This window comes from Curtobacterium sp. MCBA15_009, from assembly GCF_001864895.1.
Classification (GTDB): Bacteria; Actinomycetota; Actinomycetes; order Actinomycetales; family Microbacteriaceae; genus Curtobacterium.
This window is the reverse complement of record NZ_MJGO01000037.1, coordinates 560,872-617,037: the sequence shown is the minus strand read 5'-3', so window position 1 is coordinate 617,037 and position 56,166 is coordinate 560,872. Positions and strand designations below refer to the sequence as shown.

Sequence of the window (56,166 nt, the reverse complement as noted above, 5' to 3'; positions counted from 1 at the left end):
GCGATGAGCAGCTCCGGCCCGTTCGCGATCGCCATCGCGATGACGACCCGCTGCCGCTGTCCGCCGGACAGCTGGAAGGGGAACGCCCGCGCGCGCTGCGCCGGGTCGGGGATGCCGACCCGGCGGAGCAGGTCGACGGCCTCGGCCGCGGCCTGGGCGGCGGTCACCGTGCGGTGGTTCCGGATGACCTCGGCGATCTGCGCGCCGATGCGGGTGAGCGGGTCGAGGGCCGTCGCGGGTTCCTGGAACACCATCGACACCGTCGACCCGCGCAGCGCGCGCAGTACCGGTTCGGCCGTGCCGACGACCTGCCGGCCGGCGACCTCGACGCTGCCGGTGGCGGTCGCGTTGCCGGAGAGCAGGCCCATCGCGGCGAGCGCGACGGTGGACTTGCCGGAGCCGGACTCGCCCACCAGGGCGAGCGTCTCGCCCGGGGCCACCTGCAGGGACACGCCCCGCACGGCGTCGACGGTGCCGGACTCGGTGCGGAAGGTGACGCCGAGGTCGGTCGTCCGCAGGATCGGTTCGGTGGTCATCAGCGGCCCCTCACGTCGAAGGCGTCCCGGAGTCCGTCGCCCACGGCGTTGAACGCGCAGACGACCAGGATCACGGCCAGACCCGGCGGCACGATGAGCCACCAGTGTCCGGAGTAGGCGGCGGTGAGCCCCGCCGAGAGCATGCCGCCCCAGTCCGTCGCGGGCGGCTGCACGCCGAGCCCGAGGTACGAGACGTAGGCGACGAGCAGGATCGCGTCGGCCACCTGGAACGTGGCGGCGACGACGATGGTCGACACCGAGTTCGGCAGCAGGTGCTTGCCGATGGCGCGGGCGTGCGAACCGCCGATCGCGCGGAGGGTGAGCACGTAGTCGCGGTTCTTCAGCGTCAGGGTCTCGGCGCGGATGAGACGGGACGGCACGAGCCACGACACCAGGCCGAGGATGACGATGAGGCCGCCGACCCCCGGGTTCGCGATCGCCGAGATGACGAGCAGGATGAACAGCGCCGGGATCGCGATGCCAGCGTCGACGACGCGCATCATCAGGGCGTCGACCCAGCCGCCGACGTACCCGGCGACGGAGCCCCAGAGCGTGCCGATCACCGTGGCCAACACCCCGGCGGCGATGCCGACCATCAGCGACACCTTGCCGCCGTACATGAGGCGGCCGAGGACGTCGTGGCCGACGGCGTCGGTGCCGAGCAAGTGCGCGGCGCTCGGGCCCTGGTCGGCCTGCTCGAGCAGCGTGTGGGTCTGGTCGGTCGGGTACACGAACGGGCCGACGAAGCAGAACAGCACGATGACGACGATGACGGCGAGCCCGATCACGGCGAGGGTGTTGCCGCGGAACCGACGGGCGGCGAGCCGGAACCCGGTGGCCGCGACGGTGACGGGGGCGCCCGGGGCGTCGGGGGCCATCTGGATGGCGCTCATGCGCGGGCTCCCATCACGTCGTTGGTGGACGCGGTGTCGATGCGTGACACGGCGCTCATGCGCGGGCTCCCATCACGTCGTTGGTGGACGCAGTATCGATGCGTGTCGCGGCGCTCATGCGCGGTCTGCCTTCACTCGGGGATCGATCAACGACTGCACGACGTCGGCGAGCAGGGTGCCGATGACGGTCGCGACGGAGATGACGAGCACGCAGCCGAGCAGGGTCGGGTAGTCCGACGACTGCGCGGCGTTCCAGAACAGCAACCCCATGCCGGGGTAGTTGAAGAGCTGCTCGGTGACGAGCGCGCCGCCGAACAGCACCGGCAGGTAGTAGCCGAGCATCGCGACGACCGGCGTCAGCGAGTTCCGGAACACGTGCCGCCGCAGGATCGTCGCGGTCGAGGCGCCGCCGGCCCGCGCGGTGCGCACGTAGTCCTCCTGCAGGTTCTCGAGCGTCGCCGACCGCATGTAGCGACTGAACACCGCGATCATCGCGAGCGCGCCGGTCACCACGGGCAGGACGAGCCCGGCCGGGTCCTGGAACACCTCGGCCAGGGTGGTGCCGCTCGGGGCCTGCGACGGCAGCCACGGCAGCTGCTGGCTGAAGACGATGATGAGCACGAGGCCGAGGAAGAACGCCGGCGTCGAGTAGAAGACGAACGCCAGGGCGGTCGCGGCGTAGTCGACCGGGCCGTTGCGGCGGGCCGCCTGCAGCATGCCGACCGGGATCGCGATGACGAGGCCGAGCACCGCGGAGATGCCGGTGAGCACGAGGGTCTTCGGCAGGCGCTCGGCGATGAGCTGCGAGACCGGCTCGTTGAGCGTGTACGAGGTTCCGAGGTCGCCGGTGACCAGCCGCCCGAGGAACCGCAGGTACTGCACGGGCAGCGCCTGGTCGAGCCCCTGGGCCTGGTTGAACTGGGCGATCTGCGCGGGGGTCGCGGAGACGCCGAGCACGCCGCGGGCGGGGCCGCCGGGCAGTGCGTGCAGCAGGCAGAACACGACGATCGTGACGATGAGGATCACCGCGAGCGCCTGCAGGACGCGCCTGGTGAGGGAGAGAGCTGTGGTCATGCGGCTTCCGATGGTCGGTTCTTGCGTGATCCCGGGAGGCGCGGTGCGGGGCGGACCCGCACCGCGCCTCCTGGGATGGTCACGTTCCTACTTGTTCCACTTCCACTGGGCGGGGTGGAAGTTCGCGAGCGAGTCCTGGTCGAACCCGGACAGGCCCTTCTTGACGACCGAGATCTGGTAGTCGGGGCTCGGCAGCCAGATCACCGGCAGGTCCTCCGCGAGCGCGGCGCTGTAGTCCTGCACGGCACTGGCGTCGGTCGAGGTGGTGGTCGCGTCGATGAGCTCGTCGACCTGCTTGTTCGAGTAGCTGCCGAAGTTCGCCGAACCGCCGGTCTGGAACAGCGACTCACCGGTCGGGTAGGCCGGGAAGTACCAGCTGCCCGCGGTGCCGAAGAACGACAGGTCCCAGTCGCAGCTCGCCTGGTCCGAGGTGCAGGTCGGGGTCTGCGACAGCACGCTCGACACCGGGGCGGTCTTGATCTCGAAGCCGATGCCGGTCTTCGCGAGCGAGGACTGGATCGCGCTCATCATGTTGTCGGTCACGGTCGAGCCGGACTGCGACAGGACGCTCATGGTGAACTTCGTGCCGTCCGCCACGCCCTCGCCGCACTGGCTGTCCGAGGTGCCCGGGTCGGTGCAGACCATCGTGCCGCCCTGTTCCTGCCAGCCGTGGCTGGTCAGCAGTTCCTTGGCCTTCGACGTGCTGAACGGGTAGGGGTTGTCCTTCTGCACGTCGGAGACGTAGTCGGACTCCTGCGCCTGCGGGATCGGGCCGTAGGTCGAGGTGGCGGTGCCGTTGAAGACGACCTTCGACAGCGACTCCTGGTCGATCGACATCTGCACGGCCTGGCGGGCGTACAGCTGCTTGAAGACGGCGCCCATGTCGGGGTTGTTGAAGTTGTACGGCATGTACGTGATCGCCCAGCCGGTCCACGGCTCGACCTCGTAGCCCTTCGCCGTGAACGACGACTCCTGGTCCATGTCGGTGGCGTTGATGTACCCGTAGTCGACCTCGCCCGAGCGGACCGCGTTCACCTCGGCGTCGGCCGTCGTGAAGGGCAGCAGGTTGACCGTCGTGATCGACGGCTCCTCGCCACCGTCGTACTTCTTGTTCGCCGTCAGGGTGACCTTGCCGGCCGTGGTGAAGGTCTTGACGCCGTACGGGCCGGAGATGGTCTTCCACAGGTCGTCGGTGGCGTAGTCGGAGATCTTGCCGGCGGCGGTGTTGAGGTACTTCCACACCTGCTCCGCGCCGGCGGTGGTCTCGTCGGCGTCGGTGACCTTCGCGCTCGCGCTCGTCTTGTCCCAGGCGTGCTGCGGCAGCGGGATGATGTGGCTCAGCTGGTTCGCGAGCATCCAGTCCGAGTTGTAGGCCTTGTCGAACGTGATGGTGAAGTGCGTGTCGTCGACGACCTTGAACGACCTCCAGTTGTCCGGCGCCTTGCCCTTCGAGTACGAACCCCACTGGTCCTTGTTGGCCTTGATCAGGTTGAACCAGAACTCGACGTCGCGGCTCGTGATCGCCTCGCCGTCGGACCAGTGTCGGTCGCCGAGCGTCATCGTGACGCTCTTGCCGTCCTTCGCGAACGCGGCGTCGGTCGCGACGGAGCCGGCCTTGTTCCACGCGATCTTGCCGGTGGAGCCGTCGTACGCGACGAGCGGCTCGTACAGCGACTGCGCGATCGAGCCGTTGTTCGTGTTGAGGTGCGCCGCCGTGCCGATCGGCAGGATCCAGTTCGGCGTGAAGTTCGCGGGGAGGGCGTAGTCGATCTCGTCGGTCGACCCGGGGGACGCGGTGCCGCCCCCGGAGCAGCCGGCGAGCAGCGCGCTCACGGCGATCGCGGCTCCGGTGAGGAGCGCCCAGCGGCGGGGCTTGGTCATGCGGTGTCTCCTTGTGTGGACGTTCGTTCGGAGGTGGAGCACGCGTGCCGAGCGGCACGGACACAGTCAATGGCCAAAGGCGTTGGAAAAACAAACATGTTCGTGTAAAAACTGCGTTTCTGCGGAACGGCGGAAAGGGTGAACGGGGCGTTCCGCCGGTTAGGCTCCGGGTGTTCGGTCGGGTCGACCGGCATTCCGCCCGGATTGGAGAAAGTCGTGCCGGACCTCAGCGCCCGCGTCCTCGAACTCGTCGCCTCGGGTCAGGCGGCGAGCCGGACGGAGATCGCGAAGCTCCTCGGTGCCGCGCCGTCGACGGTGTCGCACGTGGTCGCCCACCTGCTGTCGCACGGCGTCCTCGCAGAGGAGGGCACCGACGTCTCGACGGGCGGCCGACCGCGCAAGGTGCTCCGCATCGGCGGGGCCGACGAGTACGCCGTGGCCGCGGACGTCGGCGGCGGCCACGTCCGGATCGGCATCGTCCTGCCCGGCGGCGCGCTCGAGTCCGTCGCGAACGTGCCCTTCGCGCTCTCCGACGGGCCGACCGCCGGCCTGCAGCGCCTCGCCGCGCTGCTCGAGCGCCTCGCCGACGAGCGCGGCCGCGCCGGACTGCGCGGCGTGGGCCTGAGCCTGCCCGGCCCCGTCGACGTCGAGGCGGGGGTCGTCGACCTGCCGAGCCGGATGCCCGGCTGGAACGGCTTCCCCGTCGCCGCCTGGCTGTCCGACCGGTTCGGCCTGCCGGCTGTCGTCGACAACGACGCGAACTGCATGGCCGCCGGCGAGCAGACCGTGCAGGACCCGGGCCGTCGGCAGACGATCACGATCAAGGCCGGGTCGGCGATCGGCGCGGGCATCGTCATCGACGGGCGGTTGTACCGCGGGTCGACCGGGTCGGCCGGGGACATCACGCACGTGCGCATCGACGCCGCCGGGGACACCCCGTGCTCCTGCGGCAACACCGGGTGCCTGGAGACCGTCGCCTCCGGTGCGGCGCTCGTCCGGATCCTGTCCGGGGCCGGGGTCGACGTGTCCTCCACCGCCGACGTCGTCCGCCTCGCGTCGGACGCACACCCCGAGGCCACCCGCGCCGTCCGGCTCGCCGGGCGCTACCTGGGCGAGGTCCTCGCCGCCAACGTCAACTTCTTCAACCCGGACGCCGTCTACCTCGGCGGCATCCTGTCCACCCTGGACCCGTTCATCGCCGCGGTGCGCAGCCAGCTCTACGAGAGCTGCCACCCGCTGATGACGCAGCACCTGGCCATCGAGCCGGTGTCCCTCGGCGCCGACGCCGGACTCGTCGGCGCGGGGCAGTTCGCGTTGCAGCGCGGCCTGGCCGCCTCGCTCGAGGAGCGGTCCGCCCCCATCCCGCAGTCCACCACCAGGAACAGGAGCGTCCGTGTCTGAGACCACCGCCACCCGCCGCCCGGTCATCGCGATCGCCGGGCTCGCCATCGAGACCTCGACCTTCACGCCGACCCGCACCCTCGCCCCGGCGTTCCACCCGGACCGCGGGGACGAGGTCGTGGCGCGGTACGACTTCCTCGGTCCGCTGTCGGCACGCGCCGACTTCCGCGGGGCGCTCATCGGGCACGCGCTGCCGGGCGGGATCGTGGACCGTGCCGCGTACGAGTCGCTCGCCGCGGAGATCGTCACGCGGCTGGAGGCGATCGGCCCGGTGGACGGTCTCTGGTACGACATCCACGGCGCGATGGTGGTCGAGGGCCTCGACGACGCCGAGGCCGACCTGCTCGGCCGGATCCGCGCGGTCGTCGGCCCCGAGGTGGTCGTGTCGGCGTCGATGGACCTGCACGGCAACGTCACCGCGGAGCTCGCCCACCAGGTCGACCTCGTCACCTGCTACCGGATGGCCCCGCACGAGGACGCCCTCGAGACGAAGGAGCGCGCCGTCCGGAACCTGGTCGACGTGCTCACCGAACGGCCGGTCGGTGCGCAGCGCCCGGTGAAGGCGTGGGTCCCGATCCCGGTGCTGCTGCCCGGCGAGCAGACCTCCACCCGCATCGAGCCAGCGGCCTCGGTGTACGCGCAGGTGGCCGAGGTCGAGCGGACCGACGGCGTGCTCGACGCCGCGATCTGGGTCGGCTACGCCTGGGCCGACCAGCCCCGCGACCGCGCTGTCACCGTCGTCACCGGGTGGTCAGCGGAGGCCGTCGCCGCGGGCGCGGAACGGCTCGCGCGCGCCTTCTGGGACGCCCGCGAGGACTTCGCGTTCGTCGCCCCGACCGGCACGTTCGACGAGTGCATCGCCGCCGCGCTCGCGCCCGGCGCCGCCCGGCCGTTCTTCGTCTCCGACTCCGGCGACAACCCGACCGCCGGCGGCTCGGGCGACATGTCGTGGGGGCTGACGCAGGTGCTCGCGAACCCCGCCTTCGCCGCGGCCGACGGCCCGACCGTCCTGTACGCGAGCGTCCCCGGTCCGGAGGCGGTGGCGACGGCGGTGGAAGCCGGCGTGGGAGCCACGGTCACCGTGACCGCCGGTGCCGCGGTCGACGACGTCCACGCCGGTCCGGTCACGATGACCGGCCGGGTGCACGCGATCAAGCACGGCGACCGCGACGCCGAGACCGAGGTCGTGCTGCAGGTCGGCAGCGTCTTCGCGATCCTGACGACGCTGCGGAAGCCGTACCACCACGAGCACGACTTCACCGACCTCGACCTCGACCCGCGCAGCGCCGACGTGGTCGTCGTGAAGATCGGGTACCTCGAACCCGAACTGTTCGACATGGCCGCCGACTGGATGCTCGCGCTCACCCCCGGCGGCGTCGACCAGGACCTGCTCCGGCTCGGGCACCACAGGATCGAGCGGCCCCTGTTCCCCTACGATCGAGTGTTCCCGTCGGCGCCCGACCTCGGCGCCCGGATCATCCCGCCGTCGAACGAACCGCTCGGAGCCATCGCGTGACCACCGCCCCCGTCGCCCTCGAGATCGCCGTCACCTCACCCGCGGGCGCGGTCGTCGCCCGCGACGGCGGTGCCGACCGGGTCGAACTCTGCGTCGGCCTCGAGCTCGGCGGGCTCACACCGTCCCAGGCCCTCGTCGAGGCCACGCACGAGACCGGCATCCCCGCCCACGCGCTCGTGCGCTGCCGCCCCGGCGGCTTCGTGCACACGCCGGACGAGATCGCGCTGATGGAGCGCGAGGTCCGCGCCGTCCTGCGCTCCGGCGCCGCGGGGGTCGTGGTCGGGGCGCTCCGCGCGGACCGGACGCTCGACCGTGACGCCCTGCGCCGCTTCGTGGACGCCGCACGCTCGGTCAGCGCGACGGCCGAGGTGACGCTGCACCGCGCGGTCGACCACGCGATCGACCCGGTCACGGCCGCGGCGACGGTCGCCGACCTCGGCTTCACGCGGGTGCTGACCTCGGGCGGCGCGCCCACAGCCGCGGCGGGTGCGGTCACCATCGCCCGCATGGTCGAGGCGGCCGGACCGGTGCAGGTGATGGCCGGCGCCGGCGTCACCCCGCACGACGTCCCGGCACTGGTACGCGCCGGTGTCGCCGCGGTGCACCTCTCCGCGAAGCGCCCCGCGGCGGACAGCGCGCACGACGGGGTGCCGATGGGCGGCGCCGACGACGGGTCCGCGCACTTCGTCACCGACGCCGAGGTCGTGGCGGCCGCACGGCGCGCGCTCGACGCCTGAGCCCGGGCGCGCTTCAGCCGCGACGACCGGCCCGCCGGGCGAACGCGTCGAGCGCCGCCAGGACCTCGTCGTTGCGGTACAGGACCCCGTGCTGGTATTCGTTCTTCGACAGGAGGACCCCCGCTGCGACGAGCTTCTGGAGGTGCGGGTAGGCGTTCCGTGGGGCGATCCCCATCTGGGAAGCGAGCGTCGTCGCGTTCAGCACCGGCTGGCGGGCGACGACGTCGAGTGCGGCCCAGACACCGGAGTCGCGCCGAGCGTCGACGCGATCACGCCAGCCCTGGCGGATCCGCTGGATGTCCTGCACCAGTTCTTCGGCGTTCCCGATGGCGGTGAACGACGCTTCCGCCACCCGTCGGATGATCGGCTCGACGTCTCCGCGGCGGTACGCCATCAGCGCCTCGACGTACCCGTCGGTGTCGGCGAGGAGCCCAGCTGACACGGGGACCGTGACGTTCCGGGTCAGTTCGTTCGAGCGCAGCATCGCCTGCAGCAGAGCACGCCCTGTGCGCCCGTTGCCGTCGGTGAACGGGTGGACCGTCTCGAACTGCGCGTGTGCCACCGCGACCTGCGCCAACCGCGGCAGGTCGAGGCGTCGTGCGAACGTCATCACGTCGTCGATCAACGCCGGCACCCGTGGCCAGGCCGGGGCGACGTAGTCGGCACCGACCGGGGATCGTCCGTCCGTCCCGATCCAGACGGGCTCCTGCCGGAAGGCTCCGGCTTCGTGGTGCGGGTCTCCGTCCATCAGCACCTCGTGCATGGCGAGCACGGTGTCCGCGGTCAACTCGTCGGACAACTCGATCGCGGTCCGCATGGCGCGCGTGTTGGAGATGATCGCGGTGGCGTTGCGCTTGCCCGGGGCGCCGATCTCGGCGGTGAAGACCTGTCGGGCACTCGCCGTGAGGTGTTCGATCTGTGAGGACGCCGCTGCCTCTGACCGGAGGAGGAGCGACGAGAACGGCGCCACCTCGCCACCGAGCTCGCCATCGAACCGCACCAACGCCGTGGAGGCCTCGTCGACCAGCGTCGCCACGGCGTCACTCAGCTCGAGTGCGGCCGCGGCGATGTGCGGCGGCACCGCGGCGAGGTACTGTTCGCGCACCCTGCTGCGTCGAGCTGCTCGTGGACCATGGTCGGCGTCACGCCGCTCCCAGTCGAGTTGCTCGTACTCCAGCGCCGGCCAGGTGCTCATGGTCACGACGCTCCTTCCGATCGCAGAACAACGACGCCAGATCTTCTGACTTGTGCCACTATCTCAGAAAAATCCTTTCCACGCTTCTGCTGTCGACCCAGCGCTGCTCGAGGGCCACCCGTGCGCGCCGCTCGCTAGCATGGCCGCGTCCGGTCACCGTCGACCGGCCCACCCCGCGAAGGAGCTCCGATGCCCCCGACCCCGCCCCGGATCGGCCTCGTCGGCGCCGGCGGCATCGCCCGTGCGCACCTGCCCGGCCTGCTGCGCCTCGGCCCGGTCGTCGTCCAAGCCCAGGGCGGTGCCGACGAGCTCGCCGCGGCCTTCGGTCCCGACGCCGCGGCCGCCGGGTCCTCGATCACCGTCGTGGACTCGCTCGATGCGCTGTTCGACGCGGTGGACGTCGTCGACGTCGTGACCCCGACCGCGACGCACGCCGAGGTGGTCCGCGCGGCGCTGGCCGCCGGCAAGGACGTCGTGTCCGAGAAGCCGCTCGCCCGCACCGACGCCGACGCGGCGGACCTGGCGGAGCGTGCGCGCGACGCCGGCCGACAGCTCTACCCGGCCCACGTGGTGCGGTTCTTCCCCGCGTACGTGCGCCTCAAGGAAGCCGTGACCACGGGCCTCCTCGGCGACCTGGCGGTGCTGCGGTTCGTCCGCTCCGGGGCCTTCCCGCTGCACGCGCCGTGGTTCGCGGACCGGACACTGTCCGGGGGCATCGTGATGGACCAGATGATCCACGACCTCGACGTCGCCCGCTGGGTCGCCGGCGAGGTCGTCCGGGTCTCCGCGGTCGGCACGCGGAGCGGCACCGTCGCCGAACCGGTCGAGGCGGCGCACGTGCTCCTCACGCACGCGTCCGGGGCGATCACCCACGTCGCCGGGATCTGGGGGCCGCAGCACCTCGGCTTCACGACGGAGTACTCGGTGACCGGCACGGCCGGCAGCCTGTCGCACTCGTCCCGCGCCGAGCAGGACTCGGTCGCCGACCTGGCGACGCCCGAGGCACTCGACGGCTTCCTGCCGCAGGTCGACCCTGCCGACGACCCCTACGGCGCCGAGCTACGCGAGTTCCTCGCCGCGTTCGCCGGGGGTCCGCCCCCGCGGGTGAGCGCGGACGACGGCGTCGCGGCGGTCCGGCTGGCGAACGCGGCGCTCGAGTCGCTCGGGACCGGGCAGCCGGTGTCGCTCGAGGTGCCCGCGTGACCGACCTCAGGATCGCCGTGCTGTCCTTCGCGCACACCCACGCGATCGGGTACCTCACCGCCCTCGCCGCGATGCCCGGGGTCGAGGTGCGCGGTTCCGACCCGGACGGCGTCAGCACCGGTGGGTCGCTCGTCGAGCTGCGCGGCCGCGACCTGGCCGACGAGCTCGGCGTCGCCTACGTCGACACGTACCAGGAGCTCCTGGCCTGGCGGCCGGACGCCGTCGTCGTGACGAGCGAGAACGCCCGGCACCGGGAGCTCGTCGAGGCCGCCGCGGCCGCGGGTGCGCACGTGCTGTGCGAGAAGCCCCTCGCCACGACGTGGGAGGACGGCATCGCGATGCGCGACGCCGTCCAGGCGGCCGGCGTGCTGCTCATGGTCGCGTACCCGGTGCGGTTCACCTCGGCGTTCGGCAGGCTCCGGGCGGCCCACGAGTCCGGCGCCCTCGGGCAGCTGTTCTCGATCCGCGGTGCGAACAACGGCATGCTCCCGCTCACCCGGTCCTGGTTCACCGAACCGGAGCTGTCCGGCGGGGGCGCGATCGTCGACCACGTCGTGCACATCGCGGACCTGGTCGAGGGCCTGACCGGCTCGGCACCCGTCTCGGTGACGGCCGTCGCCAACCGCACCCTGCACGCCGCGCGCGCCCGGGCCGAGACCGCGGGGCTCGTGACGGTCACCTACGAGGACGGCGTCGTCGCCGGCATCGACTGCTCGTGGAGCACGCCGGACACCTCGGCGGTGTGGGGCGGGCTGACCCTGGACGTCGCGGGCACCGGCGGCACGATCGCGACCGACTTCTTCGGCGCGGCTGCCAGGGGCACCGCCGCCGCGACCGGGCTGCCCATCGAGTCGCGGTACGGAGCGGACCCCGACACGGCGATGCTCCGCACGTTCGTCGACGCGGTCCGCTCCGGCGAGCAGCCGCAGCCGGACGTGCACGTCGGACTCCGGACGCTGGCGGTCGTGCTCGCCGCCCAGGAATCGGTGGCCACCGGCAGGACGGTGGCGGTCCGGAGCGAGTAGCCCCGCCCCTCCGCCCCGGACGGGCGGCACGCGGGTCAGCCGAGCGTGACGACGCGGTCGGCCGCGGCGATCGCGACCGGGTCGTGCGCCGCGTGCACGACCACGACGCCGCTGGCTGCCTCGTCGGCGAGCGCCGCCACCACGAGCGCCGCGGAGTCGGCGTCCGCCCCCGCGGTCGGCTCGTCGACGAGCAGCACCCGCGCGCGCTGCGCCAGGCCGAGCGCCACGAGCGTGCGCTGCCGCTGTCCGCCGGAGAGCTCCTCGACCGGGCGGCCGGCCAGGTCCGTGATCGCCATCCGCTCGAGTTGCGCGTCGACGACGGCCCGGTCGCCGCGCCCGAGGGGCCGCCACCACGTGCGGTGCCGCCACCGCCCCATCGTCACGGCCGCGCGGACGGTGAGCGGCAGGGTGGTTGGCGGCACGGACTGGGTCACGTAGGCGACGCCGTCGGCCGGGAGGCCCGTCACCCGTCCGCCGGACGGCGTCACGACCTGCGCCACCACGTCGAGCAGCGTCGACTTGCCGGAGCCGTTCGGACCCGTGAGCGCGGTCACGACCCCGGCCGCGAAGGTCACGTCGACGCCGTCGAGGACGGTCCGGTCACCGCGGACGGCGGTCACCCGGTCGAGGTGGACGCCGGAGGTCCGGAGGTCGTTCGGAGCGGTCGAGGGCACCTGAACACGCTATCAGTATCGATAGTCGTTTTCATGTAGCGTCTCGGACCGTGACCTGGCTGACCAATCCGTTCTCCGTCGACTTCATGGTGCGCGCCCTCGTCGGCGGCGCCCTGGCCGCGGTCCTCTGCGCCGTGGTCGGCACCTGGGTGCTCGTCCGGGGCATGGCGTTCCTGGGCGAGGCGCTGTCGCACGGCTTGCTGCCCGGCGTCGCGGTCGCCACCCTCACCGGGATCCCGGCCGTGCTCGGCGCCGCGGTCAGCGCCGGCGTCATGGTCCTCGGGGTCGGGGCACTGCGCCGCCGTGCCCGGTTGTCGTACGACACCTCGATCGGGCTGCTCTTCGTCGGCATGCTCGCCCTCGGGGTCATCATCGTGTCGTCCTCGCGCTCGTTCGCCACTGACGTCACCGCGATCCTGTTCGGCGACGTCCTGGCGGTCACCCGCGCCGACCTGGGCGGACTCGCGCTCGCCGTGGCCGTGGCACTCGCCGTGGCGGTCGGGTTCCACCGGCCGTTCACCGCCCTGGCCTTCGACCCCCGCAAGGCCGCCACGCTCGGACTGCACCCGCGGGTGGCCGAGGTCGTGCTCATCGGCCTCGTGACCCTGGCGGTCGTCGCCTCGTACCGGGCCGTCGGCACCCTGCTCGTCGTCGGCCTGCTGCTCGCGCCCGCCGCAGCCGCACGCGCGTGGACCCGGCACGTGGCCTCGACGATGCTGCTCGGCGCCGGCATCGGCACCGCCGCCGTCCTCGTCGGCCTGCTCGTCTCGTGGCACGCCGGCACCGCCGCGGGCGCGAGCATCGCCGCGGTGGCCGTCGCGAGCGTCGTCGCGTCGCGAGCGGCCGCATCAGCCGTCGTCGCGCTGCGACACACCCGGACCCCGGCACCGGCGCGCGCGGCCGCGCCGACAGCACCACGATCCGCCGCACCGTACCGAGAGGGAGCATGACGCACTCGACCACCCGACGCGCACCCGCGCGCCCCCTGTCCACCATCGGCCTGGCCACCGGCCTGGCCCTCACCGTGACCGCCTGTTCCACGGGCACCCCGTCGGCCGACGACGCGACCGCGAGCGCACGTCCCCACGGCTACGTCGAAGGGGCGAGCGAAGCCCAGGAGCCGCAGGTGCGCCTCCTGGCCGTGTCGGCGACCGGCGAGACGGCGCTGCACGACCTGCTGACCGAGGAGTCCACCGAGCTCGACGGGGTGGACGCCCCCGAGCACTCCGCCACCGACGGCCGGTTCCTCGTGACGAGCGACGGCGACCGCACGACGATCGTCGACGGCGGCGCGTGGACGGTCGACCACGGCGACCACACGCACTACTACGCTGCCGAGCCCCGCGTCGTCGGCACCGTCGACGGCGGCGGTCCGGTCGAGGTGCACTCGTCCGAGACCACGACGACGCTGACGTGGCCGGACCGCGGCGAGGCCGTGGTGCTCGACCGCGCGGCCCTCGGCCAGGGCGAGGTCGACGAGACTGCACGGGTCGACGCCACGGTCCTGCTGCCGGTGGGCGAGCAGCTCGTCGCCGCCCAGGGCGACACCGTCCGGGTGCTCGACGCGGACGGCCACCCGGTCGACACCGCAGCGGGCGGCGAGCAGGCCTGCACCGACCCGGCCGGCGGGATCCTGACCCGTGCAGGAGCCGTGGTGGGCTGCGCCGACGGCGCGGTCGTCGTCGACGACGCCGGGCAGACGTCCTTCGTGGACCGGCCCGGCGACGCCGAGCGTCCGACGGCGTTCGCCGCACGCGCCGGCCGTCCGACGGTCGCCGGGCTGGCCGGGGACACCGGCTTCTGGCTGCTCGACGTGCGCGAGGGCTCGTGGCGCCACGTGCCGACCGAGCGCCCGCTGCGCGCCGTGGTCGCCGTGGACGACGAGGACGAGCACGTGGTCGGGGTCGACGCCGACGGCCGGGTGGTCGTCGTGACGCCGGACGACGGCACAGCCGCCTCGACCGAACCCCTCATCGACGCCGGTGCCACTCCGTTGCTGCAGCTCGACGCCCAGCGCGCGTACCTGGCCGACCCCGCCGACGGCACGGTGCACGAGATCGACTTCGCCGACGACGCCCGCGTCGCCCGCACCCTCGAGCTGCCGGTCGCACCTGCCGCCTTCGCGGAGGTCGGGCTGTGAGGGCGACGACGCGACTGCTGACCGCCGTGGTCGTCACCGCGACGCTCGCCGTCACGACCGCCGGGTGCACCGCCGCCGGCTCGGACCGCCCCCTCGTCGCCGTGACCACGAACATCCTGGGCGACGTCGTGTCCGAGGTGGTCGGGGACCGGGCCGACGTCATGGTGCTCATGCCGCCGGGTGCCGACCCGCACTCGTTCGAGGTCTCGGCGCAGCAGGCAGCACGCCTGCGGAGCGCCGACCTGGTGGTCGAGAACGGCCTCGGGCTCGAGGAGGGCGTCGCCCGGCACGTGCAGGCCGCGGCGGAGGACGGCGTGCCCGTGACCACCGCCGGCGACGCCGTCGAGGCGCTCGACTGGACCACCGAGGACGACAGCGGCACGGACCCGCACTTCTGGACCGACCCGGCACGGATGGTCGACGTCGTCGAGGCGCTCGACGCGGACCTGCGCGCGGTCGGCATCGAGCCGGCGGGCACCGACGCCTACCTGGCCGAGCTGCGGGACCTGGACGACGAGATGACGACCGCGCTGGCCACGGTGCCCGAGGACCGTCGGGCCCTCGTGACGAACCACCACGTGTTCGGGTACCTGGCCGACCGGTTCGGCTTCCGGGTCGTCGGCGCGGTGATCCCGAGCGGCACGACGCTCGCCTCGCCGAGCGCCGCGGACCTGCGCGACCTCGCCGACGCGATCGAGACGGCGGGGGTCCCGACGATCTTCGCCGACGCCTCGCAGCCGGCACGACTGGCCGAGGTGCTCGCCGAGGAGGTCGACGTGCACGTGACTGTCCGATCGCTCGCGACGGAGTCGCTGACCGAGGACGGCGCCGCCTCGACGTACCTCGGCATGATGCGGTCGAACACCGCGGCGATCGTCGACGGCCTGTCGATTCGTAAATGAGAATGAGAATCAATACAGTGTCATCCATGACCTCACCGAAGAACCTGCTGGCCCCGGCCGCCCTGCTCGGCGCCGCCGCCCTGGCCCTGACCGGCTGCTCCTCGAGCCCGGCCGCCGGCGACCGCTCCCCGACCCCCGCGGCCGACGGCACGCGCATCACGCTGACCTACGACGGCGGCCTGCTCACCCTCGACGACGACCTGCGCGTGGTCGCCGACGACGCGATCGACGGCTTCACGCGCGTCAACCCCGCCGGTGACGGCCGCCACGTGCTCGTCACCGTGCCCGAGGGCTTCCGGGTCCTCGACACGCAGGCCGAGCCGGCCCTGACCGACGCGGTGTTCCCCGCCGACACCGGCGGCCACGCGGTCGTGCACGGCGACCGGACGGCGCTCTTCGCCGACGGCACCGGCGACGTCACGACCTTCGACCACACCGAGCTCGACGGGGCCGACCTGCCCGACGTCGAGACGACGAAGTCCGAGGCCGCCCACCACGGCGTCGCCATCGAACTCGAGGACGGCACGCTCCTGACGACCATCGGCACCGAGGAGAGCCGCTCCGGCGTGCGCGCCCTGGACGCCGACGGCGAGGAGATCGCCCGCTCCGAGGCGTGCCCCGACGTGCACGGCGAGGGCGCGGTCTCGGGCGAAGTCGCGGTGTTCGGCTGCACCGACGGTGCCCTCGTCTACGCGGACGGAGCGTTCGAGAAGATCGACGCCCCGACCGAGTACGGCCGCACCGGCAACCTGTTCACCACCGAGGGTTCGTCCGTCGCGGTCGGCGACTACAACGACGACCCCGACAGCGAGGGGTACCTGCTCGACCAGGTCGCCCTCATCGACGCCGCCTCGGGGGAGTACACCGTCGCGGACATGCCCGACGGCGTCGGCTTCACCTTCCGCGACCTCGCACGCGGCCCCGGCGACGAGGCCGTCGTGCTCGGCTCGGACGGCGCCCTGCACACCTTCGACGAGACGACCGGCGAGCAGCTCGAGTCGTTCCCCGTGATCGCCGCGTGGGAGGGCCCGGCCGAGTGGCAGGACGCCCACCCCGCACTGAAGGTCGCCGGTGACGTCGCCTACGTCACCGACCCTGCCGAGCAGAAGGTGCACGCGGTCGACCTGACCACCGGAAAGGTCATCGCCTCGAGCGACGAGCTGCCGGGCGTGCCCAACGAGATCGCGGTGGCGTAGCACCGGAACGAGCCCGAACCGGACGGGAGGCCCGTGGCGGCGTCGCCACGGGCCTCCCGTCCGTCCGTGGGTGCGTCCTGCACCCGTCCGGGTCAGCCCTGCGGCGGCGAGTAGAGCTGCAGGTCATTGCCCTCGCTGTCCTTGAAGGGGATGATCTTGCCCCACGGGTGCTCGCTGATCTCGCCCTGGATGTCCGCGCCGCGCTCCTTGAGCGAGGCGACCTCGTCCTCGATGCTGCCGTCCGGCTGGAACGTCACGACCGCTCCCCCGCCGCTCGACGAGGTGGCCGACTCGCGGCTGTTCAGCCCGATCATCAGGCCGTTCGCGTCGATCTCGCTCCAGTCGTCCGACTGGTCCTTCACCGTGAGACCGAGGGTGTCGCGGTAGAACGCGACCGCACGCTCCATGTCGCTGACCGGGACCCAGACTGCTGCCACTCCACTTGCCATGGTGTTTCCTCTCGTCGTGGTGTGCCGTGGACGGTAGGCAGTTCCCGTGCACGCCGGCACAGGCTCGGTGTCCCCCGAACGCGGCGTCGAAGACACTGCAAACCGACCGGGGAAGCGCTCCGAATGTCATGTGTGCCGCACTCCGCGGCGCGCACGAGAAAAGAGGGCTGATCATGACCAGCAGCGCAGCAAGCACCCGCACCGGCTCCGGCGCGACGTGGACCCAGCGGGGCGCGTTCGTCTTCGGTGTCGTCTTCCTGATCGTCGGCATCGCCGGCTTCATCCCCGGCCTGACCATGGACATGGGCACGATGTCGATGGCCGGCGACGGCTCGATGGCACTGCTCCTGGGCACGTTCCAGGTGTCCGTCCTGCACAACATCGTGCACCTGCTCTTCGGCATCGTCGGGCTCGTCGCGGCCCGCCGCGCAGCGTCGGCCCGCCTGTACCTGCTCGTCGGCGGCATCATCTACCTGGTGCTCTTCGTCTACGGCCTCTTCACGGCCGGCATGACCAGCGGCGCGAACTTCGTACCGCTGAACAGCGCGGACAACGTGCTGCACGCCTTCCTCGCCGTCGCGATGATCGTGCTCGGCCTGGTCCTGCCGCGGATCGGTGCGCGCACCGCGCGCTGACCCACCAGCGCGACCGACAGACCGACGGGAGGCCCGTGGCGACACCGCCACGGGCCTCCCGTCCGTCGTCTGCCCACGTCCGTGCCCCGGCACGGGCATCGCGCCCGCGGGAGCCGGGGCGCGATGCCCGCACGGGGGCGCAGTACGCCAGCGGCGCCGCTCCACGCCCCGTCGCAGCCACGGCGTACTGTCCGCTGCATGCCCGCACTCACCGACACGTTCACCCTGTCCAACGGTCTGCACATCCCGAAGATCGGCTTCGGCACCTGGCAGATCCCGTCCGGCTCCGAGGCGTACGACGCGACGAAGACCGCGCTCGACCTCGGCTACCGCCACATCGACACCGCCCTGGCGTACGGCAACGAAGCCAGCGTCGGCGAGGCCGTCCGCGACAGCGGCATCCCCCGCGACGAGGTCTTCATCACCACGAAGCTGCCGGCCGAGATCAAGACCGCCGACGGCGCCCGCGAGGCCTTCGAGACCTCGAGCCGCAACCTCGACCTCGGCGGGATCGACCTGTACCTCGTGCACGCGCCGTGGCCGTGGAGCGACATGGGCAGCGACCACCGCGACGGCAACGTCGAGGTGTGGAAGGTCCTGGAGGAGGTCTACGACGCCGGCCGCACGAAGAGCATCGGCGTCTCGAACTTCGCCGTCGCGGACCTCGAGGACCTGCTCGGCCGCACCGACGTCGTCCCGCACGCCAACCAGATCCGCTGGTTCATCGGCAACACCCAGGACGAGACGACCGCGTTCGACCGCGAGCACGACATCCTGACCGAGGGCTACTCCCCGCTCGCCACCGGCGGCCTGCTCGAGAACGGCCAGATCGCCGAGATCGCGGCGAAGTACGACAAGACCGTCGCCCAGGTCGCGATCCGCTACCTGCTCGAGAAGGACGTCCTGCCGCTGCCGAAGTCCACGACCCCGTCGCGCATCGCCGCGAACGCCGACGTCGACTTCGTGCTCGCCGCCGAGGACGTCGCCGCCCTCGACGCGCTCGAGGACACCGCGAACTGACGCAACCCCCAGTACAGACTGGAGGCGCGGTGCTCGCTGGCGCCGCGCCTCCCGTCCGTCACGCGGCTGGTCTCACTCGAGCTTCTTCAGTCCGAGCGCGGCCTTCTTCCGCACCCACGGACGGTCGTCGGTCAGCTTCTCCTCGAACGCCGCCCGCGCCCGCGGGTTCGGCCGCTTGCTCAGCGCCGACACCGCATGCCCGCTGACGTCGTGGTCGTCCATGAGCTGCAGGAGGACGTCGACCGCTTCGGGCCGCTTCGACTTCCCGAGCGCGAGGGCCACCATCTGCCGGGCGTCACCGTACTGGGGATCGAGCACGAGCGCTGCCACGTCGTCGAAGTACTCGTCCACGTACGCGGTCTCGATGGAGTTCCCCACCGCCCAGCGTGTGTCCGCCTCGTCAGGGAAGCTCCGGAACGCCTCGATCAGCGCGGGCATCGCCGTGCCCTTCGCGGAGGGATTCGTGAGCGTTCGCACGACTGCCCGCTGCATCGCCGGTGTCCGGACCCTCCGTAACCACTCGATCAGCAGCGGTACCGCGTCCTTGTACCGGACAGGGGCCTGAGCGAACGCAGACAGGCTCGGGAAGTCGTAGCCGAGCTCGCGCAGGTCGGCGAGGATCGCCGAAAGCTCGGCGGCTTCGTCTGGAGTGAGCGGCATCAGGTCCTCGGGAGCGTGGGGCGGCGAGTTCGCTTCACGAACTGCTGTGCCGCCTCAGGCATGCGAGAACTCGATGCGGAAGCGGAAGTCCTCGAAGTCGACGTCGCCCAGTCCGTTGCTGCACCGAACGACCATCGAGTCGACCTCCTGCTCGACGATCATGCCGAAGTTCCCCGTCCATGCGTCCTCCGAGCCGTACGGGGAGCGCCAGACGTTCCACACCCGCATCCGCTCGAGGTTTGACGGGTCGTCGACCGCGAACTCGATGACCGGCGGTGCCGTATCCGTCCAGAGCCGGAAGCCGCTCCCGCTCAGATGGTTGATCGTCACCGTCGACCCCTCGACGTCGAGCGCCATTCCTTGGTCTCGATCACCACGGGCCGTCTCGAACACGACCCGTCCCCGTGCGATCCCGGGCGGAAGGTCGAGGATCGCCCAGACCGTCGTACCCCGCAGATCGATCGACGCTGCTCCAGCTTGACGGAAGCGCTCCTCCATGAAGATCGACACGAAGAGCAGTCTCCTGCAACGAGCGGGGTCAGAGCCAGCCGGTCTCGTAGGACAGGAACCCCGGACGTTGCAGAGCGTCCAGTTCCTCTCGGACAGCTGCAAGGCCCTGGGCGCCGTCGACCGCGAACGCGACCAGACGTCCGCGCGTTTCCACGAGCGCGTCATTCCGCTGCAACAGCCCCAGGAGTGCGGCGGTTGCGTCATCACTCTCGACGAATGCTCGGAGCACCCAGAATGCGCTTCGTTCGACAACTGCAGTCGGCGTGAGACCGACTCCGTCACGCTCCTCGAGACGCACTCCATCACCGAGCGACCAGCCGTACGTGAAGAACGGGATGCAGCAGAGCTGGTGGGTGCCGTCACCGAGGTCCCGGAAGAGGAGCTGCTCGAATCGCAGAGGACTCGTCGGATCTTCAGAGATCAGCGCGTCAGCAACGAAGTCGACTCGGCCCGCCCACACCGGATCGGGGTGCAACGCCCATCGAGCTGGATCGGGTGCAGTCATCCGACCTGCTTCGGCAAGGCGTCACGAACACACGGGCGCTGGACCTCGTCGTGCACGGATGACCGCTTCATGTGGCCTGACCGTACCGCAGGGGTCACATGGAGCACGAACTCGTAGGGTCGAGTCGTACCGACCGCACACCCGGGTGGGTCCGCGCCCCACCGAGGACCCGACGACGGGAACAGATCGTCCCTGTTGCCGGTTGCACCACACGGTGCCGCAGCCAGTGGCACGACGACCTCAGGAGGCCACCATGACCACCACCGAAACCGCCATCCTCGCCGGCGGGTGCTTCTGGGGAGCGCAGCAGCTCCTCCGTCGCCGTCCCGGCGTCATCAGCACCCGCGTCGGCTACTCGGGCGGCGACACCCCGAACGCGACGTACCGCAACCACGGCGACCACGCCGAGTCGGTCGAGATCGTCTTCGACCCGTCGGTGATCTCGTACCGCGACCTGCTCGAGTTCTTCTTCCAGATCCACGACCCGTCGACGAAGGACCGCCAGGGCAACGACGTCGGCCGCAGCTACCGTTCGGCGATCTTCTTCACCTCGCCCGAGCAGGAGCAGGTCGCGCGCGACACGATCGCGGACGTCGACGCGTCGGGCATCTGGCCCGGCAAGGTCGTCACCGAGGTCGAGCCCGCGGGCGACTTCTGGGAGGCCGAGGAAGAGCACCAGGACTACCTCGAGAAGTACCCCGCCGGGTACACGTGCCACTTCGTGCGCCCCGGCTGGAAGCTGCCGCACCGCGACGAGGCGACCGCGGCGGTCTAGGGACAACCCACTGACGGACAGGAGGCGCGGTGCCAGCTGACCGCGCCTCCTGTCCGTCGTCCCTCCGACCGCTCCTTCACCGCGCTGACACGTCCGGTTCGGCAGCTGTCGGGTCGGCGAGGCCAGGATGGGGTCACCGCACCGAGGGAGACACCGTGGACACAGCGCCGTACTCGCAGCCGATCCGGGAGTACATCGAGCAGCTCCGGACCGAGGGCTACCGCGTCGCCGACGGCCACACCGCCGATCCGGACCTGATCGACCCGCACGGCAACCCGGTGCTCACCTGGCGTGACGACTACCCCTACGACGAACGCCTGCCGCGCGACGAGTACGAGCACGCGAAGTACCTGCTGCAGATCGAACTGCTGAAGTGCCAGTACTGGCTCGAGGACACCGGGCAGAAGGCCGTCGTGCTGTTCGAGGGCCGCGACGCAGCGGGCAAGGGCGGCACCATCAAGCGGTTCACGGAGCACCTCAACCCCCGCACCTCGCGGGTCGTGGCGTTGAGCAAGCCGAGCGAGCGGGAACGCGGCGAGTGGTACTTCCAGCGGTACGTGCAGCACCTGCCGTCGTCGGGCGAGATGGTCCTGTTCGACCGGTCCTGGTACAACCGTGCCGGCGTCGAGCGGGTGATGGGGTTCTGCTCCGACGACGAGTACGAGTCGTTCATGACCCAGGTGCCGCAGTTCGAGCGGATGCTCGTCGACTCCGGTGTGCACCTGACGAAGTTCTGGTTCTCGGTGACCCGGCGCGAGCAGCGGACCCGGTTCGCGATCCGCCAGCTCGACCCGGTGCGCCAGTGGAAGCTGTCCGACATCGACCTGCTCTCGCTCGACCGGTGGGACGACTACACCGAGGCGAAGAACGCGATGTTCACCCGCACCGACAAGCGGTACGCGCCGTGGACGATCGTGCGGTCGAACGACAAGAAGCGGGCGCGGTTGAACGCGATGCGGTACTTCCTGACGCAGTTCGACTACCCGGACAAGGCCGTCGACGTGATCGGCAAGCCGGACCCGCTGATCGTCCGCCGCGGCAAGCGGGACGTCGACGTGGAGTAGGCGTTCCGTCAGGAGTCGCGGGCCGGCCGTTCGGGTTCCGTCAGCGCCCTTCCCCGGCGCCGTGGCGCGCGCGAGCGTGTCCGTGTGACCCTGACAGCGATCCTGCCGACGCTCCGCGCGTCCGTCCCCGACCCGGTGGACCCCTTCCTGTGGCCCGCGCACACGGTGCCCACGACCGACGACGTCCTCGTCGCCGCGATCTCGATGGTCCGGCTCGCCGACCTCGCCGGCACCCCGTGCGTGCACACCGCTGAGCAGTCCCCGCCCCGGTACCGCCCGCGCGACTGGGCACCGCGCGACGTCAGCGTCGCGGTGGCGTCGGTCACCCGCGTCCGGCGGCCCCGCCCCGGCGTGGTCCTGCTCGAGCTCGACGCCGTGCTGCCCCGCTGCGCCGTCCTCGAGCAGGTCCGGCTCATCGGCCGCACGAGCACCGCGCCGCTGTCGACCGTGTACGTCGTCACCCGGTGCGACGGCGAGACCGACGGCCCCTTCCACCGCCTGCCGACGCCGCTGCCCGCGGACGTCCGGGCCGGCGACCTGGTGTGCTTCCCGTGCCTCGCCACGGTGCGGCACCGGGACGTCGTCGAGCCGGTCCGCGCCGAGGTCGCGGAGGCCTGATGTCGACGTCGGCGGTCCCCCTGCGCTCCCGGTCGCTGCCCGGCCCGCACCTGTGGGGCTGGTACTCGGTGCGACCGGTCAGCCGTGCGATGTGGAGCTCACGGACGCTGACGGTGTTCCCGCCGGGGACGACCCCGGCGGAGTGCTGGCGGTTGCGCGCCTGGCACGCCTGGCCGGCCCTCGGCGCGCTGTTCGTCGTGGTGGTGCTCGCCGTGACCGTCGACCGACCGGGTCCGGGGATCATCATCGGGCTCGTGCTCTACGCCCTCGGGTTCGTCGTGCTCGACCGGGCGACCCGGACGCTGCGCCCCCGGGTGCGGACGCTCACCGTGACGACCTTCCACGGGGGCGACCGACCAGCGGTGCACGGCGACGAACGGCTGCTGGCCGGGTCCCTCGACGCGTTGTCGATCCTGGAGCGGGCACTGCGTGCGCACCGGATCGGCCCGGTCGACTTCGAGCTCGTCTGGGCCGACGTCTGGGACGCGCTCCCGGCTCCGGGGTCACCGGTCGGCCGCTGACCCGGGCCGGCAGCGGTCGGTCACTCGTCGACGGAGTCGTCGTCCTGGGTGCTGAGGTACAGGCGGTGGCTGGTGATGATCATCGACAGCCACCCCGCGCCGGTCACCCACCCGACGGCGACGTCGGTGAACCAGTGCGCCCCGAGCAGCACCCGCGACAGCCCCACCGTCGCCGCCGTCCCGGCCGCACCGCCGATGATCGCGACCTGCGGGGCGGTGCGCTCCTGCCGCAGGGCCAGCAGGTACGCGAGCGTCCCGATGATCGTCGTCGTGTTGAGCGTGTGCCCGGACGGGAACGACGGCGACGTCTCGAACGGCGGGATCGCGTCGCGGCGCCGCGGGCGGTTTCGCTTGATGAGGTCCTTGCCGAGCAGGGTCATCGCGAGTGAACCGGCACCGGCCGCGAGCAGCACCGTGACCGGGCTCGCCCGACGGTCCCGGATCGCGAAGGCCGCCGCCGAGCCGAGCGTCAGGGCCGGCATCGCGACCGGGCCGAACACGTGCGCGATGGTCGCGGCCACCCCGTTGGCCAGCGGGGAACGCAGGCGCTTCGCCCGCTCGAGCGCCGGACGGTCCAGGCTCTGGATCCCGTCCCGTCCGGTGACGCCGTCGTAGATGTACGCAGCGCCCGCCGTCGCCGCGACCGCGATGCCGCCGCCGACCGCGAGGGTCGTGACGAGGGCGCGCCGGGCACCGATCCGCTTCGCGACAGTGAGGTGCCGCTCCGCCAGGCGCTGCCCGGGGCGGCTGCGCCACTCCGTCAGGTCACGGCGGCCGATGCGTCGGTCGTGGGGTGTGGGCGCGGAGGCGGCAGGGGTCGAGGGGTCGGTCACCGGGCCAGTCTGGCCCTCGGTGGTCAGCAGTGCCGGAGTGACGGTGGACGACGAGGGCCTCCGCGACGGTCGCGGTTGCGGTCGCGGTCGCGAGCACGGTGCCGCTCGGAACGACGACCTCGGCGCTCACGACCGCACGGACCAGTGCCACTCCGGCCTGACGGCCTGTTGTGGTCATGACTCGGTCAGCGGAACGCCCACCGGAGCATCCGTGGGAGCAACAGAGCTTCACCACTTCCCCTCGTGGAATACATATGTTAGAACTTCAGACACCAACAACGAGGTTTTCGGGAGGGCAACGACATGTACGAGCGCAAGGGAACGACGATGCTCCTCGGGAGCGCCATGGCAGGGGTCTTCACTCTGGGGATCCTCGTGCCGGCGGCAGCCGCTTCCGCGGCCGAGCCTGAGCGCAGTGGTCCGGTGGTCATGGACGAGATGAAGCCGGGAACGCCGATCGTGGACGGGCGAACAGGCCAGGTGAGCAGGCCAGATGCTGCAGGGTCTCCGCTCGGCACGGTGGACTGCGGTGGGGTCGCGTGGGCGCCCCCTGGAGCAGTCACGTGGGGTCCGGAATCACGAGGGAAGTGCGGGCTCGCGGGCTTTCCCGGGTACAAGGCCGGGTACGCATTCGCCATCGCGCCCGGTTCCAACGCACACGCGTGCGTGCAGGGCCTCGGGTACTCCAGCGGAAAGGGCAAGTGGTACAGCGTCGGCTGCGGCTCTTCCGGCAGGACCACGGTGAGCTGGGGGAACGTCCTCGCATACCAGAAGGGGAAGGCGAGGTCGCAGACCGGTCTCGGCGGCTTCATGAAGTGGTGGTGAGCTTCCGTATGAAGCGGCGCGGATGGGCGATCATGACCGTCTGCTCCCTTGTGATGGTCGCCGTCGGCGGCGTCTGGGCAGCCGACAACGTCCCTGACAGGGGTCGTCCCACCGGTCACGCAACAACCGCGGCACGCACCGCGGAGGGAATCCTCGGAGAAGTGGGGTGCTCGGCGCGCCACGTCATCGCCGATGACATGTACCAGTACCCGAGCATGCGCGAGGTCGACTGCGTACTGCGCGACGGTGCGATCCTCAGCGCCTCGACCTTCACGACCCGCGCCGCTGCACTCCAGAACCTCGCCACCTGGCAGCTGGCCGGGTCGGATCGCTGGGCCGTCGTCGGCGCGAACTGGTTCGCCGTCGGCCCCCGGAAGATGGTCCACAGGATCAGCCAGCGCTTCCCTGACGCAACCCTGCCGACACAGGAGCTCCCGGAATCATCAGCTCCATCGGATGCGCTTGCCGCTCGAACAGACTGCGTACAGAGCGCAAGCGCGTTCCTGACCTCTCGGATCGCGGAACCAGAACGGTGGCGGAACGACCGACCGACCGTTGACGTCCTGTACCCGGGCCTCACGGCAGTCATCGACAGCCTGGACATCGATCGAGCAGCGTTCGACCAGATCGGTGCCACTGACACCCCCGAGTTCGAGGCTTGGTTCGCATCGTTCGCACCCGCGATCAAGGACTACTGCCGCACTCCACCCCAGATCACCAGCGAGGACCTGCCATGAACACGCTCATCACTGCTCGCCGGATCGCCGTGACCGGAGCGGTCTTGTTCGGCATCGGCGTCGTCCTGATCCTCGTCATCGACCAACCGCTCTACCTGGGAACGCAGGCGATCGACGTGGGCTTGGGATGGGGCGTCAGCGTCGGCTTCATCGTGAAGTACACAGCGTTCGGTCTCGGCCTCGTCCTCATCGGCGTGAGTCCGATCGCCTGGATGATCGAGACACGGTTCCCGGCTGGCCCCCGCCCAGAGGAGTGAGCGCTCGCTGCACCCTGCCGGAGCAACAGCGCGACCAGGCTCGACGGTTGCGACGGTCTCCACGGGAACCTGCTCGGGACACCGTGCCAGCACCTGACCGAGATCGTGCGCACGGTCCCGGTCAGTTCGCCGGTCGTATCCACCACAGGATCACGGTGGTCCTCGATGTCCCCGGAGCCAGCGGGCTCCGGCGCCCGAGCACCTCGAGCTCGGCCAGGTGCGCGTCGGGCTGCAGGTCCTCGAGTGCGGCGATCGGTGCGGCGACGGGGCGCTGCAGCCACACCTCGAACCGCGCGCCGCCGTCGGGGTACTCAGCGCCGTCGGGATGTTCAGCGCCGTCGTCCGGCTCCTCGGCCGCGGCGAGCGCGATCACGGTGCCCGAAGTTCGGCGGTACCCGACCGAGCGCCCGGCGCGGTAGCCGCGCTTCGCCACCCCGGTGCCGACGGGCAGCACCACGCCGTCCGGGCCGCCGCGCCCCTGCACCGCGCCCTCCCACGTGCCGAGGTCGAGCTCGTCCGCCGGACCCGCGCCGTCGACGACGACCGTGCCGCCGTCCTCGGTGCGGACCTGGCAGACCTCCCACGGCGACCAGTGCGTGGTCCGGTCACCCTCGTTCGTGAAGGTGATCCGTTCCTCCAGGCCGCCCGTGACGAGCGCGAACGCGCGCTCGATCCGCAGACCGGTGCGCACGTCGGAACCGCTGCGCAGGGAGACGGTGGTCGGCGTGTGTCCGAGGACGTCCCAAGGGCCGGCGTCGAGGACGGGGTCCGGCGGACCCGCCCACTCGTCCGGTCCGCTCCACCCCTGCGGCGCGGGCCAGGTCTTCGAGCCGCCGACGTTCGCCCACGTGCTCATCCCGCCGTCGCCGCGTGGCCAGGTCGCGACGGGCACGACGGGGCGCAGGTCGGCGTCCACCAGTGCCGGGTTCTGCCAGAGCAGTTCCTCGTCCCCGACCCGCAGTGAGAGCAGGCGGCCGCCCCGCGTCGGTGCGAACACCGCGCGGAGCGATCCGTCGCCGATCGTGACGAGCGGGAGCGGGTCCGTCACCGCTCGGGAGCCGTGCTCGGGACGAGCACGACCTTGCCGGTGGCACCGGCGGCTGCGATCCGGTAGCCCTCGTCGGCGTCCGCCAGGTCGAGCCGGTGGGAGACGACGACCTCGGGGTGCAGGCCGCCGTCGGCGAGCATCCGGGTCACGTCCTCCATGCCCTGCAGCGAGGTCACCCAGGACGCCGTGAGTGTGAGCTGCTTGTGCAGCAGGGTGTCCGACACCTCGGTCTCGAGTCGGCCGCCCTCGCCGATGAGCCCGACGCGACCCCACTCCGCCGCTGCCTCGACCGCGGTGGACCGGCCCGGCGTGGTGCCGGAGCAGTCCACGGTCACCTGGCAGCCGACGCCGCCGGTGAGTTCGAGGATCCGGTCGACGGCGTGCTCGTCCGCCGTGACGACGTCGTCGACGAGCCCGGTGGACTCGACGAACGCGATGCGCTCCGGGCTCCGTTCGACGCCGATGACCCGGCGGGCACCGAGCATCTTGCCGAGCATCGCGGCGGCGAGGCCGACGGGGCCGAGACCGACGACGAGCAGGTCCTCGCCGCCGTGCACCCGGGTACGGACGAGCCCTTCGTACGCGGTGCCGAACCCGCACGCGATGAGCGCACCGTCGACGTACGTCAGGTCGCCGAGGAGCGGCACGAGCGTCGACTCGTCGGCGAGCACGTACTCGGCGTGCCCGCCGTCGCGCTGCCAGCCGTACGAGGCCTTGTGGGGCTGGTCGGTGCAACTGATGAAGTAGCCGCTGCGGCAGTTGCGGCACCGGCCGCAACCCTGGATGTGGTAGACGATGACGTCGTCGCCGACGCCGAACCGGGTGACGCCGGGCCCGGCGGCGACGATGCGGCCGGAGGGCTCGTGGCCGGCGACGACGCCCTTGTAGGCGGGCGCGCCGTCGAGGCCCTTGTGGGTCTTGTAGCCGCGGTAGATGAAGCCGATGTCGCTGCCGCAGATGCCGGACGCGCCGACCTGCACGAGCACCTGGCCGTGGCCGGGGACCGGGACGGGGACCTCGCGCAGCTCGGCGGTCGCGTCCCCGGGCAGGAAGGCGCCGTGCATGGTCGTCGTGTCGGTGTCCATCGAGTCCGTGTCGATCGTGTCGGTGGTGGTCATGTCAGTCGTCCTCTCGGGCCCCGCGGCGGCGGGACAGGGTCACGTTGAGCAGGACCGCGAGCACGATGATGACGCCGCGGACCACGTTCTGCAGGAAGGAGTTCACGCCGAGCAGCACGAGGCCGTTGCCGATGAGCGTGATGAAGACGACGCCGAGGAAGGTGCCGATGAGGCTCCCCCGTCCGCCGGTCATCGCGGTGCCGCCGACGACGACGGCGGCGATCACGTCGAACTCGAGCCCGTTCGCGGCGGTCGAGTTGCCGGAACCGAGGCGGGCGGTGAGCAGCACGCCGGACAGCGCGCCGAGGAAGCCCATGATCGCGAAGAGCGAGATCCGCACGCGGCGGACGTCGATGCCGGCGAGCCGTGCCGCGGGGGCGTTGCCACCGACCGCGAAGACCGACCGGCCGAACGAGGTCTTCCGGGCGATGAACCCGAACACCAGGAACGCGAGGATCATCACGATCGCCGGCGTCGGGATGCCGAACAGGTCGCCGTTCAGGAAGTCCATGATCGGGTCCGAGTCGGGGATCTGCACCGGCAGGGCGTTGGTCACGAACTGGGCGAGTCCGCGGAGCACGCTCCACAGCCCGAGCGTCGCGATGAACGACGGCACCGCGAAGCGGGCGCGGAGGACACCGGCGACGGCACCCCACGCGGTCCCGATCGCGAGGGTGACGATGATCGCGACGATCGTCGGCAGGCCCCACTGCGAGATGCCGGACGCGACGACGACGCTCGACAGCGCCACGGCCGGTCCGGTGGACACGTCGATCTCGCCCGCGATGATGACGAGCGTCATGCCGGTCGCGGCGACGCCGATGAGTGCCGCGTCGCGCAGGAGTCCGCTCTGGTTGGCGGCGGAGAAGAACCCGACGGCGTTGAACGTCAGGTAGGCGTAGAGCAGGACGATCGCGACGAGCAGGCCGACGATGTTGACGAGGGTGGTGTTGCCCCCGATCGACCGGCGCACGCGGGTGAACGCGTTCGGACGGTCGTCGCCGGGTCCGTTCTTCGTCGTGCCTCGGGGGGTCTCGACGGTGGTGGTCATGATGGGTCCTTCACTCGGTGGACGTCGACGTCCGTCGCGGTGGTGTGGTCGGGTTCGGGGCGGGAGGACGCAGGCACCACGGAGTCCACGGGGTCCGCGGTGGCCGCGGTGGCCGCGGTGGCCGCGGTGGCCGCGGTGGCCGTAGTGCCCGCAGGGTCACCGGCGCCGTACGCGCCCATGGACGCGGCGAGGACGTCCGGCACGGTGACGTCCGGGGCGGTGAACTCCTCGCGGATCCGGCCGCCGCGCAGCACGAGGACGCGGTCACAGGCGAGCGGCAGTTCCTCGGCCTCACTCGAGACGAAGACGACCGCCTTCCCGCTGTCCGCGACCTGGCGCATGATCTCGTAGATCTGGGCCTTCGCCTGGACGTCGACGCCGCGGGTGGGTTCGTCGAGCAGGAGCACGTCGCTGTCGGCGTGCAGCCACCGGGCGATGACGGCCTTCTGCTGGTTGCCGCCGGACAGCGTGTTGATCGGGCGCGACAGGTCGTCCGCCTTGATCGCGAGCCGCTCGCCGAGCGCCTTCGTGGCCGCCCGGATCCGGCCGGTGGCGAGGAAGCCGCCGGCCGAGACGCGCTTCCAGTCCGACATGACGATGTTCTCGTCGATCCCCAGGCCGGGGATGATGCCGGTGCCCTTCCGGTCCTCCGGCGTCATGCCGACGCCGAGCTGCCGCATGCGGCGGGGCGTCGGGCGTTCCTCGACCGTGCCGCGGATGCGCACCGTGCCGGAGCGGATGCGGTCGTACCCGGCGATCGCGCGGAGCAGCTCGGTGCGTCCGGTGCCGAGGAGCCCGGCGATCCCGAGCACCTCGCCGGCGCGGGCCTCGAACGTCACGCCGTCGAGCTTGGGCGCGAGGACGAGGTTCTCGACGCGCAACAGGACCTCGCCGTCCGTACGGGCCTGGCGGACCGTCGTGGCCGACTCGAGCGCCTCACCGAGCATGAGGTGGATGATCCGGTCCGTGTCGGCGCCGGCGATGTCGATGGTCTCGATGACCCGGCCGTTGCGCATCACCGTGGCGGTGTCGGCGATCTGCCGGATCTCGTCCATCCGGTGGCTCACGTAGAGGACCGCGACGCCCTCGGCCGACAGTCGCTGCACCGTCGCGAGGACGATGTCGACCTCGGCGGTGGCGAGCGCAGACGTCGGCTCGTCGAGGATGAGGAGCTTCGGTTCCTCCTGCACCGCGCGGGCGATCTCGACGATCTGCTGCTCGGCGAGCGTCAGCGAACTGACCACCGCATCGGGGTCGATCGCGGCGCCGAGCCGCTCGAGGGTCGCCCGCGCCGACCGGACCATGCGGCGCCGGTCGATGCCGAACGGCCCGGTCGGCCACTTGCCGAGGCTGAGGTTCTCGGCGACGGTGACGTCCCGGATGAGCGAGAGCTCCTGGTAGCAGGTCGCCACGCCGCGGCGGCCCGCCTCGGTGACGCCGCCGGTGAGCGGCTCACCGTCGACGACGACGCTGCCGGCGTCCGGCCGCTCGACGCCGGAGAGCAGGCGGATGAGGGTTGACTTGCCGGCGCCGTTCTGGCCGAGGAGCGCCCGGACCTCGCCGGGTGCGATCGCGAAGTCGACGTCGTCGAGCGCGAGCACCCCCGGGTACTGCTTGCGTGCTCCGCGCACCTCGGCGATGGCCGTCCGGGTGGCAGGAGGCGGTGGTGTCGTCATCGACGGACCTCTCGTGGGGTGGATGGGGACGGACGGCGGGGCGACCCGGGGGCCGCCGCGCCCGCGGCGGGGTGACCGGGGTGGGGTCGCCCCGCCGCGGGGTGGGGCCTGCGATCAGGGCAGCCCGTCCTGGTGGGTCTCGAGCCACTTCGCCGCGTCGTCCGGCTGGTACAGGTCGATCTTCGCGGGGATGACCTCGCCCTTCTCGCCCTTGCCGTCGATGGCCTTCTCGGCCGCCGCGTACGCGAGCTTGCCGGCCTCGATGCCGGAGATGTCGACGACCGCCTTGAGCGTCGTCCCCTTCTTCAGGGCGTTCGCGATGTCGCTCGTCATGTCCGACCCGAAGACCGCGACCTTGCCGACGAGACCGCGGTTCTCCACGGCCTTGTAGGCGCCGACGGTCGCGCCGCCGGCCTCACCGTAGAGCCCGTCGAGGTCGGGATGGGCACTGAGCATCTGCTCGGCGGTCGGCACCGCCTGGTCGACCTCGGCACCCTCCTGGTTCGCGACGAACGTCGCGCCCGGCAGGGCCTTCGTGAGCGCGGCCTCGAACCCCGTGAAGCGCTGCTTGCACACCTCGTACTGCTCGCAGTTGATGACGCCCATCTTGGGTGCGTCGATCCCCTCCTCCTTGAAGTACGCAGCGGCCTGCTCACCGAGCATCGAGCCGAACTCCGCCGGGTCGCCGAGGACGTAGGCGGACACGTACTGCTGCACGGCGTCGTCGGAGACGCAGGTGTTGTAGCAGACGACCGGGATCCCGGCCTTCGAGGCCTGCTTCACCGCGGGCAGGCTGCCGTCGGTCGAGACCGCCGACATGATGATGGCGTCGACGTTCGACGACACCAGCGTGTTCATGAAGGAGCTCTCCTTCGACACGTCGCCGGCCGAGGTGGACTCGAGGAACTTGACCTTCGCGTCGCCCGCGTCGGCGGCGTCCTCGACGCCCTTCTTCACGCCGCCGTAGAAGCCCTGCGAATCGAGGTACATCGCGCCGATCCGCAGGGACGAGCCGTTGCCGGTGCCGGCCGTGGGGACGGAGCACGCGCTGAGGGCGAGTGCCACGGCGGCGATGCCGGCCGCGACGATCGCACCCCGTCGGAGGTGGGTTCGGGTCATGGTGATGCTTTCCTTCCTGGAGCCGGCGACGTTGCCGGGTCGAGCGGGATCGCCCGTGGTCGTCAGTCGCGCGACGGTGTCGGCGACGTCGAGGTGGTGAGGGACGCGGAGAGTTCCGCGTGCAGGGCACGCAACCGGGTGACGGTCGCGTCGCGTTCGGCGGCCTGGTCCGCGTGGAACAGGAGCATGGTCGGCAGCGAGGTCGCGAAGTAGTCGACCTCGGTCGGGGCGACGGCCAGCTCGTCGACGTACCGGGCGAGCTCGTTGAGCCGCTCGCGCGCCTCGTCGTGTCGGCCGAGGCGGTCGAGCGCGGCGACGGACCACACGCTCCGTTCGGTGAACGGGGTCGTCGCCATGTCCGTGAAGTCGCCGGTCGCGGCCGCTGCGGTCCGCCAGGCGGCTTCCGCACTGGAGGCCCGGCCCAGCTCCGCGAGCGCGTCACCGAGCACGAGGTGCAGGTCGGCGGTCGTGGCGAGCGGGTGCCGTGCCTCGCCCAGGGAGTCGGGTGCGTGCAGTGCCGACTCCACGGCGTCGGCGGCGGCGACCGGGTCGCCGGCGGCCAGCGCCCGTCGGGCGACGGCCAGGGCGGCGCGGTCCCAGGCGGCGAGGGCGACGCCCTCACCGCCCTCCCACGGCTGGAACCGGCGGGCGGCCATCACCGACCGGGCTTCGTCGACCCGGTCGAGGTCGAGGAGCAGGCCGACGCGGGTGAGCGTGAGGTCGTCGCGTGCGGACACCAGGTCGGGTCGTTCGTCGAGTGCCCGCAGGCGCTCCTCGGCCGGGCGTCCGGACCGTGCGGCGAGCTCGTCGGCCTCGTACAGCAGGCGGGCGTCGTCGGGCAGCGCGGCACGGGCGGCGGCGTAGTGCTCGGCCGCGCGGTCGAGGTCGCCGGCGACGTTCACCGCGGCCACCCCGAGGTTCCGGTGCAGGACCGCCGCGTCCTGTACGCCTGGCCCCGCGGCGACGCCGCGCTCCCAGGCGTCGACGGCGGCCTCGGCCTGCCCGCGGTCGTACAGCCACGAGCCGAGCATCGACCAGAGGACGGCTGCCGACGGGTCGAACGCCAGGACACGACGCAGCGCGTCGACGTCGTCGAGACGCGACGGCAGGGCGTTCGTCGGGTCGACGGCGGCTGCGTACGCGACGGCGCGGTGCGCGTCCTCGGTCCGTCCGGCTCGAAGCGCGAGGTCGGCACGGTGCACCGCGACGAGCGGCCGGACGTTCACCTGGCCGAGCGCCTGCCGGTCGGCCCGCTGCTCGGCGAGGGCGAGGACGTCCTGCGCCTGTACCGTGGCGCCGAGGGACGCGTACTCGAGCGCGACGTCGAGCAGCACCGTGGCGTCGTCGCTGACCGGCCGCCCGCCGAGGTGGCGCGCCCACTGGTCGAGCGGGTCGATCGCGAGCGTCTCGGCGAGCAGGGCCTCGGCCTCGTCCGCACGACCGAGCCGGCGCAGGAGCACGACGGCCGTGTCCCGAGCCTGCAGGTGCTCGCGGTCCGTCCGCAGCACGGCCTGCACGTGTTCGAGGGCACCACGGGGGTCCTCGGCGGCGGTGCTCCGGGCCAGCGCGAGGTGCGCCGGAGCGGCCTCGGCGGCGTTCCACGTGGCCTTGCCGAGCGCGCGGCGGCCGTCGTCGGCCCGACCGGCGCGGAGCAGGGCGAGGCCGAGTCGGTGGTGCGCCTGACCGCTCGAGGGGTTCGGCGCCCAGGACACGAGCCGGTCGACGGCGTGCTGCAGGTGCTCGACCGCGCGCTCGTACTCGGCCGCCGCGTACCGGCGGGTCCCGAGGGCGACGTGGGCCCGGACGTCCCCGGGGTCCCGGCGCAGCGCCTCGTGCCAGTACGGCTCCGGCGAGCGCGTCGCGTGCCGGTACTGCTCGAGGTAGTCGCCGATGAGGTCGAGCTCCTCGGTCGTCGTCACGTCCTCCGGAGCCGGCGGGGCGACGGCGGGGTCCGGCGCCGCGGCGGCCGCGTCGACCGGTCGCCGCGCGAACCGGACGAGCTCGTGGTCACCGTCGACGACGGCGACCCGCAGGGTCGCGGCGTCCGTGCCGGACGGCACCGCCCAGTCGACGACGACCGGCGCGTCGGGGGTGAGCCGTGCCTCCAGGACGGCCAGCACCGCACCGTCGGCGGTCTCGATGCGGATGGCGGCGTCCTCGGCGACGACGCTCGTCGCGACGCCGATGCGCAGCGCTCCCGGCTCCGGCACGTCGACGCGGATCGCCGCGTCGCGGGAGGCCTGCATCGCCGGGCCGATCGCGCTGATCGGGTACCAGAACTGCGAGAAGGTCTTCGTCTCGCCGGGTGCCAGGAACGAGAAGTCCGGCTGGTTGTCGGTGTAGACGCCGGCCATGAGCTCGACGTACGGGCCGTCGGTGTCGGTCAGGTTCGCGTCCCAGGCGTGCCCGAAGGGCGCGTCGCCCCACGTCCACTGCTTCTTGCCCGGCGAGATCGTGCGGTCGGCCCAGTGCACGAAGCCGGCCTGGCGGCCGTGGTCGTACCCGCCGAAGAAGGCGTCCTCGGTGTCGGTCACCATGTAGGACGTCGGCACCGGGATGTTCCGGTACCAGTCGAGCCGGTCCGCGTCGGGGTGCTCCCCGTCGACCCGGGCCGGGTAGTCGACCCCGTAGTACGTACCGTCGACCGCGGGGAACGTCGCGATCGCGCGCTTGGCGTGGTCGGCGACGTGGTGCACGTCCGTCGGGAAGAAGCTCTGGTAGTCGTCGTTCACCGCGGCGGCGACGTTCGCCCACCACAGGAACGTCTCGGTGCGCTCACTGCGGTTGTAGAGCCGGACGCGGGCCTCGATCGCCGAGGAGTCCGGGCGCAGCCGGATGCCGTGCATGCCCTTCATCCGGGCGAACGGGTCGTGGTCCGAGCACCACACCGTGACGGAGCCGTCGGCCTCGCGCTCGATCGACACGTCCGTCGGCAGGAACGTCGCCGGGCGGTGGTGCTGCGGCCAGTTGAACTCAACGCCACCCGAGATCCACGGCCCGGTCAGACCGACGAGCGCCGGCTTGATGACGTTGTTGCGGTAGAAGAAGTCGTGGTCGGCGGTCTTGTCGTACCCGATGTGGATGCGCCCACCGAGCTCCGGCAGCACCACGACCCGGACCCAGCGGTTCTCGAGGTGGACGGCCTCCCAGCGGTGCGGACGCTTCTCCGACGCGATGCGCTCGTGGAAGGGCAGTGGGAAGACCCGCCCGGACGATCCTTGGTAGACGCGCCGGTCGAGGAACTGCGGGAACCGGTCCGGCTCCTGCGGCTCGTACGTGTCGATGACGAGCGGTTCGGACCAGGCGGCGACGGCCTGGCCCTGCTGGTCGGCGGGGATCGGAGGGAGGTCGAGCCTCGACTCTTCGTTGAGCATGCACCGAGCGTACGGAGCACCCCCATCGCCGCGGAACGCAGGATCCGACGGAATACCTGGACGATCCGACGACGGGCGGGTGATGATGGCGCGTGCTCATCGAAGACGGTTTCCCCGGCCAACGCCTCCGCGTCCTCCCCGCGCGGCGCGTGGCACAGGCGCTCACCCAGCCCGGGATCGCCCACCTGGTCGTGACCGACGCCGGCTACTTCCCGACCGCCCAGGCGCACGGCAAGGCCCGGCCCGCCGGCACCGAGCAGTGCGTCGTCCTGGTCTGCGTCCTCGGCGCCGGGCGCGTGCACGTCGGCGGCGCCGTGCACGAGGTCCGCCGCGGTCAGGTCGTCGTGCTGCCACCCGGCGTGCCCCACGCCTACGAAGCCGACGACCGTGACCCCTGGACCCTCTGGTGGGTGCACGTGCTCGGCCGCGACCTGGCGGAGTTCCTGCGGAGCAGCGGCATGACCGCCACCCAGCCCGTGCGCCAGCTGCGCGACGTCTACCGCCCGGTGTCCCTCATCGAGGAGATCGTCGGCGCGATGGAACGCGGCGACACCGACGCCAGCCTGCTCGCCGCCTCCGGCGCCGCCTGGCACCTGATGGCCCAGCTCTGCGCCGAGCAGGTCGCCGGCGCCACCGCCCTGCCCGTCGTCGACGCCGCCCGCGACTACATCGTCGCCAACCTCGCCGAGTCCGTCACCGTCGGCGGCCTCGCCGCGATGGCGCGGATGAGCCCGTCGCACTTCGCCGCGCAGTTCCGGCAGCGCGTCGGCACGAGCCCGATCAGGTTCCAGACCCAGGTCCGGATGGGCCGCGCACGGGAGCTCCTGGACACGACGACGCGGAGCGTCGAGTCCATCGCCGCCGAGGTCGGGTACGACGACCCCTTCTACTTCAGCAGGGTGTTCCGTGCGGTGCACGACGAGACGCCCACGGCGTACCGAGGGTCGCGGCGGGGGTGACGACGCCTCGACGTGGTCGTCACGACCCCGCGGCCCGCTGCACCTCCTCGTCGCCGGCCGCGCACCGCGAGAACGCCGCCGCGGCACCGGTGCGGACCCGTGCGAGCGTGCCGTCGGGCTGCTCCTCGAGCCTGAGCAGGCCCATCCGCCGCAGGTACGGGGTCTTCCGCACGCTCTCGGCGCGTTCCGCGACGAGTTCGGCGGGGAGCTCGAACTCCTCGACGTTCCTGCCGCCGGCCGCGTAGGACCAGTCCACGAAGTCGAACATCGGCCACCACGTGAAGCCCCGGACGTCGACGCCCTGCGCCACGAGTCCCTGCACCGCACCGGCTGCGTCCCGCACCCAGGCGGACCGCACCGCGTCGTCGCCCTCGATGGAGGTCTCGGTCACGAGGATCGGCAGCCCGTACCGCTGGTCGAAGCGCCGGACGGTCTCCTCGAGGCCGTCCGTCCACCGGTCGTGTGCGTGCTGCACGACCCGGCCCGCTTCGTGCACGAGCCGCCGGGGTGACAGGTCCGGGTAGTAGTTGACGCCGAGCAGGTCGATCGACACCGCGCCGTCGATCAGTGCCCGCAGCACCGGTGTCGTGGCGCCGTGGGAACGCAGCCAACCGTGGGCGGGGTGGTCGGCCGTGACGCGACCGAGGACGAGGTCGGTCGGCACGGTGCCGAGCGTCTCGAGCAGCTCGGCCTCCGCCCGGGTCTCGGCCGTGTCGTCGGCGGCTTCGACGAGGGTGCTCGCCTCGACGTGGACGACGACCGCCGCGGGGTTCGCGGCACGGACGGCCCGGACGGTGCGCTGGATGCCCGCGGCGATGCCGAGCACGACGCACGTCCACCCGTCCCAGCCGGTCAGGCCCGGAGGCCACACCCCGCGCAGTCCGGCGAACGAGGCCGTGGTGATGGGTTCGTTGAGCGGCGTGACGTGGTCGACGACGCCGGCGTACCGCGCGGCGAAGGCGCCGGCGAACTCGGCGATCGCATCGGGGTACCCCGGGTCGGCGAAGGAGTCGTCGAGCCAGGTGGGCGTGCCGTAGTGCACCAGGTCGGCGATCACGGTGACGCCGTCGGCCGCGGCGTGCGGGAGCCGTTCGTCGAGCACCGACCAGTCGAACTCCCCCGGTGCCGTGTGCACCCGGGGCCAGTCGACCCCGTAGCGCAGCGCTCGCGCGCCGAGTTCGCGCACGGTGTCCAGGTCCGCCCGCCAGGACGCGTCGTGGTCGGTGAGCGCGTGCTCGTCGAGCGGCGCCATCGCGAACCGGGCGGGTGGGTAGACGCAGGTGTCCTCGATGCCGAGCGCCCACGTGAACGTGCCGGGGGCGAAGGCGGACGGGCCGGTCACTTCAGCCCGGACGTCGCGACGCCGGCGACGAAGTACTTCTGCGCGAAGAAGAACCCGACGGCGATCGGCAGCAGCGAGATCACGGCCCCGGCGAGCAGGACGGCGTGGTCCGTCACGTGGGCTCCGCCGAAGAGCGTCAGCCCGGCCGGCAGGGTGAGCATGTCGTCCGAGGTGCTGATGACGAGCGGCCAGAGCAGGTCGTTCCACAGCGCCATGCCGTTGAGGACCGCCACGGTCGCGATCGCGGGCTTCGCCAGCGGCAGGATGACCTGCCAGTAGATCCGCCAGTGCCCGGCACCGTCGATGCGCGCGGCCTCGTCGAGCTCCGGGGGGATGTCGATGAAGAACTGTCGGAACAGGAAGATGCCGAAGGCCGAGGTGGCCCGCGGGATGATGAGCCCCTGGTAGGTGTTCAGCCAGCCGAGGTGGAACAGCTCCACGAAGACCGGGATGAGCGTCACCTGGAACGGCACCATGAGCGTCGCGATGACGAGCACGAACGCGACGTTCCGGCCGACGAACCGCATCCGCGCGAGCGCGTAGGCGCACATCGAGTCGAAGAGCAGCGTCAGCACGGTGGTCACGGCCGTGAACACGAACGAGTTGAGCAGGAGCCGCAGGAACGGCAGCTGCGACCACACGCCCTGGTACCCGTGCAGCGTGACGCTGGTCGGGAACAGCGTGGCGGGGTGGCCGAACAGGTCCGCCTCGGAGCGGAACGACCCGCTCACCATCCAGACGAACGGCACGAGCGCGAACACGAGTCCGATGCCGAGGTACACCCACTTCAGGACGGAGCCGGTGACGACGAGGCCGCTCCGGCGACCGTGTCGCCGCCGTCGGTGGTCGGTGGTCGGCCGGGAGGCACGGGTCGGCTCCGTCTCGGACGGTCGCCGGGTGAGCGCGTCAGTCGACATCGTCGTACCGGAAGAGTCGGAGTTGCAGGACGGAGATGAGCATGATGATCACGAAGAGGACCCAGGAGATCGCCGACGCGTAGCCGGTCTGGTAGTCGACGAAGCCGTCGCGGTAGAGCAGGTTCACGAGGGAGTCGGTGGCGAACACGGGGCCGCCGCCGGTCATGACGTAGACGAGGTCGAACACCTGGAACGACTGGATCGTCAGGATCATCGACGTGAAGAGCAGCGTCGGCCGGATGCTCGGCAGCGTGATCCGCCAGGTGGTCTGCCAGCGGTTCGCGCCGTCGAGCTCGGCGGCCTCGTAGCGTTCCGCCGGCACGCCCTTGAGCCCGGCGATGAACAGGATCATCGCGAAGCCGATGCTCTTCCACACCGAGACCAGGATCACGGTCGGCAGGGCGAGCGAGGTCGACTGCAGCCAGGCGACGCTCGGCAGCCCGAGCAGGGCGGTGATGCCGCCGACGAGCCCGATGTCGGGGTCGAGCAGGAACTTCCAGACCAGGCCGATGGTGACGAGCGACACGATCGTCGGGAAGAAGAACACCGACCGGACGATCCGGTTGAGCAGCGTGTCCCGCTGCAGCAGGAGCGCGGCGACGAAGCCGAGCACCACGAGCAGGACGACGGAGACGACCGTGTACTCGAGCGTGACGCGCAGGGCGTTCCAGAACTGCGGGTCGTGGGCGAGCTGCACGTAGTTGCCGAAGCCGACGAACTGCTGCGAGACCGCACCGACCGTCCAGTCGAAGAACGAGTAGTACAGCGAGCGCAGGATCGGGAAGACGACGAACACGCCGAGGATGAGCAGCGACGGGGCCATGAAGAGCCAGGCCGGCTGGAAGCGGCGCGCTCGGCGGCGGGTGGGGCGCGCCTCCCGACCGGGGTCGGAGGCGGGGGCCCCGGCACGCGCCGTGCGTGCCGGGGCCGACCCGGTGGTCTGGTCGGTCACTTGCTGCAACCGGTCAGGCCGTCGATGGTCTGCGCGGCTTCCTTCGTCGCGTCCGCGACGGAGGTGCCGCGGGTGATCTTGCCGATCATCGGGACGTAGGCGTCGGAGTCGACCTTGGTGGCGTCCGGCACGTGCGGCAGGTAGAGGCGGGCGTCCCCGACCTGGCTGGCGAAGACCGACACCGTCGGGTCGGCCTGCAGCTTCGCGTCGTCCGACAGGTCGGTGCGGAGCGGCGGGAAGCCGGTCTGCAGCGAGAACTTCTGCTGCGCGGTCTTCGACGTCCAGTACGCCAGGAACTGCTGCGCCTGCTCCGGGTACTTCGTCTTCGCCGAGATCGACAGCGGTGCGATCGAGCCGAGCGTCGACGACTTGCCGTCGACGCCGACCGGGACCTTCACGATGCCGAGGTCGATGCCGGCCGACTTGTACCCGGAGGCCGCCCACGGCCCGTTGATCTCCATCGCGGCCTTGCCGGCCGAGAACAGCGAGTCGGCCTCGGCGCCGGTGAGGCCGACCGGGCTCACCTTGTCCTTCGCGACCAGGTCGCCCCAGGTCTCGAGGCCCTGGCGCGATGCGCTCGTCTGCACCGCGCTGCAGCCCTTGCTCGTGACGATGTCGCCGCCCTCGAGCCACTGCAGGACCGGCCACATCTGGATCGTCTGGTTGTCGGCGAGCGCGATGCCGTACTTGCCCCCGGTGGTGAGCTGCTTCGCGTCGGCCGCCAGCTCCTGCACGGTCGTCGGCGGCTTCGCGATGCCGGCGTCCTCGAAGAGCTTCTTGTTGTAGTACAGGCTGAGCGTCGCGAAGTTGGCCGGGACGCCGTAGAGCTTGCCGTCGTAGGTGAACTCCTCGACGGTCCCCGGTGCGAACTCCGACGTGTTGATCTTGCCGTCGCCGCTGCCCGTCATCGTGATCGGCAGCACCGAGTTCGTCTTCACGTACTGCGCGACGGCGTTCGGGTCGCTCGACACCGCCGCGACGTCGGGACCCTGCCCGGTGAGCCAGGCCGACGGCAGCTTCTGCTGGATGGTGTCCCACGGCTGGACGGTCATGTCGACCGTGATCTTCGGATGGGTCTTCTCGAAGTCCTTGACGATCGTGGCGTAGCCGGGGCGGTCGCCACCGGTGAACCCGGTCCAGACCTTGAGGGTGACGGGACCGTCGGTGTCCGCGGACCCGCCGGCCGAGCAGCCGGTCAGGACGAGGGCGAGGGCGGCGGCACCGGAGACGACCGCGAGGGTCGTGCGTGCGTGCTTCATGGTCGAACGCTCCTTTGCGTTGCAGGTGGGTGCGCGGGTCGGTGTTCGGTGTCGATCGGCGCTGTGGTGGTGCGGGTTCGGGTCGTGCTGGTTCGGGTGGTGCTGTCGGGAGCGGCTCAGCCGGTCGGCTGCTCGCGGTCGTCGTCGCACCCGCAGGATCCGCGGAGGACGACCTCGACGGGCAGCTCGGTGTGCTGCCCGGTCGTGCTGGGGGTCCGGCGGTCGACGAGGTCGAAGAGGCGCTCGGTGGCGATGCGCCCCATCTCCTCGGCGGGCACGCGGACGGTGGTGATGCCGGGGGTCGTCACCCGGGCGAGGCCGAAGTCGTCGAAGCCGACGACCGAGACGTCCTCGGGGACGCGGATGCCCGCGCGACGCAGGACCCGGAGGCCCCCGACGGCCATGTCGTCGTTCGCGAAGACGATGCCGTCGTGGTCGGCCCCGCTCGCGAGGGCCTGTTCGACCGCCGCGGCACCGGAGGCCTCGGACAGGTCCCCCTCGACCACCGTGACGTCGGTCAGGCCGTGCTCGTCCGCCGCGCGGAGGAACCCGTCGCGACGGTCGATGCCGGTCTGGTGGTCGAGCGTGCCGGTGACGTGCAGCAACCGGCGGCGGCCGTGCACCGTGACCAGGTGCTCGACGAGTCGCTCGGTCGCCGCGACGTCGTCGATGCCGACGGAGACCGCCCGGTCGAGGTGCGGGTAGTTGCCGATGAGCACCACGGGCAGCCCGCTCGCGACGAGCGTCTGCACGTGGTCGTCGTCGATCGCGGCACTCGTGACGATCGCGCCGTCGGCCGTCCGCGACCGCATCACACGCTCGTACGCGACGCTGCCCGAGGACGTGTCGGCGTTCGTCGAGACGATCACCTGGGCGTCGTGCGCGTTCGCCGCGGTCGACATGCCGGTCAGGACGTGCATGAAGTACAGGTGGCCGAACACGTGGGTCGACGAGTTCGGCACGATGAGCGCCACGGCGTCGGCGCGCTGGCTGCGGAGCGCCCGACCGGCGGAGCTCGGCACGTACCCGAGCTCGTCGGCCGCCTGCTTGACGGCGGCCCGGGTCCGTTCGCTGATCCGCTCGTGGCCGGACAGCGCCATGCTCGCGGCGGCCGAGGTGACGCCGACCGCGGCGGCCACGTCCTTCAGGGTCACGGACTTCGGCACGAGCGCCTCCTCGGGTTGTTTTATCGATTAACCAGTCTGCACAGCATGCACCTGCTGAATCGATTGAGCAAGCGGTGCGTGTGGATCGGACAGGAGGCGCGTGGCGGGGCTGCCCCGCGCCTCCTGTCCGGTGGATCAGTTGAAGCGGAACACCTGCGGCGCCTGCCCGTTGCAGTCGTACAGCTGCAGGGCGGTGCCGTTCGCGGTGTTGCCCGACGGCACGTCGAGGCACCGGCCGGACTGCGGGTTCAGCACGGACCCGTTCGCCTGCGGCACCCACTGCTGTCCGCCGACGCCGTTGCACGTGTACAGCTCCAGGTGCGTGCCGTTCGCCGTCGCGTTGCCGTCGAGGTCCAGGCACCGGCCGAGCGTGCGGATGGTGTGGTCACCGGCGTCGTACGCCCACTGCTGGTCGGTCGTCTGCTCGTCGGTCAACAGGGTCTGGCAGTCGTACACCTGCACCTGCTGGCCGTTCTGCTGCAGGTCGTTGCCCGCCACGTCGACGCACTTGCCGCCGATGGTGCCGATGGGGACCGCGGCGACGAACCTCTGCGCGGCGTTGCCGTTGCAGTCGTAGAGCTGCAGCGCCGTGCCGTTCGCGGTGTTGCCCGACGGCACGTCGAGGCACCGGCCGGACTGCGGGTTCTTGATCGACCCGTCCGGCTGCACGATCCACTGCTGCCCGCCGACGCCGTTGCAGTCGTAGAGCTCGACGTGGGTGCCGTTCGCGGTCCCGTTGCCGTTCGCGTCGAGGCAGCGCCCCAGCGTGCTCAGCGTGTGGGTGCCGTAGACGCTGCCGAGCCAGTGCTGGTCCGCCGCCAGGGTCCGGCAGTCGTACAACTGCACGACCGCGGTGTTGCCGCCGGTGTCGTCACCGGCGACGTCGACGCACTTGCCGCCGAGGCCGGTGATGGACGCGCCGGGTCCCCCGCCGGTCGACACGCCCTGGTAGCCCTGCGCGACGATGTTCGCCTGCACCGCGCTGTCCGCGGCGTCGGTCGAGTACCCCGTGGTCATGACGCCCTCGAAGAACGACTGCGTGCCGCGGTTCGAGTTGTCGCCGCCGGCACCGAGCACGATCGAGCCCTCGAGCTTCATCGGCGTGTAGCCCTGGCCGTCGCCGTCCCGGTCTGTGGGCAGCGCGCCCTCGTACCACTTCGACAACGAACCGCCCTGCGCGTCCCCGCCCTTCAGCGCGAAGTTCGCGACGCCGTCGTTCTTGAGCAGCGCGGTGACGAACTTGCTCGAGTTGCCGGTGTTCGCCGTGGTGATCGCCGTCTTCCCCTCGTAGACGCCGTTCTCCAGGTCGGCCTGCACCCACGGACCGCGGCCCGCGCTGCCCTTGCCGTTCAGCATCGACAGGTTCAGGGCGTCCATGTGCCCCTTGCCGGTGTCCTGCGGCAGGGTCTCGACGTTGCCGAAGTCCGAGCAGCAGCCGTGGTTGACGTTGGTGCCGCTGGCGACCTCGTACATCGACTCCGGGCTGGCGCCGCGGGCGGTACCCTTCGCGACCGTGCTCGAGATGCGGTAGGCGACCTGCTGCGGCATGAAGACGCCGTAGGCCTTGTGCCCGGCGACCGTGATCGGCAGCGCCGCGGCGTCGGCGGCGTGGTTCGCCGGGCCCGCGTCCCCCGCCCCGGCGACCGTCAGGTCGTTGTGGTTGCTCGTCTGGTCGTAGATCTTCGGGATGGTGCACGTGGTGCCGGAGCAGAACGCGTCCTGCGTCGCGGCGTTCGCGTACCCGCCCGCGGCGAGCAGCCCGACGTTCGTGGTCGCGCCGTCCGAGGCGCGCTGCACCTGGTAGAGCGGGCCGTTGTACGCGGCGAAGAGCGCGCGGGTCGAGCTGTAGGCGGCGACGCACGACGTGCCGGCGCTGCCGTACGTGTCGCACGGGCCGTTCGTGGCTGCCGAGGCAGCGCCGGCGCCGAACGTCGTGGCGAACAGGCCGCCGGTGACGAGGGCGAGGGCGCCGAGCGCGGCGGCGAGGGGACGCCGCCTTCGTGTGAGTGGTCTGGAGTGCATGGTGAGCGGTTCCTTCCGAGCGTCGTTGCTTGCGGATGCGGTCGATCGCGAGGATGCTTAATCGATTAACCGCGACCAGGATAGCGCAGGTCCGGTCGGCGCAACAGTCCGATCGGGCACACGGCACCCACGGAGTTGACTGACCGTCCCGGCACGACCCCCGACAAGGAGCCTCCGATGCTGTCCCTCATCTACTCGAGCCTCGCCACCCGACACCTCGAGGACGACGACCTCGCCGCCCTGCTCACACAGAGCCGACGCGCGAACGCCGAGAACGACATCACCGGCGTCCTGCTCTTCCGCAACGGCTACTTCCTGCAGCTGCTCGAGGGGCCGGACCAGGCCGTCCGCGACAAGATGGCGACCATCAAGCACGACGACCGGCACACCAAGGTCTCCGTCCTGGTCGAGGAACTCGTCGAGGAACGACAGTTCCCGGAGTGGACGATGGGCTTCCCCGCCGAGGACTCCGACGTCGAGCATGCTCCGGGTTACCGGACCACCTTCGACGACCTCGACGCTGCCGGCGGCACCCAGGTGAGCTCGCTGCCGGCGCTGCGCGAGCTCATCCGGTGGTTCCGGCCGGCGGGGCGCTGAACCGCGGCACTGCTGCGGTGTCCGGAGGCGCCTGTCGGCGCGCCGCTTCTGCGGTGCCTACAGTCCGACGCTGCCCTGGGAGATCCCGCCGTCGATCGTGACCGTGGTGCTCGTCATGTAGGCGGCCTTGCCGGACGCCAGGAAGACGACGACCTCGGCGATCTCGTGCGGCTTCGCCGGGCGACCGAGCGGGATGGCATCGTCGAGCTGCTTGAGCTTCTGCGGGTCCGAGGTTGTCGCGGTGTTGATCGGGGTGTCGACCGCCCCCGGCGCGATGTTCACGATCCGGACGCCGTGCGGACCGAGCTCGACGCCGCCGCTCCGCGCCAGCATCCGCATGCCGCCCTTCGACACGCAGTACGCCAGGTTGCCGGGCATCGGCCAGTCCTCGTGCACGCTCGAGATGTTCAGGACGAGTCCACCGTCGCGCTGCGCGATGAACTGCTTCGCAGCGGCCTGGGTGCCGAAGAACGCGCTCTTCATGTTGACCGCCATGAGCTTGTCGTAGCCCTCCTCGGTTTCCTCGAGCAGCGACTTCCGGTCCTCCATGCCGGCGTTGTTCACCAGGACGTCGAGCGAGCCGAACGAGTCGACCGCCTTCTGCACCATGCGGTGCAGGTCGTCCGCCTTCGTGATGTCGGCGTCGACGCCGACCGCATGACCGCCGGCCTGCTCGATCCGCTGGATCAGCGACTCCGTCTCCTCGGGGTGGGCGACGTAGTCGATGACGATGTTCGCGCCCTCCGCGGCTGCGGCGAGGCAGATCTGCTCACCGATCCCGCTGTTCCCGCCGGTGACGACGATGGTCTTGCCTTCGAGCAGCATGCTTCCTCCTGGTGGGTTCCTGACGGCCACGATGCTCCTGGGGACCGGGGAGCGTCCGGTCAGCGGGCTGAGGCAGTGTGCAGGCGGGTCGGGCGGCGTATGGCCGGGGTGCCGACGCTGTGCGCAGTCGATCAGCGGACCCGTGGCGGAGGCCGCAACCGCCGCGGGCGCAATCTCGCATCCACCCCGCGCCAGGCCCGACTCCGTGGCCGGATGATCGGCTTCTTCGCGGTCTCGCCACTCCCGATCAGCTCGGGCATCGTGGGGAAGGGCGATCTCCAACTCGTGTTCCGGTCACTCCAGTTCAGCGGCCGTGATCCCCGGGCGTATCCGGGCAACGACCGCGAAGGAGCTCGGCGCCACCGCTGCTGCGTCCGCGCCGAGCTCCTCGATGATGTGACGCCGCGTCATCTGCTGTCGCCTCTCACCCGGTGTCGGGTGGACGAACGCTTCACACGAGGAGCAGCCGGCGAAGAGGCACGTCCGGGTACAGCGTGTGATCGATGCGCCAGGCGGAGCCGTTCCAAGTCCAAGCCCTGGTGACCGCCGTGGTGCGCCAGAGGCGCAACAGGTCCCCGACCGGGACGACCGGATAGTCGTCAACGAATCCGCTCGGATCGAAGACCAGCGCGCTCGTGGCGACGTCAGGGCCGTGTTCGATGATCTGCGCGACTGTGCCGTCGGTGACGAACGCCAGCCAGAACGTTCCTGGCCGGTGATCTGGATGGTCGGGGAGCGCACGTCGGGACCGTAGCATCGCCTCTCCTTCTGCGACCGCCGTGCTGAGCGGAAGGAAACGCGCGCCTGGGACGAACTCATCGCCGGGGTTCTGTCCGTCCCGCCATCGCCAGATCGAGGCGACCTCGGGAGGCAGCCGAGCCAGGCTGTGGTCGGTGGGTTCGAGACCTGGTCGCAAGCGCAAGGGGGACGAGGAGCTCGACGACACTCGTCGGGCGTACGCGTCGAGCTCCTCATCGTTGTTCATGCTGTTCAGTGTCCGTTGCAGATCTTGAGCGTGGCCACGGCAGATCCCCGTGGCGCTGGAGCCCACACGATGCCACGTTCGCTTCGGGGTGCCGTGTTGAGGTGGCACTTCGTCACGAAGCTGCCGTACTGGCCGCCTTGTGCACTGTTGTCCGTGCTGGTGATCGAGCGCAAGCTCGGGAGCGGGGATGCAGTGTTGCCGCCCTGCAGGGTGCTGTAGAGCGGGAACTCGTCACAGGAGTTTCCGGCGGGTTGGTTCTGACAGGCCGGCGACGACGAGTACCAGCTTCGAGGACTCGGGTTCTCTGCCGCTGGACGGTAGTCCTGGAGCACCCACGCGGGATGGGTCAGCATGGCGTCGATGTCGTGATTTGTAGCTTCATCGACGGCGTCTTCCTGCCCGGAGACGAAGATCGGACGGTTCTTGCATTCGTCGTAAGGGTTCTGCCCTGCCGCGGCGACGTAGGCGATGCACTGTTTTGCTGCGACCTGGGCGTCGCTGGGCGTGAGGTCCGGGTTCGTCCCGGTGAGTGCTGACGCGACGGCGCCGACTCGCCAGAAGCCTGGCAACTGCGCCGGCGGCTCTGGCGCCGATGGCGGGGCGGGGTTTGCCTGCTGCGTCCACGCGGGTGCAGTCGCCGTCTGCGTGCCATCGCCCACGTAGTAGATCGCCAGCGCGGACAGCGCTGCCGCACCGCCGGATGAACGGACGGCGAGGAGCACCGAACGGCTCGTGGCGCCACTGGCCTGCGCCGCACGAGTGCAAGCGATGTACTGGTCGGTGAGGGAGCTGCCGAGGTTGTGGGTGCCAGGCACGAATGCCAGGCCGTCGCAGAGCTGCGACGGTGCGATCGCGAGCAGCGACGCCGCGAGCGCTTCGGCGTCGAGCCCGTCGGAGAGCCGATGAACGGTCAAGCCCGCGGCGCCGACGGCGCTGGTCGGCTGCTGCGCGGAGGCGCGCACGGACGCAGCGCTACCACCGTTGAAGGCGCTGTTCGATGAGTACGAGTACTCGTCTCCCCCGCGGGTGTCACGGGCGGTCGCCTTCCAGGAGTCACCATTGCCTTCGACCCACATCTCGATGGCTGTGGTGCTGTTGCCGCTCTCGGACCATCCCCAGTCGGAGAGGTCGGAGGCGTTCGTGTCGTCGTAGTTGCCGGAACCGAAGATCGCGCTGTACTCAACCGCTGTCGCAAAGTTCCGCAGCGAGGACGATGTGACGGCGTCGTACGGGCCAGCGGCTTGTGCGGGTGATGTCCCGATGGTCAAGAGTGCCGCTGCGAGAGCGGTGGCAGCCGAAGCTGCGACAGTGGTTCGGAGAGTTCCCCTCAGTTTTCTCACGTCGCCACCCTGACAGGGCACACAGCATCGTCGCCGCCCCCCGTTCGGGGGTTCGCAACCAACAGGCGCAACCCCTTGGCAAAATCCATTTCCTACCACGTCGAGCGTGACCGAGAGGAGGAGCTACAGCACTGCTGGCGGCACCTCGATTCCCCATCCCCGCCGTGCACTGGAGGCGCCTGAGCCATAACCGACGCCAGCCGGCGGGGCCGCCGTTCGCATGGTCGTTCTCATCTGCTCAGTTGTGACTGTGGGCGGTGCGGGACGGGGCGCTTCGCCTTCGCAGACCGCGGTGGCTCCATTGCTCTGACCGGCAGGGACGTGCCCGTCAGGGCTCACGTCGAGGCGCGCGCGTCCTGCAGATCGCCATGTCGAGGTGATGGATCCTACGTGTCGATACCGCGCACGTAGGCCGACACATCCGCTCCCGAACGCAACACGCACGCCTTCAACCCGAACGCTTCGCCGCGCCCGGAAACGCCATCAGAGCGTCCGGGGTGCTTCAGCGCGCCCGAAAACAGCGGCGAACGCCGCCACAGTCACTTCCACGCCGTAGCAAGGCGTCCGACGAGCCCCTATCCGGCTACAGACCCCGCAGAAACGAGAAGAACCCCCGGCTGAAGTCGGGGGTTCTTCTCGTGAGCCGAGTTTCGCAAACCGTTGAGGTCAGAGACACAAACGGCCCTGTGGCGGTACCGGTGGGATTTGAACCCATCGCTGCGTGTTCGTGCCTTCACGGACGCGCCCCCGATCGCCGGATTCATGGGGAAGTTGCCGACGGGTCGGGCCAGTCGGAGCCGTTCCCGGACAGGTGGTGGTGCACCAAATTGCACCACAGCGCTGCTGGGGGACGCCCGCTCCCGAGAGCGGCGCGGAGACGAAGCACCCGCCCCCGGATGGGCGTCCGGATAGCGCCCCGCCATCGCGACTGTCTGCGGACCACCTATGTGAGACAGATGGTGAGCGCTGCGTGCGACCGCGATGACTCGTACGCCGGAGGACCGTCTACCGGACGCTGCTTCCGAGTCAGATTCCTACGAGCCGACCACTGCCGGCGATCCCCGCGCGGCGGCGGTCCGCGTCAGGCCGGCCCCTAGCTGCCGGCGGCAGTGTCCGGTTCGTCCGTCGGGCTCGCGGAAGGGGCTGACCGCCGTCGCGTGATTCGCTAGTTTCAACCGAGGGAGGCGGAGATGACGAGTCCAGGGTGGTTGGGGGCGGTCGGCTGCGCTCTGCTAGTGCTCCTCGTAGACGTGGCGATCTGGGGCGTTGTGTCGATCGCGACGAATGGAATGGGTCGGAACCACGCGGCTGGCATTCGATTGCCGTCACTGATGCACAGCGACGAGGCCTGGCGAGCCGGCCATCTTGCCGCGCGGAGAGTCATGCGGCCGTTCTTGATCGCGGCGGCGATCGTCGTGGTCGTGTCGATCCCAGCGCAACTGGCGCCAGCGCTCTACGTCGTGCTGCTCGGGCTTTCCCTCGCCTGCACGCTGGCCGCTCTCGGGGCAGGTGCGCTGTCCGCGTCCCAGGCTGCTCGCCGAATCACTCGGGACGGCTGATGACCTGAGCCTCCTCGACACCCGTTGCGCGCGCTCAGCGACCTCGTTGCGTGACGCGGGGCATCTGCCTAGAACTATCGGCACGCGAGAGCGCGGTCGCGTCGCACCGGACTCGGCGTGATCCATCAGGTACCGGGCGGACCGCTTCAACATTGCTCCGTCATTACGCAACGCCTGACGAGCGTCCTTCCCGATCGGTGGTCTTCGTCAGGGGTGTGAGTCGTCGGTCCCGGCGGCGGTCCACGTCTTCGAGCCGAGGACGATCGCGACATCACGCCCGCAGTCCTGGCAGGATGCTCGGCCACCGGCGCCGACAACGACGTGCCCGGCGGGGTGATCGCAGCGCGCCTCGTCGCTCGCACCGGTCACGGTGTGCTTCGGATTGTCGATCGAAGTGCACTGAGCAACAGGGCTGTGGGCACGCTGGGAAGGGTCAGAACAGCTGCTTCCATACTCCTAGCGTCTCATGACCAGGAGGAGCACTCCCGGGCCCCCGACGCTCGGTGCCGCACACGTCAGGTCGCTGCAGGCCACGGTAGCCGATCGGCTACCGGGCGGTTTTCGTCCGGACGAGCAAGGAGAGCCCGAACACGAGCACTCCCAAGCCGAACGGGGCGAGGACGACCAGGAACGGCGCCGCCGCTCCTTCAGCGGCCAGCATCATCGCGATCCAGAAGAACGCGATGATGCCGGTTGCCGCACTCACCGCCCCAAAAGCGATCGCTGCGCCCCATCGTGAAGCATCCGATGACAACGGGACGACCAGGAGAGTGCACACAAGTGCTCCGACCGTGCCCGGCACGATGCACGACCAGAAGGCTGCGTCCGCCGAAGCCCACTGGTCCGGGCCTGCCCCGGTCCAGTGAACGGGCACTCGAGAGGGAGGATCCGTCCACGCCAGGCGCACCGCAACCACCGAAGCCGGGGCGAGCCAGGACAGCATCGCTGCCACAAGGAGAGCAGCCCTCACGCGAACCCGCGGTTCTACGACGCCAGAACTCGACACCCTCCACGGTATCGCTGTGGAACGCGCCCGGTGAAGGATCGGCTACCGGACACTCCTAGGTTTGGGCTATGGGGATGAACTGGGATCAGCGGCTGGCAGTGATCATCGGAAGCACGGTGGCGATCGTCATGGGTCTCGGGATCGCCATCTCAGGAGCACTCGGCCTGTTCGGTGCTTGATCGAACTACCTCGCCAACCGATCGGCCATCGAGACGGCTGTAATGCCGGTCTGGCGTTCAGCTTGTGAAACTGTTGGGCGATGACGCTCCGACGCGACGTGAGATGTCGCTCCCGCTGATTCCGCTGAGCCCTGGGCGGTTCCTTGGTGCGTAGCGGTGATGGTGGGCTTGGAGGTGGTTCCCGTGGGCGTGTGGATCGTGATCGCGGTGGTGATTGTGCTGGTGTTGGTAGTCGTTGGGACGATGGGAGCTGCGCTCCTCGCTGCGGCTTCCGAAGCTGAGCGGGAGGGGTTTCTCGATGACTGAGCGGTGATCTCAGGCGGGTGTTCCGAGCCGGTAGCCGACACCGCGGATGGTGGTGATCAAGTCGCGGTCGGTCTTCCGGCGGATGTAGTGGACGTACGTGTCGACCGTGCCGAGCTGCTCACCGTTGTCGAACACCGCGGACAGCAGGTGCTGCCGGGTGAACGCCCGCGATGGCTCGCTGGTCAGCAGTCGCAGCAGGGCGGTCTCCTTCTCGGTCAGCATCACCCGTCCGGTGTAGGGGGAGGTGATGCTGTTGTCCTCCGGGTAGAACACCCACCCGCCGATCTCGACGCTGCTGCCGACCCCGGTGTAGTCGCGGGTGAGTGCCCGGAGCCGGGCGGTGAGCTCGTCGAAGTCGAACGGTTTGACGAGGTAGTCGTTCGCGCCGGCGTCCAACCCGGAGACACGGTCGTGGACCATGCCGAGGGCGGTGAGCATCAGCACGGGGGTGCTGATCCGTCGCTGCCGGAGTGCCGCAACGACCTCGGTGCCGTCGATTCCCGGGAGTCGACGGTCGATGACCATCACGTCGAAGTACTCCTCGGCGGCAGCCTCGAGCGCGGACTCCCCGTCCGTGCGGAGTGTCACGGTCCACTGTTCACCGAGCTCGTCCGCGACGAGCGGACCGAGCCGGGGGTCGTCTTCGACGAGGAGCAGTCGGGGCATCATCAGTGGGCCTTCCGGTCGTGTTCCGATGTGCTGGTCGCTGCGATCGGGAGGTGGAGCGCGAAGACCGTTCCGCTGCTGTCCGTGTGTTCGACGACTGCATCGCCGCCCGCTCTGAGGGCGATGTCGCGGACCAGCGCCAACCCGATGCCGTACCCGGTGCGGGTGGTCGTCGTCGCGGTGACGTCGACGGGGGTGCCGTGGGCGAAGCGGTCGAACACCCTTGCCGGCTCGATGCCGACGACGCCGGGACCGTTGTCCGTGACGCGGATCGTCACACGAGCCCTGTCGATCACCGCGGTGACACGCACTTGTCCGCCGGTTCGTGTGTGGCCGATGGCGTTGTCGGTCAGCGCGACCAGGCAGCGGCGCAGCTGCGTCTCGGACACCCCCACGCGCGCGTCGATCGGATCGATGTCGAGGTGCACGTTCCGGTCGGCCGCGAGCACGCTCATGTCGCGGTGCACCACGTCCATCGCCGCCCGGAGGTCGGCGGCACCGTTCGGTTCGCTGGATCCGGTAGCTGCGTCGAGGAGGTCGTTGACGATGTCGATCAGGACCTGCGTGTCACCGCGCAGCTCGTCGACGACCGGCCGCCGCAGGTCGTCCGCCGGGGTCATGCGCTGCAGACGTTGTACGCGGGCGTGGAGCACGGTCAGCGGGGTCCGGAGTTCGTGGCTAGCGTCGGCGACGAAGGTGCGCTGCATCCGGGCAGCTTCGGCGATCGGCCGCACTGCGCGGCGGGCGATCAGCCATGCGGCGACACCGGCGAGGACGATCGCGAGACCGCCGACACCGATCACCGCGATGCTGAGGTCGATGGTGTCGAGGTAGATGTGGATGTCGGTCGGCCCGGGGCGCTCGTGGAGTTGGTTCGGTGTCAGCTGCCACAGCACGTAGGCCACGACGAGGCCGATGATCGCGATCACCAGCGCGGCGGATACGACCGCGACCCGGAGGGCGATGCCGATCACGGACCGGCGGTACGCCAACCGGTCCGGATCGTTCTCCGAAGCAGACCGGAACGACCACCGGGTCACCGTGTCTGCGATAGATGACCGCCACCCAGCCGACATGTGACCCCTTCCCGACGAGCGGCACCGGAACGCGAGGGGGGATGCGTTCCGGTGTCGCCGTGTTGGCTCGATCCTGCCTCACTCAGAGCAGCACCGGCAGGCCCGATCCTCACCCCCGCTAGCAAAGGAACAGCCAAGAAAGCGGCGTTCTGGCTGCAAGGTCCTTTCTTGGTGAAGTCTTGCGGGCCGGTTTCTACCGTCGGTGCATCGCCGTTCCCGCGAACCCCGTGGCACGGCTCGTCACGACGAGGAGAACGCCATGTCCCACTCGCCCGCAGCACCGCTGCCGACCAGGGCACGCTTGAACAAGGTGCCTGACCCGACCGCGTCGTTCTGGATCATCAAGGTCCTCGCGACCACGGTTGGTGAGACGGCGGCGGATCTCCTCAGTGACACCGTCGGCCTCGGGCTGCCGTTGACGACGCTGATCATGACGGTCGCGCTGGCCGTGTTCCTGATCCTGCAGTTCCGGTCCCGCGCCTACCGGCCGCCGCTGTACTGGATCACCGTGGTCCTGATCAGCATCGTCGGGACCTGCGTCACCGACAACCTCACCGACGGGCTCGGCGTCCCACTCGCAGTCAGCACCACCGTGTTCGGTGTCGCGCTGATCGCCGTGTTCGCGATCTGGTTCCGCGTCGAGGGCACCCTTTCGATCCACAGCATCGACACGGTCCGCCGGGAAGCGTTCTACTGGCTCGCGATCCTGTTCACCTTCGCGCTCGGGACCGCCGCCGGTGACCTCATCGCCGAGCAGACCGGGCTCGGGTACTTCCCGTCGCTGCTGCTCTTCGCCGGCGCGATCGCCCTCACCGCGGCCGTCTGGTTCATTGGCCGGCGCGGCCCGGTGCTCTGCTTCTGGATCGCGTACATCCTCACCCGACCGCTCGGCGCATCCACCGGAGACCTGCTGTCCGCGTCGACGAAGGACGGCGGACTCGGGATCGGGACGATCACCACGAGCGTCGTGTTCCTCGTCATCATCGCCGCGATCATCACCTTCCTCGTGATCCGGCTCCGCCGCGACGAACCCGCCCAGCGCAGCCACCTGACCGTCTGACGTCCGACCTTCGTCGGCCGCCCCACTGGTTGGGCGGTCGCCGTGACTTGTCCTGGAAGGACCGCCATGCTCTCCACCGTTCCGCTCGCCGTGAGCCTGTTCGACGCTGCGTCCGTGCTGCATTCGTTCGGTCCGTACGTCCTCGCCGGTATCGCACTGCTGATCTTCATCGAGTCCGGGGTGCTGTTCCCCTTCCTGCCCGGTGACTCGCTCCTGGTCACCGCAGCGATCATCAGCAGCACCCTCGGGGTTACGCCGTGGCAGGTCGCGCTCGTGGCATCGATCGCCGCGATCGCCGGTGACCAGGTCGGGTACTGGATCGGGAAACGGTACGGCCGCCGCCTGTTCAAGGACGACGCCCGGATCCTCACTACCGCCCGCCTCAACGAAGCGGAAGCGTTCTTCACCAAGTGGGGCGGACTCAGCCTGGTCCTCGGCCGGTTCGTCCCGATCGTCCGCACCTACGTGCCGCTAGCTGCCGGCACCGCGCAGATGCACTACCGACGGTTCCTGCTGTTCAACCTCATCGGCGCGATCTCCTGGGCGTGCGGCCTCACCGCCGTCGGCGTGCTCCTCGGCGGCATCCCGCTGATCGCCCACAACATCGACGCGCTGATGATCGTCATCATCCTCGTCTCGATCCTGCCCATCGTCATCGGCGCGCTCCGCCGCCGCCACGTCGCCCGGAAGAACCGCGCAACCTCGTCGGCACCGTCGCACCCGATCGGAGGTGACAGGTGAGCCCCGAGGTGAGCTCGCGGAATCGTGTGCCGGAGCCGACGGCGTCGTTCTGGCTCATCAAGATCCTCACGACCGGGATGGGTGAAGCACTGTCGGACTTCCTGGTCACTCGATTCGACCCCGTCCCGACGGTACTCATCACCGCGGTCCTCTTCCTCGTGGTCCTCGTTGTGCAGCTCCGGGCAGACCGGTACCGGCCCTGGCTCTACTGGGGAACGGTGTCGATGGTGGGAGTGTTCGGCACGATGGTCGCCGACGTCACCCACGTTGCACTCGGTGTGCCGTACTTCGTCTCGACCCCGGTGTTCCTCACTGCGCTCGTCGCCGTGTTCGTGCTTTGGCACCGCACCGAAAGCACCGTCGACGTGCACACAATCACGACCACCCGTCGGCAACTGTTCTACTGGGCCGCCGTGATCACGACCTTCGCGATGGGGACCGCCGCCGGCGACCTCGCCGCCAGCACCCTGCACCTTGGCTACCTCAGCGGCGGCCTCGTGTTCGTGGCAGCGATGGTCATCGTCGTTCTCGCGCGCGTGACGTCGGTCGTCGGTCCGGTGACGGCGTTCTGGACCGCGTACGTCCTCACCCGGCCCATCGGAGCATCGTTTGCCGACTTCGTCGCCGTTCCCAACGCGCGCGGCGGTCTCGCCGTAGGAACCGGGCTGGTCAGCGCGATCCTACTCATCGTGATCGCTTTCGCGGTGGCGTGGACGAGGCGCCTTCGTCCCCTCAGCTCGTCTGCTGCCGGAGCAGCACGAGACGTCCGGTAAGCCATCGACTATCGAGACTCCTTGCCGCAGTATTCGAGCGGGGAATCGGACGCCCGCTGGGGTCCCAGTCGGCCAGCCCGTGCCGTAGCATCCATAAGATGCGAACAATGCGCAGCTTTCAGACCGCGGACGTGTCTGATCCAGTGATGGCGAAGTACTCGATGGTTGCCGCTGTGCTGGAGGCAACCTTGTACTCGCTCAAGATGGCACGCGTCGCGCGCCTAGGGGGGTACGACGAAATCACCCTGGAGGATCTTGCACGTGAGTTTCGAGAGGGCTCGGGCGACGCCGGGATCTGCTTCGAGTGGACCGTCCACGACGCGATCGCGCGTCGTGACCCGTTGATCCACCCGCTTGCGAGCCAAGTGTTGGAGGACTTCTGCGGAATCGGCGACGGAGCCGACTCCATCCTGTTCGGCCCAGAGAAGGATGGGCGCATCCCGATCCTTGAGTCGGTGAACGAGGCCCTCACCCCAGACTCGCGACTCTACGTAGGCAAGCGCGGGCATCCGCCCAAGCTCCAGCGCTACATTCCGGACATCATCGAAGCTTTCCATGCCAAGGGCGATGGGGAAAAGCTGCCGCGTTCGATATCCGGGATCTGGAAGGCCGATTTGTTCATCGGAAATCCGCAGTCCGACAAGTGGGTGGGCACAACGGTGAAGTCTCGAGCGGGTGGCCTTCAGGGCGCGTCCGGCCTGCGGATCGGCATCTACCCCTCAGAAAGTCCGCGCGACACGCCCCGGAGAGACGGAAGACTGGGTCTCATCCGCCTTCCCCTGCCGTACGACGGCGGTTTCAGTGAGCTTTACTACAAAAGCTTCTTTCTTGTTCGGGCGTTTCTTCGCGCTGATGCACTGCTGCCGAGCAGGGTAGATCTCCCAGATGCGGAAGATCGATACATCACGGACGAACTCCGCGCGCGGGCCGAGTTCCCAGCTCGAGAGGTGATCGGAGCGGTTCGAGCAATGTCGCAATCGGATCTTCTCAAAACGGAAGATGTGCAACTTGTGCAGTCTGACGTTTCCCTTAGCGTCGATGGGCTTGCAGAAACCGTAGATGATGACACCGAAGGTGCGGTCTCGTTGGCGCCGGCACCGCTCCTAGGAGGCTGAGTGCGTTCCCTGCGACCTCGGCTCGCATCTCGGCCGCAGGGAGTCGGTCTGCAGTCCGCGTCCTGAATGACGCGGACTGTAGGCCCGGCATTCGCCGCTTACCAGTCCCAACAGGGGATCGGCTAACGAGATGGTAGGGGGCGGGCGCCACAG

The 56,166-nt window shown here is 70.5% G+C and carries 54 protein-coding genes (1 of these 54 only partly in view); 25 read left to right on the top strand and 29 right to left on the bottom strand.

Annotation, left to right across the window (positions count from 1 at the left end):
- The 4 genes from BIU97_RS11385 to BIU97_RS11370 form a co-directional block, all read right to left on the bottom strand.
- Positions 1-536: the start of a dipeptide ABC transporter ATP-binding protein gene (locus BIU97_RS11385; RefSeq protein WP_071257950.1), read on the bottom strand. It extends 1,150 nt beyond the left edge of the window; only the first 536 of its 1,686 coding nucleotides appear in the window; its start codon is at positions 534-536; the stop codon falls past the left edge of the window.
- The gene (locus BIU97_RS11380; RefSeq protein ID WP_071257952.1) at positions 536-1,429 is read right to left on the bottom strand and encodes an ABC transporter permease; all 894 of its coding nucleotides are present in this window, start codon (positions 1,427-1,429) and stop codon (positions 536-538) included. The genes BIU97_RS11385 and BIU97_RS11380 overlap by 1 nt, the downstream gene beginning before the upstream one ends.
- Positions 1,430-1,543: 114 nt before the next feature.
- The gene (locus BIU97_RS11375; RefSeq protein WP_071257954.1) at positions 1,544-2,503 is read right to left on the bottom strand and encodes an ABC transporter permease; all 960 of its coding nucleotides are present in this window, start codon (positions 2,501-2,503) and stop codon (positions 1,544-1,546) included.
- Between the two features lie 87 nt (positions 2,504-2,590).
- The gene (locus BIU97_RS11370) at positions 2,591-4,384 is read right to left on the bottom strand and encodes a peptide ABC transporter substrate-binding protein (RefSeq protein ID WP_071257956.1); all 1,794 of its coding nucleotides are present in this window, start codon (positions 4,382-4,384) and stop codon (positions 2,591-2,593) included.
- Positions 4,385-4,600: 216 nt separating this feature from the next.
- Here BIU97_RS11370 and BIU97_RS11365 point away from each other — a divergent pair, with 216 nt between their 5' ends.
- Genes BIU97_RS11365 through BIU97_RS11355 form a run of 3 tightly spaced genes read left to right on the top strand, consistent with a single transcriptional unit; the run spans position 4,601 to position 8,038 of the window.
- A complete protein-coding gene (locus tag BIU97_RS11365; protein ID WP_083404720.1) occupies positions 4,601-5,785 on the top strand; it encodes an ROK family protein in 1,185 nt (394 codons plus the stop codon).
- Positions 5,778-7,301, top strand: a complete 1,524-nt coding sequence (locus BIU97_RS11360) for a M81 family metallopeptidase (protein WP_071257957.1) — start codon at positions 5,778-5,780, stop codon at positions 7,299-7,301. The genes BIU97_RS11365 and BIU97_RS11360 overlap by 8 nt, the downstream gene beginning before the upstream one ends.
- Positions 7,298-8,038, top strand: a complete 741-nt coding sequence (locus BIU97_RS11355; protein WP_071257959.1) for a copper homeostasis protein CutC — start codon at positions 7,298-7,300, stop codon at positions 8,036-8,038. Before BIU97_RS11360 ends, BIU97_RS11355 begins: the two co-directional genes overlap by 4 nt.
- A 13-nt stretch (positions 8,039-8,051) precedes the next feature.
- On the opposite strand, the gene BIU97_RS11350 is transcribed toward BIU97_RS11355, so the two are convergent.
- On the bottom strand, positions 8,052-9,233 hold the full coding sequence (locus tag BIU97_RS11350; RefSeq protein WP_071257961.1) for a Fic family protein: 1,182 nt from the start codon (positions 9,231-9,233) through the stop codon (positions 8,052-8,054).
- Between the two features lie 189 nt (positions 9,234-9,422).
- On the opposite strand from BIU97_RS11350, the gene BIU97_RS11345 reads away from it, so the two are divergent.
- The gene (locus BIU97_RS11345) at positions 9,423-10,436 is read left to right on the top strand and encodes a Gfo/Idh/MocA family protein (protein WP_071257964.1); all 1,014 of its coding nucleotides are present in this window, start codon (positions 9,423-9,425) and stop codon (positions 10,434-10,436) included.
- A complete protein-coding gene (locus BIU97_RS11340; RefSeq protein WP_071257966.1) occupies positions 10,433-11,461 on the top strand; it encodes a Gfo/Idh/MocA family protein in 1,029 nt (342 codons plus the stop codon). The genes BIU97_RS11345 and BIU97_RS11340 overlap by 4 nt, the downstream gene beginning before the upstream one ends.
- A gap of 35 nt (positions 11,462-11,496) precedes the next feature.
- Here the strand turns inward: BIU97_RS11340 and BIU97_RS11335 are convergent, their stop codons facing one another.
- Positions 11,497-12,135, bottom strand: a complete 639-nt coding sequence (locus BIU97_RS11335; protein WP_254782963.1) for an ATP-binding cassette domain-containing protein — start codon at positions 12,133-12,135, stop codon at positions 11,497-11,499.
- Between the two features lie 50 nt (positions 12,136-12,185).
- On the opposite strand from BIU97_RS11335, the gene aztB reads away from it, so the two are divergent.
- Genes aztB through BIU97_RS11315 form a run of 4 tightly spaced genes read left to right on the top strand, consistent with a single transcriptional unit; the run spans position 12,186 to position 16,373 of the window.
- On the top strand, positions 12,186-13,085 hold the full coding sequence (gene aztB / locus BIU97_RS11330) for a zinc ABC transporter permease AztB (protein ID WP_071297680.1): 900 nt from the start codon (positions 12,186-12,188) through the stop codon (positions 13,083-13,085).
- The gene (locus tag BIU97_RS11325) at positions 13,082-14,275 is read left to right on the top strand and encodes a hypothetical protein (protein WP_071257971.1); all 1,194 of its coding nucleotides are present in this window, start codon (positions 13,082-13,084) and stop codon (positions 14,273-14,275) included. Before aztB ends, BIU97_RS11325 begins: the two co-directional genes overlap by 4 nt.
- A complete protein-coding gene (locus BIU97_RS11320; RefSeq protein WP_071257973.1) occupies positions 14,272-15,177 on the top strand; it encodes a metal ABC transporter substrate-binding protein in 906 nt (301 codons plus the stop codon). The genes BIU97_RS11325 and BIU97_RS11320 overlap by 4 nt, the downstream gene beginning before the upstream one ends.
- Positions 15,178-15,203: 26 nt before the next feature.
- The gene (locus BIU97_RS11315; protein ID WP_071257975.1) at positions 15,204-16,373 is read left to right on the top strand and encodes a hypothetical protein; all 1,170 of its coding nucleotides are present in this window, start codon (positions 15,204-15,206) and stop codon (positions 16,371-16,373) included.
- A gap of 92 nt (positions 16,374-16,465) precedes the next feature.
- Here the strand turns inward: BIU97_RS11315 and BIU97_RS11310 are convergent, their stop codons facing one another.
- On the bottom strand, positions 16,466-16,822 hold the full coding sequence (locus BIU97_RS11310) for a VOC family protein (protein WP_071257977.1): 357 nt from the start codon (positions 16,820-16,822) through the stop codon (positions 16,466-16,468).
- Between the two features lie 173 nt (positions 16,823-16,995).
- Here BIU97_RS11310 and BIU97_RS11305 point away from each other — a divergent pair, with 173 nt between their 5' ends.
- Entirely contained in the window at positions 16,996-17,457 is a 462-nt protein-coding gene (locus BIU97_RS11305) for a DUF4383 domain-containing protein (RefSeq protein WP_071257980.1), read from the top strand.
- Between the two features lie 198 nt (positions 17,458-17,655).
- Positions 17,656-18,477 carry an aldo/keto reductase gene (locus BIU97_RS11300; protein ID WP_071297679.1) on the top strand — a complete coding sequence of 274 codons (822 nt, stop codon included), beginning with the start codon at positions 17,656-17,658 and terminating at the stop codon, positions 18,475-18,477.
- A 72-nt stretch (positions 18,478-18,549) separates the two neighbouring features.
- Here the strand turns inward: BIU97_RS11300 and BIU97_RS11295 are convergent, their stop codons facing one another.
- The 3 genes from BIU97_RS11295 to BIU97_RS11285 all read right to left on the bottom strand — a co-directional run bounded on the left by BIU97_RS11295 (position 18,550) and on the right by BIU97_RS11285 (position 20,152).
- Complete coding sequence (locus BIU97_RS11295; RefSeq protein ID WP_071297678.1) at positions 18,550-19,137, bottom strand: HEAT repeat domain-containing protein; 588 nt, start codon at positions 19,135-19,137, stop codon at positions 18,550-18,552.
- Positions 19,138-19,191: 54 nt separating this feature from the next.
- Positions 19,192-19,467 (bottom strand): hypothetical protein, encoded by a 276-nt coding sequence (locus tag BIU97_RS18275; protein WP_139196363.1) that lies wholly within the window; start codon positions 19,465-19,467, stop codon positions 19,192-19,194.
- 208 nt (positions 19,468-19,675) lie between these two features.
- Positions 19,676-20,152, bottom strand: coding sequence for a DUF4265 domain-containing protein (locus BIU97_RS11285; RefSeq protein ID WP_083420893.1), 477 nt, complete (start codon positions 20,150-20,152; stop codon positions 19,676-19,678).
- 253 nt (positions 20,153-20,405) lie between these two features.
- Here BIU97_RS11285 and msrA point away from each other — a divergent pair, with 253 nt between their 5' ends.
- From msrA to BIU97_RS11265, 4 genes are all read left to right on the top strand, one after another.
- Complete coding sequence (gene msrA / locus BIU97_RS11280) at positions 20,406-20,927, top strand: peptide-methionine (S)-S-oxide reductase MsrA (protein ID WP_071257994.1); 522 nt, start codon at positions 20,406-20,408, stop codon at positions 20,925-20,927.
- 155 nt (positions 20,928-21,082) lie between these two features.
- Positions 21,083-21,991 (top strand): polyphosphate kinase 2, encoded by a 909-nt coding sequence (ppk2, locus tag BIU97_RS11275; RefSeq protein WP_071257997.1) that lies wholly within the window; start codon positions 21,083-21,085, stop codon positions 21,989-21,991.
- Positions 21,992-22,075: 84 nt separating this feature from the next.
- Positions 22,076-22,609, top strand: coding sequence for a hypothetical protein (locus BIU97_RS11270; protein ID WP_071258000.1), 534 nt, complete (start codon positions 22,076-22,078; stop codon positions 22,607-22,609).
- Positions 22,609-23,130 (top strand): DUF6611 family protein, encoded by a 522-nt coding sequence (locus tag BIU97_RS11265; RefSeq protein WP_071258002.1) that lies wholly within the window; start codon positions 22,609-22,611, stop codon positions 23,128-23,130. Before BIU97_RS11270 ends, BIU97_RS11265 begins: the two co-directional genes overlap by 1 nt.
- 20 nt (positions 23,131-23,150) lie before the next feature.
- On the opposite strand, the gene BIU97_RS11260 is transcribed toward BIU97_RS11265, so the two are convergent.
- Entirely contained in the window at positions 23,151-23,963 is an 813-nt protein-coding gene (locus tag BIU97_RS11260) for a phosphatase PAP2 family protein (RefSeq protein WP_071297676.1), read from the bottom strand.
- Positions 23,964-24,266: 303 nt separating this feature from the next.
- Between BIU97_RS11260 and BIU97_RS11255 the strand changes: the two genes are divergently transcribed.
- From BIU97_RS11255 to BIU97_RS11245, 3 genes are read left to right on the top strand one after another with little or no spacing between them, the layout of a single operon-like run.
- On the top strand, positions 24,267-24,788 hold the full coding sequence (locus tag BIU97_RS11255) for a hypothetical protein (protein WP_071297675.1): 522 nt from the start codon (positions 24,267-24,269) through the stop codon (positions 24,786-24,788).
- Positions 24,785-25,525: a hypothetical protein gene (locus tag BIU97_RS11250; protein WP_139196002.1), complete on the top strand. Its 741-nt coding sequence runs from the start codon at positions 24,785-24,787 to the stop codon at positions 25,523-25,525. Before BIU97_RS11255 ends, BIU97_RS11250 begins: the two co-directional genes overlap by 4 nt.
- Entirely contained in the window at positions 25,522-25,782 is a 261-nt protein-coding gene (locus BIU97_RS11245) for a hypothetical protein (RefSeq protein ID WP_071258015.1), read from the top strand. Before BIU97_RS11250 ends, BIU97_RS11245 begins: the two co-directional genes overlap by 4 nt.
- Before the next feature lie 121 nt (positions 25,783-25,903).
- Here BIU97_RS11245 and BIU97_RS11240 read toward each other — a convergent pair whose 3' ends face one another.
- The 6 genes from BIU97_RS11240 to BIU97_RS11215 all read right to left on the bottom strand — a co-directional run bounded on the left by BIU97_RS11240 (position 25,904) and on the right by BIU97_RS11215 (position 35,168).
- Positions 25,904-26,830 carry a hypothetical protein gene (locus tag BIU97_RS11240; RefSeq protein WP_071297673.1) on the bottom strand — a complete coding sequence of 309 codons (927 nt, stop codon included), beginning with the start codon at positions 26,828-26,830 and terminating at the stop codon, positions 25,904-25,906.
- Positions 26,827-27,948, bottom strand: a complete 1,122-nt coding sequence (locus BIU97_RS11235; protein ID WP_254782962.1) for a zinc-dependent alcohol dehydrogenase family protein — start codon at positions 27,946-27,948, stop codon at positions 26,827-26,829. The genes BIU97_RS11240 and BIU97_RS11235 overlap by 4 nt, the downstream gene beginning before the upstream one ends.
- Position 27,949: 1 nt before the next feature.
- Entirely contained in the window at positions 27,950-28,999 is a 1,050-nt protein-coding gene (locus tag BIU97_RS11230) for an ABC transporter permease (RefSeq protein WP_083404722.1), read from the bottom strand.
- Positions 28,996-30,675, bottom strand: coding sequence for a sugar ABC transporter ATP-binding protein (locus BIU97_RS11225; protein ID WP_083420892.1), 1,680 nt, complete (start codon positions 30,673-30,675; stop codon positions 28,996-28,998). The genes BIU97_RS11230 and BIU97_RS11225 overlap by 4 nt, the downstream gene beginning before the upstream one ends.
- A gap of 114 nt (positions 30,676-30,789) precedes the next feature.
- Entirely contained in the window at positions 30,790-31,794 is a 1,005-nt protein-coding gene (locus BIU97_RS11220; RefSeq protein WP_071258022.1) for a substrate-binding domain-containing protein, read from the bottom strand.
- Between the two features lie 62 nt (positions 31,795-31,856).
- A complete protein-coding gene (locus tag BIU97_RS11215) occupies positions 31,857-35,168 on the bottom strand; it encodes a DUF5107 domain-containing protein (protein ID WP_071258025.1) in 3,312 nt (1,103 codons plus the stop codon).
- Positions 35,169-35,260: 92 nt separating this feature from the next.
- On the opposite strand from BIU97_RS11215, the gene BIU97_RS11210 reads away from it, so the two are divergent.
- Positions 35,261-36,127 (top strand): AraC family transcriptional regulator, encoded by an 867-nt coding sequence (locus tag BIU97_RS11210; RefSeq protein WP_071258027.1) that lies wholly within the window; start codon positions 35,261-35,263, stop codon positions 36,125-36,127.
- 19 nt (positions 36,128-36,146) lie between these two features.
- Here the strand turns inward: BIU97_RS11210 and BIU97_RS11205 are convergent, their stop codons facing one another.
- The 6 genes from BIU97_RS11205 to BIU97_RS11180 all read right to left on the bottom strand — a co-directional run bounded on the left by BIU97_RS11205 (position 36,147) and on the right by BIU97_RS11180 (position 43,785).
- Complete coding sequence (locus BIU97_RS11205; protein ID WP_071297671.1) at positions 36,147-37,469, bottom strand: family 1 glycosylhydrolase; 1,323 nt, start codon at positions 37,467-37,469, stop codon at positions 36,147-36,149.
- A complete protein-coding gene (locus BIU97_RS11200; RefSeq protein WP_217640107.1) occupies positions 37,466-38,386 on the bottom strand; it encodes a carbohydrate ABC transporter permease in 921 nt (306 codons plus the stop codon). Before BIU97_RS11200 ends, BIU97_RS11205 begins: the two co-directional genes overlap by 4 nt.
- Positions 38,376-39,338, bottom strand: a complete 963-nt coding sequence (locus BIU97_RS11195) for a carbohydrate ABC transporter permease (protein WP_071297670.1) — start codon at positions 39,336-39,338, stop codon at positions 38,376-38,378. Before BIU97_RS11195 ends, BIU97_RS11200 begins: the two co-directional genes overlap by 11 nt.
- Positions 39,335-40,597: a sugar ABC transporter substrate-binding protein gene (locus tag BIU97_RS11190; protein WP_071297669.1), complete on the bottom strand. Its 1,263-nt coding sequence runs from the start codon at positions 40,595-40,597 to the stop codon at positions 39,335-39,337. Before BIU97_RS11190 ends, BIU97_RS11195 begins: the two co-directional genes overlap by 4 nt.
- Before the next feature lie 116 nt (positions 40,598-40,713).
- Entirely contained in the window at positions 40,714-41,763 is a 1,050-nt protein-coding gene (locus BIU97_RS11185; RefSeq protein ID WP_071297668.1) for a LacI family DNA-binding transcriptional regulator, read from the bottom strand.
- 135 nt (positions 41,764-41,898) lie between these two features.
- The gene (locus tag BIU97_RS11180; RefSeq protein ID WP_071297667.1) at positions 41,899-43,785 is read right to left on the bottom strand and encodes an arabinofuranosidase catalytic domain-containing protein; all 1,887 of its coding nucleotides are present in this window, start codon (positions 43,783-43,785) and stop codon (positions 41,899-41,901) included.
- Positions 43,786-43,962: 177 nt separating this feature from the next.
- On the opposite strand from BIU97_RS11180, the gene BIU97_RS11175 reads away from it, so the two are divergent.
- Positions 43,963-44,382 carry a BLUF domain-containing protein gene (locus tag BIU97_RS11175; protein WP_071297666.1) on the top strand — a complete coding sequence of 140 codons (420 nt, stop codon included), beginning with the start codon at positions 43,963-43,965 and terminating at the stop codon, positions 44,380-44,382.
- Positions 44,383-44,439: 57 nt separating this feature from the next.
- Here BIU97_RS11175 and BIU97_RS11170 read toward each other — a convergent pair whose 3' ends face one another.
- The 3 genes from BIU97_RS11170 to BIU97_RS11160 form a co-directional block, all read right to left on the bottom strand.
- Positions 44,440-45,207 (bottom strand): SDR family NAD(P)-dependent oxidoreductase, encoded by a 768-nt coding sequence (locus BIU97_RS11170; protein WP_071297665.1) that lies wholly within the window; start codon positions 45,205-45,207, stop codon positions 44,440-44,442.
- A gap of 451 nt (positions 45,208-45,658) precedes the next feature.
- Complete coding sequence (locus BIU97_RS17720; RefSeq protein WP_139196001.1) at positions 45,659-46,192, bottom strand: hypothetical protein; 534 nt, start codon at positions 46,190-46,192, stop codon at positions 45,659-45,661.
- A gap of 5 nt (positions 46,193-46,197) precedes the next feature.
- Positions 46,198-47,460: a NucA/NucB deoxyribonuclease domain-containing protein gene (locus BIU97_RS11160; RefSeq protein WP_139196000.1), complete on the bottom strand. Its 1,263-nt coding sequence runs from the start codon at positions 47,458-47,460 to the stop codon at positions 46,198-46,200.
- A gap of 1,322 nt (positions 47,461-48,782) precedes the next feature.
- Here BIU97_RS11160 and BIU97_RS17330 point away from each other — a divergent pair.
- Positions 48,783-49,091: an SdpI family protein gene (locus tag BIU97_RS17330; RefSeq protein WP_175470250.1), complete on the top strand. Its 309-nt coding sequence runs from the start codon at positions 48,783-48,785 to the stop codon at positions 49,089-49,091.
- Between the two features lie 547 nt (positions 49,092-49,638).
- Here BIU97_RS17330 and BIU97_RS18090 read toward each other — a convergent pair.
- From BIU97_RS18090 to BIU97_RS11145, 3 genes are all read right to left on the bottom strand, one after another.
- Positions 49,639-49,797, bottom strand: coding sequence for a hypothetical protein (locus BIU97_RS18090; RefSeq protein WP_175470249.1), 159 nt, complete (start codon positions 49,795-49,797; stop codon positions 49,639-49,641).
- A gap of 794 nt (positions 49,798-50,591) precedes the next feature.
- Positions 50,592-51,251 carry a response regulator transcription factor gene (locus tag BIU97_RS11150; protein WP_071297662.1) on the bottom strand — a complete coding sequence of 220 codons (660 nt, stop codon included), beginning with the start codon at positions 51,249-51,251 and terminating at the stop codon, positions 50,592-50,594.
- Complete coding sequence (locus BIU97_RS11145; RefSeq protein WP_175470248.1) at positions 51,251-52,222, bottom strand: sensor histidine kinase; 972 nt, start codon at positions 52,220-52,222, stop codon at positions 51,251-51,253. The genes BIU97_RS11150 and BIU97_RS11145 overlap by 1 nt, the downstream gene beginning before the upstream one ends.
- Positions 52,223-52,583: 361 nt before the next feature.
- Between BIU97_RS11145 and BIU97_RS11140 the strand changes: the two genes are divergently transcribed.
- The 4 genes from BIU97_RS11140 (at position 52,584) to BIU97_RS11125 (ending at position 56,013) form a co-directional block, all read left to right on the top strand.
- Entirely contained in the window at positions 52,584-53,384 is an 801-nt protein-coding gene (locus tag BIU97_RS11140; RefSeq protein WP_071297660.1) for a COG4705 family protein, read from the top strand.
- Positions 53,385-53,450: 66 nt separating this feature from the next.
- The gene (locus BIU97_RS11135; protein WP_071297659.1) at positions 53,451-54,125 is read left to right on the top strand and encodes a DedA family protein; all 675 of its coding nucleotides are present in this window, start codon (positions 53,451-53,453) and stop codon (positions 54,123-54,125) included.
- Positions 54,122-54,898: a COG4705 family protein gene (locus tag BIU97_RS11130; protein ID WP_217640106.1), complete on the top strand. Its 777-nt coding sequence runs from the start codon at positions 54,122-54,124 to the stop codon at positions 54,896-54,898. Before BIU97_RS11135 ends, BIU97_RS11130 begins: the two co-directional genes overlap by 4 nt.
- Positions 54,899-54,996: 98 nt before the next feature.
- On the top strand, positions 54,997-56,013 hold the full coding sequence (locus tag BIU97_RS11125) for a hypothetical protein (RefSeq protein ID WP_139195350.1): 1,017 nt from the start codon (positions 54,997-54,999) through the stop codon (positions 56,011-56,013).
- Positions 56,014-56,166: the final 153 nt, after the last annotated feature.

What these genes read in the sequence shown, in the direction of transcription:
- BIU97_RS11380 (WP_071257952.1), bottom strand. Translation starts at nt 1,429, where the DNA reads ATGAGCGCCATCCAGATGGCCCCCGACGCCCCGGGCGCCCCCGTCACC.
- BIU97_RS11375 (WP_071257954.1), bottom strand. Translation starts at nt 2,503, where the DNA reads ATGACCACAGCTCTCTCCCTCACCAGGCGCGTCCTGCAGGCGCTCGCG.
- BIU97_RS11370 (WP_071257956.1), bottom strand. Translation starts at nt 4,384, where the DNA reads ATGACCAAGCCCCGCCGCTGGGCGCTCCTCACCGGAGCCGCGATCGCC.
- BIU97_RS11350 (WP_071257961.1), bottom strand. Translation starts at nt 9,233, where the DNA reads ATGAGCACCTGGCCGGCGCTGGAGTACGAGCAACTCGACTGGGAGCGG.
- BIU97_RS11345 (WP_071257964.1), top strand. Translation starts at nt 9,423, where the DNA reads ATGCCCCCGACCCCGCCCCGGATCGGCCTCGTCGGCGCCGGCGGCATC.
- BIU97_RS11325 (WP_071257971.1), top strand. Translation starts at nt 13,082, where the DNA reads ATGACGCACTCGACCACCCGACGCGCACCCGCGCGCCCCCTGTCCACC.
- BIU97_RS11315 (WP_071257975.1), top strand. Translation starts at nt 15,204, where the DNA reads ATGACCTCACCGAAGAACCTGCTGGCCCCGGCCGCCCTGCTCGGCGCC.
- BIU97_RS11310 (WP_071257977.1), bottom strand. Translation starts at nt 16,822, where the DNA reads ATGGCAAGTGGAGTGGCAGCAGTCTGGGTCCCGGTCAGCGACATGGAG.
- BIU97_RS11305 (WP_071257980.1), top strand. Translation starts at nt 16,996, where the DNA reads ATGACCAGCAGCGCAGCAAGCACCCGCACCGGCTCCGGCGCGACGTGG.
- BIU97_RS11300 (WP_071297679.1), top strand. Translation starts at nt 17,656, where the DNA reads ATGCCCGCACTCACCGACACGTTCACCCTGTCCAACGGTCTGCACATC.
- BIU97_RS11295 (WP_071297678.1), bottom strand. Translation starts at nt 19,137, where the DNA reads ATGCCGCTCACTCCAGACGAAGCCGCCGAGCTTTCGGCGATCCTCGCC.
- BIU97_RS11285 (WP_083420893.1), bottom strand. Translation starts at nt 20,152, where the DNA reads ATGACTGCACCCGATCCAGCTCGATGGGCGTTGCACCCCGATCCGGTG.
- msrA (WP_071257994.1), top strand. Translation starts at nt 20,406, where the DNA reads ATGACCACCACCGAAACCGCCATCCTCGCCGGCGGGTGCTTCTGGGGA.
- BIU97_RS11265 (WP_071258002.1), top strand. Translation starts at nt 22,609, where the DNA reads ATGTCGACGTCGGCGGTCCCCCTGCGCTCCCGGTCGCTGCCCGGCCCG.
- BIU97_RS11255 (WP_071297675.1), top strand. Translation starts at nt 24,267, where the DNA reads ATGTACGAGCGCAAGGGAACGACGATGCTCCTCGGGAGCGCCATGGCA.
- BIU97_RS11245 (WP_071258015.1), top strand. Translation starts at nt 25,522, where the DNA reads ATGAACACGCTCATCACTGCTCGCCGGATCGCCGTGACCGGAGCGGTC.
- BIU97_RS11235 (WP_254782962.1), bottom strand. Translation starts at nt 27,948, where the DNA reads ATGACCACCACCGACACGATCGACACGGACTCGATGGACACCGACACG.
- BIU97_RS11230 (WP_083404722.1), bottom strand. Translation starts at nt 28,999, where the DNA reads ATGACCACCACCGTCGAGACCCCCCGAGGCACGACGAAGAACGGACCC.
- BIU97_RS11225 (WP_083420892.1), bottom strand. Translation starts at nt 30,675, where the DNA reads ATGACGACACCACCGCCTCCTGCCACCCGGACGGCCATCGCCGAGGTG.
- BIU97_RS11220 (WP_071258022.1), bottom strand. Translation starts at nt 31,794, where the DNA reads ATGACCCGAACCCACCTCCGACGGGGTGCGATCGTCGCGGCCGGCATC.
- BIU97_RS11215 (WP_071258025.1), bottom strand. Translation starts at nt 35,168, where the DNA reads ATGCTCAACGAAGAGTCGAGGCTCGACCTCCCTCCGATCCCCGCCGAC.
- BIU97_RS11200 (WP_217640107.1), bottom strand. Translation starts at nt 38,386, where the DNA reads ATGTCGACTGACGCGCTCACCCGGCGACCGTCCGAGACGGAGCCGACC.
- BIU97_RS11190 (WP_071297669.1), bottom strand. Translation starts at nt 40,597, where the DNA reads ATGAAGCACGCACGCACGACCCTCGCGGTCGTCTCCGGTGCCGCCGCC.
- BIU97_RS11180 (WP_071297667.1), bottom strand. Translation starts at nt 43,785, where the DNA reads ATGCACTCCAGACCACTCACACGAAGGCGGCGTCCCCTCGCCGCCGCG.
- BIU97_RS11175 (WP_071297666.1), top strand. Translation starts at nt 43,963, where the DNA reads ATGCTGTCCCTCATCTACTCGAGCCTCGCCACCCGACACCTCGAGGAC.
- BIU97_RS11170 (WP_071297665.1), bottom strand. Translation starts at nt 45,207, where the DNA reads ATGCTGCTCGAAGGCAAGACCATCGTCGTCACCGGCGGGAACAGCGGG.
- BIU97_RS17720 (WP_139196001.1), bottom strand. Translation starts at nt 46,192, where the DNA reads ATGAACAACGATGAGGAGCTCGACGCGTACGCCCGACGAGTGTCGTCG.
- BIU97_RS11150 (WP_071297662.1), bottom strand. Translation starts at nt 51,251, where the DNA reads ATGATGCCCCGACTGCTCCTCGTCGAAGACGACCCCCGGCTCGGTCCG.
- BIU97_RS11140 (WP_071297660.1), top strand. Translation starts at nt 52,584, where the DNA reads ATGTCCCACTCGCCCGCAGCACCGCTGCCGACCAGGGCACGCTTGAAC.
- BIU97_RS11135 (WP_071297659.1), top strand. Translation starts at nt 53,451, where the DNA reads ATGCTCTCCACCGTTCCGCTCGCCGTGAGCCTGTTCGACGCTGCGTCC.
- BIU97_RS11125 (WP_139195350.1), top strand. Translation starts at nt 54,997, where the DNA reads ATGCGAACAATGCGCAGCTTTCAGACCGCGGACGTGTCTGATCCAGTG.